Genomic DNA, 57,404 nt, shown 5'->3' with positions numbered 1-57,404 from the left:
ATCCCCGAAGTCACCAGCCAGTTCACCGACTACGAGCTTGCGCACCGGCAGGTACAGGCATTCGTGCAAATGGTGATCAATCTGTCGCTCGAACCAGCCGGCAATCTGCGTCCTGAACTGGCGGCAATCGATGATTGACACAGGCCGGCTTGCACCGGCAGGCGGCGCGCCTCCTGATGTGGCATAAGCAATGCCACGCGTTGAATTCGGGGGAAAGAAAAGTGACTGTTTCGCGCAAAGCGCTGTGCGTGGCCTACGGTCTGATCGCGCTGCTGGCGCTGGTCGGCACCTGGGGCAACAACCTCGCCTATCTCGGCGGCAGTTTCGTCGAGGCCAACCGCGCGTTCTGGTCGGATACGCTGGCGAATCCGGCGAGCCGCTCGATCACCGCGGACCTGTTCTTCCTGGTGCTGGCGGTGTTCGTGTGGATGGTGCTGGAGGCGCGCCGGCTGCGCATGCGCGGCGTCTGGCTGTACCTGCTGTTCGGCAGCCTCGTCGCGATCAGCGTCACCGTGCCGGTGTTCCTGATCCTGCGTGAGCGGGCGCTGGCCACGGCACAGCCCGGCGACCGCGCCGGAACGCTGCATCCGGCCGATGTCGCGGGACTGGTCGTCGTCGCCGCCCTGACGCTCGCCTACACCGCCGTGACGCTGCTGCGCAGCGCCGCCTGACGGCTCAGCCGCCGGCGACGCGCACCAGCGTGCGGCCCTGCACCGTGCCGGCGATGAGGTCCTCGCAGGCGGCGGGCAGATCTTCGAGCGTGATCTCGCGCGTCACCAGCCGGTCGAGCATGCGCGGCTTCCACTCGCCGGACAGCCGGGCCCAGAGTTCCTCGCGCCACGGCCGCGGGCATTCGACCGAGTGGATGCCCAGCAGCGACACGCCGCGCAGGATGAAGGGCATCACCGTGGTCTGCAGCTCGTGCGACTGCGCCAGGCCGATGCTGGCGATGTTGCCCCACGGCCGCGTCGTGCGCGTCAGCCAGGCCAGCGTCTCGCCGCCGAGATTATCGACCGCGCCGCCCCACAGCGCCGATTCGAGCGGGCGCTTGCCCATCTCCAGCGACTGGCGCGCGACGATCTGGTCCGCGCCCAGCGCCTTGAGGTAGGCGTCGGCCGCGCCGGCCTTGCCGGTGATCGCGTGCACGGTGAAGCCGGCGCGCTTGAACAGGTCGATGGCGATCGAACCGACGCCGCCGGTCGGGCCGGTGATGGCGATCGGTCCCATGTCGGGGCTCTGGTGATTTTCGAGCATGCGGCGCAGCGCCAGCGCGGCGGTGAAGCCGGCGGTGCCGATCGCCATCGCCTCGCGCAGACTGAGGTTATGCGGCAGCGGCACGAGGATGCTCGCCGGCAGGCGCGCGACTTCGGCGTAGCCGCCGTCGAGCGCCTCGCCGATGTTGCAGCCGGTGACGAGCACCGGGTCGCCTGGCTTGTAGCGCGCATCGGCGCTGGACTCGACCGTGCCGGCGAGGTCGATGCCCGGCACCTTCGGATAGCCCTTGAGGATGCGGCCCTTGCCGGTGACGGCCAGCGCGTCCTTGTAGTTGATGCCGGTCCAGGCGACGCGCACGACGACGTCGCCGGGCGACAGGTCGTCGAGGCCGAGCTGCTCGAAGCGGGCGACGGTGGACTTGTCCTGGGCGTGGACGCGGAGCGCTTTGAAGCGGGTCATGGTCGTTGGCTCGATGAGGGTCGTTTCGACAAGGCGCAGCGGCGGCGCGAGAATGCAGGCCCGGAGTTTGGACCAAGTCGCCGCCGTCCTGCCATGCCCCAGTACATCAAGAACCCGCCCCTGCTCGAAGCCGATCTCGCCGCCGACCCGCTGACGCAGCTCGACCGCTGGCTCGGCGATGCCGAGAGCGCCGGCCTGCACGAGCCGACGGCGATGACGCTGGCGACCGTCGATGCGCACAACCGGCCGTCGGCGCGCATCGTCCTGTTCAAGGGCTTCCACGACGGCGGCCTGACGTTCTACACCAGCTACGTCGGCCGCAAGGGTCGCGAGCTGGCGCAGAACCCGCACGTGGCACTGGTGTTCTGGTGGGACAAGCTGGAGCGTCAGGTGCGCATCGAGGGCCGCATCGAACGGCTGCCGCGCGAGATCTCGCGCCAGTACTTCTACCTGCGGCCGCGCGAATCGCAGATCGGCGCGATCACCTCGCGCCAGAGCGAGGTCGTCGCCAGCCGCGAGGCGCTGGACCGACGCTACGACGACAACGTCGCGCGCTACGCCGGTGAGGAGATTCCGTTCCCGGAGACCTGGGGCGGCTACCGCGTCGAGCCGCGCGTCGTCGAGTTCTGGCAGGGTCGGCTCGGCCGCCTGCACGACCGCCTGCAGTACACGCGCGACGGCAGCGGCTGGCGCATCGAGCGGCTGGAGCCTTGATGTTCAAGCGCGCTGCGACCGCGCTGGCGCTCGCGCTGTGCGTCTGCGGCGCGCAGGCCGGCTACGTGCCGCGCGCGCAGGTCGAAGCGGCGGCCGCGACGGCCGCGATCGAGGCCAAGGCCTACGCCGACGAAGCGGCGCTGGTCGGCGCACTGCTGCACGCGCAGTCCCGGAGCGTCGTCGAGCCGCTGCCCAGCGAGGCGCGGCTGCTGCGCCTGCTCGAACGTCTGCGCGAAGTCACCGCGCCCGCCGACGCGACCCGCGCCGCCGTCGCCGGTCTGCTCGACCACGCGCCACAGACCTGGACCGATCCGGTCGATCCCGAGCAGCGCACGCGCCAGATGCCGGCCTTCGCCGTCGCCGGCGCGGCGCGGGCGACGCTGCAGCGCTGGAACCAGACGCGCGACGAGGCCCGGGTGCGCGCCGCGCTGGCGCGCGCCGATGTGGACGCACTGCGCGGCACGGCGCCCGCAGCGCTGGCCGCCGTCGCCGCGCGCGCCGATGCGCGCGAGCTGGCGCTGCTGCGTGCCGCGGACATCGCCGATCCGCGCCTGCAGCGCACACTGTTCGAGCGCAGCGCGGACCCGCAGCTGGCGCTGCACCTGCTGCGACAGCGCGCCGACCCGGAAGGGCTGCGCCTGGTCGCCGGCATCGACGCGGTGCTGGCGCCCGCAGCGGCCGTGGCCGTGCTGACCGACGCGCGGCTGGATGCCGGCTACCGCTCGGCGGCGCGGCTCGCACTGGGCCGGCTCGTTGTTCTGGAGCCGGCGGCGCGGACGCATCTGCTCGACACGCTCGGCGATGCCGATGGCGCATCGAGCGCGGCGGCGCTGGCGCGCGCGGAGGACGCGGTCGCGCTGAGCGCGCTGTCGCGCCTCGTGATGATCGAGGACGACGGTCCGCGCCTGCGTCACGCCGTGCTCGCGCTGCGCCTGAGCGACGATCCGGCCGCCCGCGCCGCGCTGCGCGCATTCGTCGCCGACGACGCGCGGCCCGCAGCGCTGCGCGCAGAGGTGCGCACATGGCTGCGCTGAGCCGCCTGCTGGCCATGCTGGTCGCGCCCGCCGCGCTTGCCGCCCAGGCGCAACTGCTGACCTTCACCGAAACCAGCCGCGAGACCAACGAGATTCCGCTCGGCTACCCGGTGCCGATGCCGGTGGACTCGCTGACGCCGGTCGATGGTTTTCGCAGCTACGCCGCGTTGCGCGCGCGCCTGGCCGCACTCGATACCGACAGCACGGACATCACCGAGGTCGAGATCGGCAGGACGGTCGGCGACCGTCCGATCCACGCCTACCGCATCGGCGACGCGGACACGACCACGACCGAAGGTTTCGCCGAGCCCGCGGCACTGATCAACGGCGGCATCCATGCGCGTGAGTGGGCCAGCCCGGAAGTCGTCGCCGGTCTGGTCGAGCGCTTCGCCCAGCGCCGTGGCGACGGCGGTTTCTACCGCTACCTGCTCGACAACCTCAGCCTGGTGGTGATTCCGGTGCTCAACGTCGATGGCTTCCTGCACACGCAGCGCCATCCGACGCAGACCCTGCAGACCGAGTATGCCGGGGATGCCATTCCGGCCGGCGTGCCGGCCGAATACCGCAACTACCCGCGCGACGGCCGCATGCGCCGCAAGAACCTGCGCGACGTGGACGAGAACCTCTGCCCCGCCGTGCACTCCGGCTGCATGAACGGCGTGGACCTCAACCGCAACAGCGATTCGCGCTTCTTCGATTCCGGCAACCAGAACAGCGACGACGTCGGATCACTGCTGTATCACGGCGCCTTCGGCGGCTCCGAACCGGAGACGCAGGCGCTGTACGCCGCGGCGGATCTCGCGCCGCGCGCCCGTCTGCGCTTCTATGCGGACACGCACTCGTTCTCGCGCGTGTTCTTCGGCGTCGATACCGGCGTGCGCCGCCGCGACACGCTCGCGCGCCGGCTCGCCGAACGCATGAGTGCGGCGACCACCGGCGACGCCGGCCGCTATCCCTACGATCCGTCGCCGCCGGACTACGGCATCGGCAGCACCGACGAGTATTTCGGCTTCGGCCTGCAGATTCCGTCCTACACGCTGGAAATCGAGCCGCAGAGCGACAGCGCGCGCGAGGGCTACGGCGGCTACGGCTATCACCACGACGGCTTCATCCTGCCGGATGCGCAGATCGCGCGCGTGCGTGCCGAACTGGCCGACGCCTACGGCCTGGGCCTGTACCGCATCGCCGGGCCGCCGGTGCTGCTGTCCGCGCAGATCCGCCGCGCGGACGACGGCCGCATCGTCTATGCGGCGCGCTGGCAGCGCAGCGGCGCCGCCCGGCGCCTGCAGGTGGATACACGCGAGGCCCTGCAGGCCGAAGTCGATTACCGGCTGTGGCTGGGCTTCGACAAGCCGATGCGCGTCCGCGACGCCGCCGGCGCGGTCACGCAGTACCGTGGCCAGAACGCGCCGCTGGCGCCGGCCATCGCCGTCGAGGGTCTCGATCGCACGGGCGCCGCGTTCCGGTTCGATCTGCAGACGACCGCCGACGGCTGGCTCGAAGGCGGCGACGGCGCGCCGGATGGCCGTCTGCGCTATGCCGACGACGCGTATGCGCTCGACTTCCGCCTCCCGGCCAGCCTGCCGCTGGCCGACGCACGCCGCGCGAACCTGCGCGTGGACGTGCAGGACCTGTCCGGCCAGGCACTCGATGCCGATCCGGCCACCGTGCTCGACTGGGCCGCCGGCTGGAGCGGCTACGAGGACGAGCAGGGCCGCGACGACACCGATTCCGGCGGCGCCGACCGCACGCAGGTGCTCGTCGGCGATGGCGACTCCGGCAGCGGCGGCGGTGGCGGCGGCGCGCTGGGCCATGCCGCGCTGCTGGCGCTGAGCCTGCTCGGCCTCAGCCGCGTCCGGCAGCGGATTCCGTCGTCGCGATGAGCCGTTCGCGCAGCCAGCGGTTGGCCGGGTCGTTGTCCACGCTGGCGTGCCAGTACAGATAGGCATCCATCGACGGCATCTGCATCGGGAATGACAGGATGCGGTTGCCGAACTGCTTGTTGGCAATGCGCGCATAGCGCTCCGGCATGGTCAGCAGCAGGTCGGTCTCGCTGACCACGCGGCACGCCGCGAAGTAGTGCTGGCAGCGCAGGCGGATGCGCCGCCGCAGTCCCTGGCGGTTGAGTTCGACGTCCTCCAGCCCCGGCCCGCTGCGCCGGGAACTGACCAGCACGTGGTGTGCGCGCAGGTAGGCGGCGAGATCGAACGCCTTCCTCGTCGCCGGATGGTTGCGGCGCGCGACGACGACGAGCCGGTCCATCGAGATGCGCTGGTGGCGCACGTCCTCCGATACCGGCAGCAGCACGTCGAGCGCGGCATCGAGGCCGCCGGACGCCAGCTCCGACTCCAGCGTGCGGCGGTCGGCGCGGATCGCGCTGATGTCCACCGACGGCGCGTCGCGCGCGACCTCGACCATCAGCGGCGGCAGCACCATCGCTTCGAGCACGTCGCGCACGGCGATGTTGAAATGCCGCTGGGTCGTCGCCGCATCGAACTGCTGCACCTCGTTGAGCGCGACTTCGAGGCTGTGCAGCGCGCGCCGCACCGGCTGCGTCAGGCTGCGCGCCAGCGGCGTCGGCACCATGCGCCGGCCCTCGCGCACGAACAGCGGATCGCCGAACAGCTCGCGCAAACGGCCGAGCGCGTGGCTGATCGCCGGCTGCGTCAGGTGCAGCTTCTCGCCGGCCCGGGTGATGCCGCCCTCGCTGAAGATCGCGTCGAGCACGACCAGCAGGTTCAGGTCGATGCGGTTCAGCTGCATGGCCATGAATGCATGAATATTATTTTTTGTGATTCACATTATTCATTGGACCGATCCTAGGCTGGCGCCTAGGCTGGCGCAACTTCCAGGAGCCCGGAGCGCCCGATGACGACCGCCAACCCCACCCCGCCGCCCAAGGCGATGTTCGACCTCAGCGGCAAGCTGGCGCTCGTCACCGGCGCCAGCCGCGGCATCGGCGAATCGATTGCCAGGACGCTGGCCGCCTACGGTGCGCAGGTCATCGTCTCCAGCCGCAGGATCGACGGCTGCGAGCGCGTCGCGTCCGAGATCCGCGCCGCCGGCGGCAAGGCCGAGGCGTTTGCCTGCCACATCGGCGAGATGGCGCAGATCGACGCGGTGTACGCACACGTCGAGAAGACGCACGGGCGTCTCGACATCCTGGTCAACAACGCCGCGGCCAATCCCTACTTCGGCCCGATCGCCGACACCGATCTCGGCGCGTTCCAGAAGACCGTGGACGTCAACATCCGCGGCTATTTCTTCATGTCCACGCAGGGCTACAAGCTGATGAAGCGCGGCGGTGGCGGCAGCATCGTCAACACCGCCTCGGTCAACGGCGTGATTCCGGGTCCCTTCCAGGGCATCTACTCGATCACCAAGGCGGCGGTGATCTCGCTGACGCAGGCCTGCGCCAAGGAATGGGCACCGGACGGCGTGCGCGTCAACGCGCTGCTGCCCGGCATCACCGACACCAAGTTTGCGTCCGCGCTGGTCAACAACCCGCAGATGATGAAGCTCATGGGTGGCAAGGTGCCGATGGCGCGCGTCGCGCATCCCGACGAAATGGCCGGCGCGGTGCTGTACCTCGTCTCGCCGGCGGCGAGCTACACCACCGGCGTCTGTCTGAACGTCGATGGCGGTTACCTGACGGCGTAAGTGCGGGAGCGCAGGAGGATGAAGGATCTCAAGGACAAAGTCGCCGTCATCACCGGCGCCGGCAGCGGCTTCGGCCGCGAGCTGGCGCTGCTGTGCGCCGCCGAGAACATGCGCCTGGTGCTGGCGGACATCGACGCGGCCGGCCTCGAAGGCACGCAGGCGCTGCTGCCCGCCGGCACCGCAGCGCTGCTGCAGCGCTGCGACGTGTCCCAGGCCGACTCGGTGCAGGCGCTGGCCGAGCGGACCTACGCGCAGTACGGCGCCGCGCACCTGCTGTTCAACAACGCCGGCGTCGCCGTCGCCGGTCCGACGTGGACGACCACCACCGACGAGTGGCGCTGGGTGCTGGGCGTGAACCTGATGGGCGTCGTGCACGGCGTGCAGGCGTTCGTGCCGCGCATGCTCGCGCAGCAGGACGAATGCCACGTCGTCAACACCGCCTCGGTCGCCGGCCTGCTGTCGGTGCCGGCGTCCAGCGTGTACTGCGTCAGCAAGCACGGCGTCGTCACGCTGTCCGAGTGCCTGCACCACGAGCTGCGCGCTGCCGGCGCCAGAATCCACGTCTCGGTGCTGTGCCCGGCCTTCGTCAACACCGGCATCGCCGACTCCGGCCGCCACCGTCCACCGGAACTGTCGGCCGCGAATCCGCTCGCCGAGGCCTACGAGGCGCGCGTGCGCAAGGCGGTGCGCTCGGGGAAGATCAGCGCCGCCGAGGTCGCGCGGATCACGATGGACGCGGTCAAGGCCGACCGCTTCTACATCCTGACCCACCCCAACATCAAACCCGCGATCGAGGCGCGCATGCGCGACATCCTCGACGAGCGCGCACCGACCAACCCGATGCCATGACCATAGTTCGTCATTCCCGCGAAGGCGGGAATCCACGGGACAACCCGAACACTGGATGCCCGCCTGCGCGGGCATGACGAAAGCCGCCAAGGACCGCTCAAATGAAAGCCCTGCTCTGCAAGACCTTCGGCCCGCCCGAGACGCTCGTCGTCGAGAACGTGCCCGACCTCGTGCCCAACGAGAACCAGGCGCTGGTGCGCGTGCACGCCGCCGGCGTGAACTTCCCGGACACGCTGATCATCCAGAACAAGTACCAGTTCAAGCCGGAACTGCCGTTCTCGCCCGGCGGCGAATGTTCGGGCGTCGTCGCCGCGGTCGGCGCCAAGGTGAAGAACGTCAAGCCCGGCGACAAAGTGATCTGCTTCACCGGCTGGGGCGCGTTCGCGGAAGCAGTGCTCGCCGACGCGCGTGCGCTGATCCCGATGCCGGCGGAACTGGACTTCGTCACCGCGGCGTCGTTCGTGATGACCTACGCGACCTCGTACCACGCGCTCAAGGACCGCGCCGCGCTCAAGGCCGGCGAGACGCTGCTGGTGCTCGGCGCCTCCGGCGGCGTCGGGCTGGCCGCGATCGAGATCGGCAAGGCGCTGGGCGCCAAGGTCATCGCCGCGGCGTCGAGCGCGGAGAAGCTCGCGGTGTGCAAGGACCACGGCGCCGACGAGACGCTCGATTACACGACCGAGGACCTGAAGGCGCGGCTCAAGGAGATCACCGGCGGCAAGGGCGTGGACGTGGTCTATGACCCGGTCGGCGGCGACTACAGCGAGGCCGCGTTCCGCTCGATCGCCTGGCGTGGGCGGCATCTCGTCATCGGGTTCGCCAACGGCGAGATCCCGAAGCTGCCGCTGAACCTGCCGCTGCTCAAGGGCGCCTCGCTCGTCGGCGTGTTCTGGGGCGACTACGCCCGGCGCGAGCCGATGAACAACCTGATGGACCTGCGTGCGCTGCTCGGCTGGCTCAAGGAAGGCAGGCTCAAACCGCACATCGCCGGCACCTTCCCGCTCGAGCGCGGCGGTGAGGCGATCCGCCAGCTGATGGACCGCAAGGTGTCGGGCAAGCTCGTCGTCACGCCGCAGGGGTCCTGAGATGAGTGCGACCATTCCAGTCCAGGAACGCCATCGCTTCGACGTCGCGGCGCTGCAACGCTACATGCAGCAGCACGTCGCCGGCTTCTCCGGCGAGCTGAGCGTCGAGCAGTTCAAGGGCGGCCAGTCGAACCCGACCTACAAGCTGACGGCCGGCGGCACGTCCTACGTGCTGCGGCGCAAGCCGCCCGGCAAGCTGCTGGCGTCGGCGCACGCGGTCGATCGCGAGTACGCGGTCATCACCGCACTGGCCGCAACCGACGTGCCGGTCGCCAAGACCTACTGCCTGTGCGAGGACGACGGTGTCATCGGCACCGCCTTCTACATCATGGAGCACGTCGAGGGCCGCATCCTCTGGGATCCGGCGCTGCCGGGCTACACGCCCGACGTGCGGCGCGCGATGTTCGACGAGATGAACCGCGTGATCGCCGCGCTGCACCGGGTCGATTACGCGAAGATCGGACTCGCCGACTACGGCAAGCCGGGCAACTACTTCGCGCGCCAGATCGGCCGCTGGACCAAGCAGTACCGCGCCTCCGAGACCGAGCGCATCGACGCGATGGATCGCCTGATCGCCTGGCTGCCCGAGCACATCCCGCCGGGCGAGGACACCAGCATCGTCCATGGCGACTATCGCCTCGACAACATGATCTTCCACCCGACCGAGCCGCGCGTGCTCGCGGTGCTGGACTGGGAGCTGTCCACGCTGGGCCACCCGCTCGCCGACTTCGCCTACCACTGCATGACCTGGCACATCCCTGCCGGCGTGTTCCGCGGCCTGGGCGGCGTCAGGCTCGCCGAGCTCGGCATCCCCACGGAAGCGGAGTACGTGCGCATGTACTGCGCGCGCACCGGGCGCAGCGGCATCGATCCCGATCACTGGGATTTCTACATGGCCTACAACCTGTTCCGGCTCGCGGCGATCCTGCAGGGCATCGCCGGGCGCGTGAAGGACGGCACCGCGGCCAGTGCCCAGGCCGCGCAGATGGGCGCGGCGGCGCGGCCGCTGGCCGATCTCGCATGGGCCCAGGTCGAGAAGATCCTGGGCCGCCGCTGAACACACGGAGTTACCGATGAGCTTCGAATACTCGCCGAAGACCCTCGACCTGATGAAGCGTCTCAACGCCTTCATGGACGAGCACATCTATCCCAACGAACAGCGCTTCCTGCAGGAAGTCGCCGAAGGCGACCGCTGGCAGCCGACGCGGATCATCGAGGAGATGAAGGCGAAGGCGAAGGCCGCGGGACTGTGGAACCTGTTCCTGCCCGAATCGGAGTACGGCGCCGGCCTGACCAATCTGGAGTACGCGCCGCTGTGCGAGATCATGGGCCGCGTGCTGTGGGCGCCCGAGGTGTTCAACTGCTCCGCGCCCGACACCGGCAACATGGAGGTGCTGGTGCGCTATGGCACGCCGGAACAGAAGGAACGCTGGCTCAAGCCGCTGCTCGATGGCCAGATCCGCTCGGCGTTCGCGATGACCGAACCGGAGGTCGCATCGAGCGACGCGACCAACATCGCCTGCCGCATCGAGCGCGACGGCGACGAATACGTCATCAATGGCCGCAAGTGGTGGACCTCCGGCGCCAACGACCCGCGCTGCAAGATCTTCATCGTGATGGGCAAGTCCGACCCGGACAATCCCAGCCGGCACCAGCAGCAGTCGATGATCCTGGTGCCGCGCGACACGCCCGGCGTGAAGATCCTGCGCCATCTGCCGGTGTTCGGTTACGACGACGCGCCGCACGGTCACGCCGAGGTCGTTCTCGAAAACGTGCGCGTCCCCGCTTCGAACATGCTGCTCGGCGAAGGCCGCGGCTTCGAGATCGCGCAGGGGCGCCTGGGCCCCGGTCGCATCCATCACTGCATGCGCCTGATCGGTCTGGCCGAGCGCGCACTGGAGAAGATGTGCAAGCGCACGCTCACGCGCGTGGCCTTCGGCAAGCCGGTCGCGGCGCAGACGGTGACGCTGGAGCGCATCGCCGAGTCGCGCATCCTCATCGACTCGGCGCGCCTGCTCACCCTCAAGGCCGCGTACATGATGGACACCGTCGGCAACAAGGTCGCGGCCAAGGAGATCGCGATGATCAAGGTCGCGGCGCCGAACATGGCCTGCCAGGTCATCGACTGGGCGATCCAGGCGCATGGCGGCGGCGGCGTCACCGACGACTTCGGCCTGTCCTATGCCTACGCACAGGCACGCACGCTGCGGCTGGCCGACGGCCCCGACGAAGTGCATCGCAATGCCATCGGCAAGATGGAACTGGGCAAGTACGTGTCCAAGGAAGCGGTGCAGGCCTACGTCAGCAGCAGCCGCGTGTCGCGCTCATGAATAAAAACCGCCAATTCAAGCTCGCCCGCCGTCCGCAGGGCATGGTGCAGCGCGCCGACTTCGAGTTCGTCGAAACGCCGGTGCCGGAGCCGGGCGAGGGCCAGTTCCTGGTGAAGAACGAATACCTCTCGCTCGATCCGGCGATGCGCGGCTGGATGAACGAGGGCAAGTCCTACGTGCCGCCGGTGGGTCTGGGCGAGGTGATGCGCGCCGGCGCGGTCGGCAGGATCGTCGCATCGAAGCATCCACAGTTCGCCGTCGGTCAACACGTCGTCGGCCTGTTCGGCGTGCAGGACTACGCGATCTCCAACGGCAAGGGCGTGACCCCGGTCGATCCCGAGCTCGCGCCGCTGCCGGTGTACCTGGGCACGCTGGGCATGCCCGGCATGACCGCGTACTTCGGCCTGCTCGAAGTCGGCCAGCCCAAACCCGGCGAGACCGTCGTCGTCTCCGGCGCGGCCGGTGCAGTCGGCCAGGTGGTCGGCCAGATCGCGAAGATCAAGGGCTGCCGCGCCGTCGGCATCGCCGGCGGTGCCGACAAGTGCCGCTACGTCGTCGATGCGCTCGGCTTCGATGCCTGCATCGACTACAAGGCCGAAGACGTGAAGAAGGCGCTGAAGACTCATTGTCCGCAGGGCGTCGATGTGTATTTCGACAACGTCGGCGGCGACATCCTCGACGCCGTGCTGACGCAGCTGGCGATGCACGCGCGCATCGTCATCTGCGGGGCGATCTCGCAGTACAACAACACCGCGCCGGTGAAGGGCCCGAGCAACTACCTGTCGCTGCTGGTCCACCGCGCCAGCATGAAGGGCATGGTCGTGTTCGACTGGGCCGACCGCTACGGCGAGGCCGCGCGCGAGATGGCCGGCTGGCTCGCGTCCGGCAGGCTGAAGACGCGCGAGGACATCGCCGAGGGTCTGGAGACGTTCCCGGAAACGCTGCTGAAGTTGTTCAAGGGCGAGAACATCGGCAAGCTGGTGCTGAAGCTGTAGCAGGCGGTGAAGATCGCGGCCACGGCCGCGACATTCGGGGGAGAGTCAATGAACAAGCCGCAGACGCCGGCCGCGCCCGGCGGCGAGGCCTACGCGTGGTTCGTCGTCGCGATCCTGATGATCGCCTACGTGTTCTCGTTCGTGGACCGGCAGATCCTCAATCTGCTGGTGGGACCGATCCGCCGCGACCTGGGCATCAGCGACACGCAGATGAGCCTACTGATGGGCTTTTCGTTCGCGATCTTCTACACGATCCTCGGCATCCCGCTCGGCCGGCTCGCCGACAGCAAGAGCCGGCGCGGGCTGATCGCCGCCGGCGTCGTCGTCTGGAGCGTGATGACCGCGCTGTGCGGCACCGCCAAGCACTACGGCCAGCTGTTCCTGTATCGCGTCGGCGTCGGCGTCGGCGAGGCGGCGCTGTCGCCCGCCGCGTTCTCGATGATCGCCGACTACTTTCCGCCGCAGCGGCGCGCCACCGCGATCAGCGTCTATTCGATGGGCATCTTCCTCGGCGCGGGCCTGGCCTTTCTGGTCGGCGGCCTGGTGATCCGCTTCGCCGCCGCGCAGGGCGCGGTCGTGCTGCCGGTCGTCGGCGAGATCCGGCCGTGGCAGCTGGTGTTCCTGATCCTCGGCGGCGCCGGCGTGCTGTTCAGTTTCGCCTTCCTGCTCGTGCGTGAACCGCCGCGGCACGGCGCCGCCGCCACGGTCGCACCGTTCGGCGAAGTCTTCGCCTATCTGTGGCGCAACCGGCGCACGGTGCTGTGCCACAACCTCGGCTTCGCGATGCTGGCGTTCTGCTCGTACGGCACCGGCGCCTGGATCCCCAGCTTCTTCGTGCGCACGCACGGCTGGGACGCCGGCCAGGTCGGCATCGTCTATGGCCTGATCGTGATGGTCTTCGGCTCGGCCGGCATCGTCTTCGGCGGCCGCCTCACCGATCGCTGGCTGCTGCGCGGACGGGACGACGCCGCGCTGCGCGTCGGCATCTGCGCGTCGGTCATCTGCATGCTCAGCGGCGCGGCCTACCTGCTCGCGCCGAGCGGCACGCTGGCGGCGATCGCGATGTCGCCGGCGGCCTTCGCGCTGGGCATGCCGTTCGGCGCCGCGCCGGCCGCGATCCAGGAGATCGTGCCCAACCGCATGCGCGGCCAGACCTCGGCGGTCTATCTGTTCATCGTCAATCTGATCGGCCTGGGCCTGGGGCCGACCGCGGTCGCCCTGTTCACCGACTACGTGTTCCGTGACGACCATGCGCTGCGCTGGTCGCTGCTGATCGTCGGCACGGTCTCGAACGTCGCCGCCGTCGTCCTGCTCGCGGCCGGCCTGCGGCCCTACCGCGAGACGCTGGCACGCCTGCGTGGCTGATCCTTCAGGGATCGGCCAGGCGCGTGCGGATCTCCAGGAACGCCGGCAGGTTGTCGAAGAAGGCATCCACCAGGCCCGGATCGAAGTGCCGGCCGCGCTCGGCGCGCAGCAGGTCGAGCACCTGCTCCAAGGGCCAGGCGCTCTTGTAGCAGCGGTCGCTGCCCAGTGCGTCGAAGACGTCGGCCAACGCGGTGATGCGCCCGTAGATGTGGATGTCCTCGCCGCGCAGGCGGTTCGGGTAACCGAGACCGTCCCAGCGCTCGTGATGCTGCGCGGCGACGATCGCCGCGGCCTTGAGCACCGGCAGCGTCTGCTTGCCGAACATGTCGGCGCCGATCTGCGCATGCCCCTTCATGATCTGGCTTTCCTCGGGCGTGTGCCGGCCGGGCTTGTTGAGGATCGCATCCGGAATGGCGATCTTGCCGGCATCGTGCAGCGGAGACGCCAGGCGCAGGATTTCGGTTTCCTCTTCCGGCAGCCCCGCCAGACGGGCGAGCAGCTGCGCATAGGCCGCGACGCGGCGCACGTGGTTGCCGGACTCCAGCGAGCGCTTCTCGATCGCCTCGCTGAGCATGAACACCAGCTCGCTCTGCGTGCGATCGACTTCCTGGTTGAGCCGCACGCTCTCCAGCGCGATGCGCACGTTGGCGCAGAACAGATCGAGCAGCTGGTGCGAGGGCGCGACCAGCCCCGCTCCGGCGAGCAGGAAGCGCCAGCGCACACCGCCGCGCGCGGGCAGCACGGCGCAGAACCAGTCGTGCTCCATGCGCCAGGCCGAGGGCGGCGCCCCGAGGTGCTGCAGCGCTGCGCGCAGGTGCGGCCCCAGGAACTGTTCGAGCCGGCCGCCGGCCGCGTTCTCGAAACGGCCGACACCGCAGAGAATCTCGTACTCGTCGTCCGGATCGCCGCCGAGCGCGATGCCGCCGCTGTCGGTCGTCTGCGGTCCGATGTCGAGAGACAGCAGGCTGGCGAACTCGCGCAGGACCGTCGCCGCCAGTGCCGCCGGCGTGCGCTGCTCGAACACGCTGGCCGAGCTGGCGATCACCGTCTGCAGCCCGGCGCGGCCCGACGCCAGCGCCATCAGGTCGCGGTACTGCGACAGGCCGGTATAGATCAGCGTGAACAGGCGCGTCGCCGTGAGCTCGCTCTTTTCCTTGTAGTCGTTGATGTCGTAGCGCGAAACGACGTCGCGCTCCGGCGCCTGTCCGGGCTGGCCGGTGCGCAGCACGATGCGCACATACCGGTTGCGCAACTGCGAGCGGATCGCCTCGATCGCATCCAGGCCATCGGACTCAGTGTCCATGACCACGTCCACCAGTGCGATCGCGGTGTCCGGATGCTGCGCCAGCAGCCGCACCGTCTCCGCGCCGGAGTAGGCGTCGAGGAACGCCAGGGGGCGATCGTCGAAGGCCAGGCCCTCCAGCGCCAGCCGCGTCACCTTGTGTACGTCCTCGTCGTCGTCGGCGATGAGGATCTTCCACGGCGGAAGCGTTGGCCGCGCTGCCGACGCATCTTCGATCAGGGCCAGTTCGTCGCGGAGGTTCACGGGCGTGCGCCGGGCGCATGGCGGAGAGCCGATACGCCATTGTGGACCCTTGCGCGCCAGATGCAATCCTCGGCGCCGGCAGCGCGTGCGCGCGGGACCGTCTCATCTCCGGCCGTGCGCAACGGTAAGATGCCGCGGTCCACACACCGGGTCTCCCCATGAACCGCAAGAACGAGCGTTCTCTCGATGTCGTCGTCTATGGCGCGGCGAGCTTCGTCGGCCAACTGCTGACGCGCTATCTCGCGCAGCGGCATGGCAACGACGGGACGCTGAAGTGGGCGCTGGCCGGCCGCAACCGCGACAAGCTCGAAGCAGTCGCGCGCGAATTCAATCTCGGCCAGCTGCCGCTGATCGTCGCCGATGCCGGCGACCAAGCAGCGCTGACCCAGATGGCCGCACGCACGCGTGTCGTCGCCAGCACCGTCGGACCGTATGCGCTGTACGGCTCGGATCTGGTCGCTGCCTGCGCCGAGCAGGGCACCGACTATTGCGATCTCACCGGCGAGCCGCAGTGGATGCAGCGCATGATCGACGCCCACGAGGCGCGGGCGCGGGCGAGCGGTGCGCGCATCGTCCACAACTGCGGTTTCGACTCGATTCCGTCCGACCTCGGCGTCTGGTTCACGCAGCAGCAGGCGCTCAAGGACTTCGGCGAGCCCTGCGTGCAGGTCAAGCTGCGCGTCAGGAAGATCCGCGGCGGCTTCAGCGGCGGCACGGTGGCCAGCCTGCTCAACGTCGTCAAGGAGATCGCCCACGACCCGGCGCTGCGCAAGCTGCTGCAGAACCCCTACGCGGTCTGCCCCGCCGATGCGCGCAGCGGCGTGCGCCAGCCCAACGTCACCCGCCCGGTCTATGACGAGGATGCGCAGTCGTGGCTCGCACCCTTCGTGATGGCCGGCATCAACACCAAGGTCGTGCATCGCAGCAACGCGCTGCAGAACCACGCCTGGGGCAAGGATTTCCTCTACGACGAGGCGACGATGGTCGGCGGCTCCGGCAAGGGCGCGCTGATCGCCGCCGGCATGGCGGCCGGCATGGGCGGATTCATGGCGCTCGCCGCGATCGGCCCGACGCGCACGCTGCTCGAACGCTACGTGCTGCCCAAGCCCGGCGAAGGCCCGAGTCCCGAAGCGCAGGAGAAGGGCTTCTTCGACATCCGCCTGTTCGGCCGCACCGCCAGCGGCAAGACGTTGCAGACCCAGGTCACCGGCGACCGCGATCCGGGTTACGGCTCGACGTCGAAGATGCTCGGCGAAGCCGCGCTGTGCCTGGCGCAGGACGGTGATCGCACGCGCGCCGAAGGCGGCTTCTGGACGCCGTCGGTGTGCATGGATGGCGCGCTGGTCGAGCGGCTGACCGCCCACGCCGGGCTGAGGTTCGAGCGGGTCGCGTGACGCGGCGGACTCACCACGCGCCGTTGGTCACACGGATGACATACAGGCCGCTGTAGCCGTCGGAGTACCAGATCTCCTTGCGTTCCGGCACGAAGGACGGGCTGGACATCGCCCAGTTGCTGGCCTCGAACACCGGCGTGACGCGCGGGCTGACCGGCGCGTTGAAGTAAGCGACTTCGCGCGGATTCCTCGGATCGCGGATGTCGAAGATGCGCAGGCCGGAGATGATCATGCTGCACGCGGCGATGTCGGGATCCACGCGCGTCGGGATGTTGCAGTAGTGGCCGGCATAGCCCTGCACCGGCAGCTGTGCGCCCGGATCGTCGGCGATCTCGGCGCGGTTCTCCGGTTCGTGCACTTCCAGGCGCAGGTTGGAGACGACCACCGGCCGCGTCTCGTCGCTGATGTCGATGATGCGGCCGGCGCCGACCACGGAGCCGTGCGCGGCGACACTGCCGTTGCCGTTGGACGAGTACTCGTCGATTTCGAGCAGATAGGGCTTGCCGTCGCGCGTGAACGGGATCGCGTTCTGCGGAATCGTCATGTTGTCCCACGAAATCCGCGACACTTCGCGCACCTGTGGATTGGACTTGCGTGCCTGGATCTCGGACACGTCGAGGATCAGCACGCCGGCGCCGTCGCCGGCGGCGAGGTAGGCGCGGGTGCCGTCGTTGCTGATCGACAGGCCGTGCGAGCGGTAGTCGTAGATGCCGACCGGCAGCGCCAGCAGTGGCGTCGAGATGTCCACCGCGGTCAGCGGGCCGCCGCCCGGCGACGAGGAGTAGAAGGTCCTGCCGTCCGGCGCCATGCCGCTCTCGTGGCCGACGACGCCCAGGCCGAGCGTCGAGCGCAGCTTCGGCTGGCGGCAGTCCGGCTCCAGGTCATAGACATCGACCAGGCCCGGGTAGAACGCCGGATTGCCGGTGACGGCGGCGAGCACGCCGGTCTCCCTCGACACGACCAGGGACTCGTGCGGCGACTGCATCGCCGGCGTCACCAGCCGCGTGGCCAGCACCGGCTGCGTCGGATCGCTCATGTCGAGCACGTTGACACCGGACTGCGCGTCGAGCGCGTTGGTCGGATACAGCAGCGTCGTGTCGTAGTAGGCGCAGTCGTGCCCGGCCTTGTCGGTGTAGCGCTCGACCTTGAAGCCGCCGACGGTGCCGACGGCGTTCGGCACCGTGTAGCGGCCGACCAGCTCGGTATTGCAGGTGTAGCCCTCGGCCGCCCGCCCGCTGTCGTGGTCGGCGCGACTCACGCGCCCCTGCAGTCCGGTTTCCGGCCGCGAGCCGGGGCCGCAGGCCGCCTTGGGCGTGGGGCCTTCGACGATCGGGGCCGAGCCGCCGCCCGAACCGCCGCAAGCCGACAACATCACCATGGCCGCAATGCACGCGACCGGCGCGACAGCGATTCTCACAGCGGGACTCCTCGGCACCTTGCTCGCAGATCAGTGTAGCGGCCGGCCGCAGTCGCCGGATTGGCTGCAGGGACCGCCGGTCGGGTCCCGGGGCCGGTCAGTCGGCAGACCGCACCCCCATGGCCTGCAGCGTCAGCAGCATGCGCCGCACCTCCTCGGACTGGTCGATCACCATCTGCGCGGCCAGCGTGCGCACGGCGGGCAGACGCGCGTTCGCCGCCGCGAACTGCGCCATCGGCAGGCCGCCGCGGTGATGCGCCAGCATCAACCGCAGAAACAGCTCGTCCCGCTCGCGTCCGTCGAGCGCCCGCAGCCGGGACAGTTCCTCCGCGCTGGCCATGCCGGTCATGCCGGCCGGCGCGTTGCGGCAGTCGAGCAGGTACTGCAGCAATGCGGCATCGGGCGGCGCGGCGCCCAGCAGCATCCAGTCCATTCCGCGCGCCGGCGGTGCGGCGGGCTGTCGCCACAGCCGCAGCCAGCCGCGCATCTCGCCGATCTCGGTCAGCTGCGCATGGGCGATCGTCCGCGCCAGTCCGGCCAGCGGTGTCGGCCGGCCGTCGAGCATCAGCTGCGCCATCGCGATCGCCTGCTGGTGATGCGCGCTCATCGACTGGGCGAATCCGACGTCGATCGGGCCGGGCTCGAGGACGGCAAGCGCGGCCCGGGCCTGCCGTGCGGCGTGGTACTGCCGATAGGCGATCGCGCTCGACGCTGCGATTCCCAGGATCAGCAGCGCCCACGGCAGCACGCGCACCGAGATGCGCCGGACACCGCCCGAACGCGGCTGCGCCGGCACGCTCAACGCACGATCCGGTAGCACGGCTCGTAAGTCTTGCCCGGCAGCTTCATGCGGTTCTGCGCGACGAAGGCGGCGAGCAGCCGGTCCATGGGTTCGAGGATGCCCGCATCCCCGTGCAGCTGGAACGGCCCACGCGCCTCGACCGCGCGGATGCCCTCGTCCTTGACGTTGCCGGCCACGACGCCGGAGAACGCGCGGCGCAGTTGCGCGGCGAGGCGGTGCGGCGGCTGGTCGCGGTGCAGGTCGAGCGCGGCCATGTTCTCGTGCGAGGGCACGAACGGCCGCTGGAATTCGCGATCGATGTGCAGCAGCCAGTTGAAGTAGTAGGCATCGTCGCGTTCGCGGCGGAACTGGCGCACGCGCTCGATGCCGGTCTGCATCTCGCGCGCGACTTGCGCCGGATCGTCGATGATCAGCCGGTACAGCCGCCGCGCCGGCGCGCCCAGCGTCACGCCGATGAAGTCGTCGATCTGCGCGAAGTAATCCTTTGCCGACGCCGGTCCAGTGAAGATCAGCGGGAACGGCATCCCGGCATTGTCCGGGTGCAACAGGATGCCGAGCAGGTAGAGGATCTCCTCGGCGGTGCCGACGCCGCCGGGCAACACGACGATACCGTGCGCGACGCGCACGAAGGCTTCGAGGCGCTTCTCGATGTCCGGCAGGATCACCAGCTGGTTGACGATCGGGTTCGGCGCTTCCGCGGCGATGATGCCGGGCTCGGTGATGCCCAGGTACTGGCCGCCGGTGATGCGCTGCTTGGCGTGGCCGATGGTCGCACCCTTCATCGGGCCCTTCATCGCCCCCGGCCCGCAGCCGGTGCCGATGTCCATGCCGCGCAGCCCGAGCTGGTAACCGACGACCTTGCTGTAGTCGTACTCCTCGCGCGAGATCGAGTGCCCGCCCCAGCACACCACCAGATGCGGGTGCATCGTCGTGCGCAGCACGCCGGCGTTGCGCAGGATGTGGAACACGGCATCGGTGACGCCCTCCGACGTGGACAGGTCGAAGGACGGATTGCCGACGATCTGCTCGGACACGTAGAGGATGTCGCGCAGCACCGCGAACAGGTGTTCGCGCATACCCTGGATCATGCGGCCATCGACGAACGCGTCGGCCGGCGCGCGTTTGAGTTCGAGCTTGATGCCGCGTTCCTCCTGCACGATGCGGATGTCGAAGTCCGGATAACGCTCCAACAGCTCGCGGCCGTCGTCCATCGCGGCTCCGCTGTTGAGCACGGCGAGCGCACAGCTGCGCAGCAGGCGGTGCAGGCCGCCCTGGCTGGCATCGAGCAGCTTGCCGACCTCGGCGCGCGACAGCACCGAGAGGCTGCCCTTGGGCGAGATGACGGCATCGACCAGATTGTCGTTCATGAGCCTCCGCAGTGACGGCGACGCGGGGCGGACCGGCGGGCGTCGCGCTTTCGAGTCTACATCGCGGGGCTGGCGGACCTTCGGCAGCGGCCGTCGCGCCGCTTGCCTCGTCGCGGCGCGTGCCGCTAGCCTCGGACACCCCACGCCAGCCGAGCCGCACCATGAACGACCTGCACGAAACCATCGCCGAACTGGTCGGCGAAGGCGCGGCGATCCGCGTCGCCGTCGCCGCGCTGATCCGGCTGTCGCCGGAACCGGCGCGCCTCGAAGAACTGTTCCGCCACTACGACGCCAAGACCGTCGAGGTGCTGAAGAACGTGGCCTCCAACAAGCCGGATTTCGCACGCACCGCGATCGAGGCCTATACGGAAGTGCTCAATGGCCTGGCGTCGCAGATCGGTACCTGAGTTCGCCATGCACTGGCGTGTCGCGCCGTCCGCATTGCTGATGCTGGCCTCACTGCTGACCGGCTGCGGGAGCGGCGATTCTCCCCCCACCTCCGGCACTGTCACCCTCGAGCAATGGCCGGCTTCGCAGCCGGGCGAGAACCCGCCGCCGGCGCCAGCCGAAGTCGAAGCGCTGATCGGCAATCTCGACGCGCTCGCCGCGCTGCTGCCGACCGCCGTGGTGGCCGCGCTGTTCGACCCGATCGCCTTCGGTGTAACCGTGCGCGACCTCGGCGACCCGCAACTGGCCGCGTTCCAGGTGCGCGCCACGCTGGCGCAGCAACAGGACGGCTCGCGCATCGAGCACGCCTATCATTGGTACGGCCATCCAGACTTCAACGACAAGGTCGCACTCGTGCCGGTGGCGTTCCACGACCGCTACGGCACGCGCCTGTACGGCGAGATCGTGCTGCCGAACAAGGGGACGGTGCCGCCGGGCGCCGGTCCGTTCCCGGTGATTCTCGCGCTCGAAGGTCTCAACACCAACGTGGCGATGTACCGCTGGTGGCACCAGGTCTTTGCGGACGCCGGCTATCTCGTGTTCGCCTTCGACTTCAGCGGACAGGGGCACTCCGACGACGAAGCCCAGGGTGATCCGGGCAACAACGTCGAGGAGGCGCAGGACGCGCTGACCTGGCTGTTCGCGCAGTCGCCGGTGCGCAGTGTGCTCGACGCGACACGCGTCGGCGTCATCGGTCACAGCATGGGTGCGATCACGACGATGGCGCTGCAGGCGGTCGAGCCGCGCCTGCGCGCCGCCGTCGCTGCGGCACCGATCAGCGAGGACTCCGCGCCCTTCGATGCCAATCCGATCCCGGTGATGATCCAGACCGGCGATCACGACGGCCCGATCGCTCCGATCCCGTTCGTCAACCCGGCCGTGGTCCGCGCGGTCTACGACAAGCTCACCGAAGATCGCGCCTTCATCGTCGCCGAGGCGTCGTCGCACGCGCAGCACGTGAACTACCCACTGCTGCCGACCGCGACCTGGGGCCACGACATCGCCGGCCGCTACTCGCTGGCATGGATGGACTATCACCTGCGCGGCGACGCGACGGCGCTCGACGTGCTGCGCAGTGCGCATCCGCACCTGTCGTATCTGTGGGACAGCGAGGTACGGATCGAAGGCGAGACGACCGTGATGCGCGGCACCGGACCGCTGCCGGCGCCCTGAGCATTGCTTCAGTCGCGCACCGCCAGCGCGCGTGCCAGCGCGACGATCTGGCGATGCTGCGGATGGCCGGTCTCGTTCAGCAGGGGCTTGAGCAGTTCACGCGCATGCGCGTCGTCGTGCTTGAGTTCGCAGCTGGCCCGCGCAGCGAGAAAGCGCAGGGTCACGGCCTGCGGTCCATCCGGCCACTGCGCGATCGCCGCGGCCAGCAGCCGGTCGAACAGCCCGTCCTGGCGCGTGCGCAGGGCTTCTTCGAGCAGCGCCATCGCGTGCTCGGGTCTCTCCGGCGCGAAATCGGCACGCGCATCCACGCACGAGCCGGCAACCTCCAGCGCCTGCGCGACACGGTGTTCGGCGAGCAGCAGTGCGATCAGGCGCGCACCCTGCACATGCAGCAGCGGCGGCTGGCGGCGGCGTTCCAGCTGCTCGAACAGCTCGACGTGGAAGGCGCGGCGCCGGCGCGCATCGCCCGGCTCCGCATACAGCGTGTCGGCCGCGGCCTGCAGGTCGCGGCGCGACAGCGCCGCATCGACGCGCGCCAGCACGCCGTCGAGCCGCGCCTGGAACTCCGCCTGCGCGCGCTTCTCGTCCGTGGTCGTGCGATCCGGCGCGCTCAGCCCCAGCTGCTCGGCACGATGGAAGACGACGAAGCCGAGCAGATGGCAGGTCATCAGCCAGGCGTAGATCAGCACGAACAGCGCGAGCGCGAGCCCGGCCTGGCTGGCCACCGACCACGCCGCCCAGGCCGCAGCGGCGAGCAGCAGGCACACGGCCGGATAACTCAGCCCGACGCCGGCGATGACGTGCAGCAGCGCCAGCGGATTGAACGCCGGAGACAGGCGCTCGTCGGTCGCCAGCAGCAGCAGGTGCGCCGGATACAGCAGCGCGCCGACGACCAGTACCGCAGCTTCGGCGCCCGGATGCGCGCTGCGCGTCCATTGCCAGGCACCCGCGAGCAGCCCCAGGCCGAGCAGCGGGCGCAGCGCCGACAGGCCGCCGAGATAGAGCATGTCGCCGCCGAAGACCGGCGGCGTCGCCTGACCGACGGCGGTGCGCTCGATCACCGCCTGCGCGTACTGGAACACCCAGGGCGAGGCGATCGCCAGCAACGCAATGCCGGCGACGCTCTGCAAGCCGATCCACAGCAGGGCGGTGAACAGAATCAAGGCAGCGAGTGCATGGCCAGTGATTGGATACGACAGGATCCACGGCAGATAGGCCAGCAGCGACGGCGTATCGACCATGCGCTGGTCGGCGACCGGATCGCGCAGGCGCAATCCGGCGCTCATCGGCGCGAACTCAGCACCGTCACGGTGTCGCCGACGCGCAGCATGCCGTCCCCGCGTGCGAGCAGGTTCTGCCCAAACATCACGCCCTTGGGCCCGCGCCGGTAGGTCGCCAGCGTGCGCAGCGGCTCGCCGCGCGGATCGAGCGTGCCGGTGTCCGGCATCACCGTCGTGAAGCCGCAGCGTGCGCAGGGCTTGGCGACGTCGAACTCGATCGCGCCGATGCGGATGCGCTGCCAGCCATCCTCCGCATGCGGCTCGGCGCCGGCGACGACCAGGTTGGGCCGGAAGCGCAGCATCGGCACCGGCGCGTCGAGGCGCGCGTTGAGCGCGGCCAGTGAGCCTTCGGAAATCAGCAGCAGCGGAAAGCCGTCAGCGAAGCTCACTTCATCACCTGCGGCCGCATACGCCGGATCGACCGGCCTTCGTGCCGCTTCGTCCATGAATACGAGCCGGCATTCGCGGTCGAGAAAACGGCTGAGCCATGCACTCGCCTCGCCGGAGGCCGTGCGTGCATCGACGCGATCCCGCCAGACCGTGACCTGCTCCCGGCTCGACACCGAGCGCGCGAGCAGGTCCGGCATGCCTGGCGCCGACAACAGCAGGCCGTCGGCCTGCGGCTGCGCGCGGATGAGCACCAGTCGCGGCTCCTGCCGTCCCGTGATGAACGCACCCTGCGCATCGACCACCATCCAGCGCCGGTCGTGTGCCAGCCCGCGCCGCTCCACCCGCGCCACGTCGAGTGCGAGCGCGGCACCCGACTTGAGCGGGAAGACATGGATCGCGCCGAGCTGCATCGTTGCTATGCCGCCATGCACTCACCGAACAGTGCAAGGTGGTGATCGACGTCGCCGAACAGCAGCGAGATCATCGTCAGGCGCTTGAAGTAGTGGCTCACCGCGAGTTCATCGGTGACGCCGATGCCGCCGTGTAGCTGCACGGCCTGCTGGCCGACGTAGCGGGCGCTCTGGGCGACCAGCAACTTGGCGGCGGACACGGCGTGGCGGCGTTCGTCGCGCGGCGCGTCGAGCTTTGCGGCGGCGAGCCAGCTCATCGAGCGCGCCTGCTCGGCATGCAGGTACATCTCGACGGCGCGGTGCTGCAGCGCCTGGAAGCTGCCGATCGGCACGCCGAACTGCTTGCGTGTCTTCAGGTAGTTGACGGTCTGCTCGATGGTCGCGGACATCGCACCGACCGCTTCGGCGCACAGTGCGGCGATGGCGCGGTCGATCGCTTTTTCGAGCAGCGCCAGCGCAGCGCCTTCCGCGCCGATCCGCGCACTGTCGGCGACGCGGACCTTGGCCAGCGTGATGTCCGCGGCACGGCCGCCGTCCTGCGTCGGATAGCTGCGGCGCGTCACGCCGGCGGCGCTGGCGTCGACCAAGAACAGCGAGATGCCCTGCGCGTCGCGCGCCGCACCGGCGGTGCGCGCCGACACGATCAGCTGGTCCGCAGCACCGCCATGCAGAACGACGGCCTTGCTGCCGTCGAGCACCCAGTAGTCGCCGTCCTTCTGCGCCGTCGTCGTGACGTGCGAAAGCGCATACCGGCCACCCGCTTCGCCGTGCGCCAGCGCGAGCAGGCGCTCGCCACTGGCAACGGCATCGAGGACGTCGGCCTTCTGCGCGTCGCTGCCGGCATCGGCGATCAGTCCGGCGCCGAGCACGACCGTGGACAGGTAAGGCTCGACGACGAGGCTGCGGCCGAAGGCCTCCATCACCAGCCCGGTGTCGAAGGCGTTGCCGCCGAAGCCGCCGTATGCCTCCGGCAGCGCGATGGCGAGCGCGCCCATCTCGGCGAGCTGCTGCCAGACCTCGCGGTTGTAGCCGGCCTCGGACTTGAGGATCCTGCGGCGCGAGTCGAAATCGTAGGCCTCGCGCAGGTAACGCTCGAGGCTGTCGCGGAACTGCTGCTGTTCTTCGCTGAAATTGAAGTTCATCGTTGTCTCTTGCTCCGTCATGCCCGCGCAGGCGGGCATCCAGTTGCGCCGCCGATCACGACGCCGCGGGAATGACGATGGTCTTGTTCAGAACCCGAGAATCATCTTCGAGATGATGTTCTTCTGGATCTCGTTGGACCCGCCGTAGATCGTCGTCTTGCGGTTGTTGAAGTACTGGCCCGACAGCGGCACGCCGTAGTCCGGCCCGACGATCGGGCCGTCGTAGCCGTAGTCGAGTGCGGCCTCCTGGTACGGCAACGCGTAGTGGCCGAGCGCGAGCATCATCAGCTCGGACAGCGTCTGCTGGATCTCCGAGCCGCGGATCTTCAGCAGCGAGGCTTCGGGGCCCGGCGCCTTCTTCTCCATGTCCGCGGCGATCACGCGCAGGTTGGTGACTTCCAGCGCCATCAGCTCGATCTCGACCTGCGCGATGCGGTCGCGGAAGCGCATATCGTCGATCAGCCGGCCGCCGCCGCTGGCGTGCTCCCTGGCCGCGATCGCCTTGAGTTGCTTGAGCTTGCGCTTGGAACGGCCGACCTCGGCGATGCCGGTGCGCTCGTGGCCGAGCAGGAACTTGGCGTAGGTCCAGCCCTTGTTCTCCTCGCCGACGCGGTTCTGCACCGGCACCTCGACGTTGTCGAAGAACACCTCGTTCACCTCGTGCTCGCCGTCGAGCATGATGATCGGGCGCACGGTGATGCCCGGCGTCTTCATGTCGATCAGCAGGAAGGAGATGCCTTCCTGCTTGCGTGCCTCGGCATTGGTGCGCACCAGGCAGAAGATCCAGTCGGCGTGCTGGCCCAGCGTGGTCCAGGTCTTCTGGCCGTTGACGATGTACCTGTCTCCGCGGCGTTCGGCGCGGGTCTTCAGCGACGCGAGATCGGAGCCGGAGCCGGGCTCGGAATAACCCTGGCACCACCAGTGCTCGCCGGAGAGGATGCGCGGCAGGAAGTAGTCCTTCTGCGCTTGGCTGCCGAAGGCCATGATCACCGGCGCGACCATCACCAGGCCGAAGGGCATCAGCGCCGGCGCGCCGGCATCGGCGCATTCCTCGCTGAAGATGTGCTGCTGCACCGCGTTCCAGCCGGGGCCACCGTACTCGACCGGCCAGTGCGGCGCGACCCAGCCCTGCTTGTAGAGAATCCGATGCCAGCGCAGGTAGTCCTCCTTGCCCATGCGCTTGCCGGTGAGCACCTTGTCGCGCAGGTCGGCCGGCAGATGTGCGTCGATGAACGCGCGCACCTCGGCGCGGAAGCGCTGCTCGTCCGCGGTAAAGTTGAGCTCCATGCCGCACTCCATCCCAAGAACACGCTCGGCAGCTTAACGCCTGCACCGGACAAATGGACCCGCCGAAACTCGCCTGTCCGATCGCAGTCGCCCTCGCACTGTGGCTGGCCCCGGTCTGCTCGTTCGCACAGGAGCGCGACGGCGCCTCCTTCGAGGCGGCCGTGGTCCTGCTGGAACAGGGTCGCAGCGACGATGCGCTTGCCGCGCTCGAAGACCTCGCGGCCCAGTACGCCGGTCGGCCCTGGTTCGACCGCGTGCTGGGCCTGGCGTTGCTGCGCTCGGGTCGGCCGGCGCGTGCGGCGATGGTGCTCGAACGCGCGGCGGCCGTGGAACCGCAGACGGCCGAGATCCGCCTGCTGCTGGCCGAGGCCTATCTCGCCGAGGGCGACGCCGACGACGCCGAGCGCGAGCTGTTGCGGCTGGCGGCCTCCGATCCGCCGCCGCAGGCCGCGGCCCGCATCCAGCAGATGCTTGCGGCCGTCGCCGACCTCAAGGCCGCGCGCGGCCTGCGGCGGCGCCTCGGACTGGGCTTGGCGGCCGGCCACGACAGCAATGCCAATGCCGGCACCGATTCGACGAGCTTCCTCGGTTTCACGCTCGCGCCCGAGGCGCGGCGCGCGCAGTCGCCGTTCATCGACGGGCGCCTCGATGCCAATGCCGAAGGACCGCTGCTGCCGCGCTGGCGCTGGTCGGCCGGCGCACAGGCGCAGCACCGCGAGTTCACCGCCTTCGATGCGGCGACGCGCAGCGAGGTCGATGCCACGCTGGGCCTGCGTTACGCGCAGCAGAGCCTGGCGCTGAGCGGCGGTCTGGCCGCCGGGCAGACCTGGCTCGGCGGCAGCGACAGCCAGCAGCGGCTGGCCCTGGAAGGCGGCGTCGCGCTCGGCATGGGCGCGCGCTCGGCCGCGGCACTGCGCCTGCGCGCCGCGCGCCTGCGCTACCCCGCGCCACAGGACCACCACGACGTGGACCAGTGGATCGGCAGCCTGCAGTGGCTGACCCGCCCGTCCTGGTCTGCAGCCCTGCAACTGCAGACCGCCGCGATCGTCGGCCGCGAAGCCGGATTGCGCGACGGTCCCGGTTTCGGGCGCTCGCTGCAGGGCCTGCGCGCCGGCGCGACATGGGGCGCGGACCCGGTGTGGCGCTTCGACGCGGGCGGCCTGTGGTCGGATTACGATGATCCGTTCTTCGGCACGCAGCGCCGCGACCGGCAATGGAATGTCAGTCTCGCCGTGGAGTGGCCGGCCGGATCGCCGGACCTGCGCATCGGCCCCTATGCGGCCTACGCGCAGAACCGGTCGAGCGTGGCCCTGTACCGTTACGACCGCCTGGAGCTGGGCGTGGCCTTGCACTGGAGTCCGCGATGAACCCGAGCAGAAGACTGGCCTCGCGCATGGCCGGACTGGCGCTGGCGCTCGTCGGTACCGGGCTGCCGGCGGCGGCGGCACCGTCGCCCGCCGGTGTCGCCGTGCTGGTCCACGGCAGCGCCGTCGTCGAGGATGCGCAGGGCCGCCGGCCGCTGCGCTATCGCGACGCCGTGTTCGCCGGCGACACGGTCGTCAGCGGCGCGGATGCGCTGGTGCAGCTGCAGATGAACGATGGCGCGCTGCTCAGCCTGCGCCCGCAGACGGTGCTGGTCGTCGCGGGCTATCCGGCGCGCGGGCTGCAGCACACGTCGGCCGCAACACCGGGCATCGTGCTGCGCCTGGTCAAGGGCGGCCTGCGCACCGTCACCGGCGCCGTGCAGGCAATCGGGCCGCGGCGGCGCGACGACTACCGCCTGGAGACGCCGATCGCCACCATCGGCATCCGCGGCACCGACTACATGGCCGCGGTCTGCGCCGGCGACTGCGCGGCGACCGCCGATGGCCTGTACGTGGGTGTGTTCGACGGCGCCGTGGAACTGGCCAACGCGGCCGGCCGCGTGACCCTGGAGCGCGGCGAGTATGCGCATGTCGCCGATGCGCGCAGCGCGCCGCGACGCCAGGCGCAGCGTCCGGTGGCGCTCGATCGGAGCGCGCCGGTCCGCGAGGCCGGCACCGTCACCGGATTTGCCACGGACGCGGCGCACACGGATGCGCCCGCTCCGGCGCCGGCGAACGACGTGCCGCCCGCCGCCGCCCTCGACAGCGGCGCCGCGGCACCGGCTGCCACCAGCGCCGAACTCAGTGCGCAGACCGCGCGCTACGCCCGCGCCTTCGCCGCCGCGCTGCCGGACGAACCCAGTCAGACCGGGACCGGCGCCGCGTCGGCGCTGCGCTTCGACGCGCAGGGCGGGCTGCGCAGCCTCACGCTGAACGACGCGAGCGGCCAGCGGGACCTGGACATCGGCAGCGCGACGAACCAGGACCTGGGCGCCGATGCCGCGACCGGGCTGCGCTGGGGCCGCTGGTCGGGCGGGACCGTCGCCGTCACCGGGGTTTCCGGGACGACGGCGCTGGACCTGTCACAGCACAGCCTGCACTGGATCGTCGGCCCCGAGTTCGACGCGCCGCCTGTGTTGCCGCGCAGCGGCTTCGCGGCCTTCGACCTGATCGGCGCGACCGCGCCGACCGACCAGGACGGCCAGCGCGGCGTGCTCGGCCACGCCGACCTGGTCGCCGATTTCGACCGCCAGGTCGTGTTCAGCAGCCTCGACCTGCGGCTGGACGGCGACCACTGGCTGGCCTGGGGCATTGCGGCGCTCGACGGTTCGCCGCAGTTCTCCGGCCACTACGACCACGTGCAGGTCAATCTGCTCGGTCGCGGCAGCGGTGACTTCTCCGGGTTCTTCGCCGGCGCGGGCACGGTACCGGCCGCTGCGGGTCTGAGCTACCAGCTGCACTACGGCGGCACCGAGGTCAGCGGGGTCGCGGCCTTCGCGCGGGGAGATCACCACGGCGGTACCGGCGGCCCTTGAACGGGCGCAGCGGCGTCAGAAATAGCCGCGCCGCCGGAAGTAGCGCAGCAGCAGCACCGCCACCAGCAGCATCACCACCAGCACGGCCGGGTAGGCGAACCGCAGTTCGAGCTCGGGCATGAACGCGAAGTTCATGCCATAGACGCCGGCGACGAAGGTCAGCGGCAGGAAGATCGCCGAGAACACGGTCAGCGTGCGCACGATGTCGTTGGTACGGTGCGCGGTGGCCGCGAAGTAGATCTGCACGGCGGCCTCGACATGGCGTTCGAGGTCGGCGGCCGCGTCGCGCAGCAGCGTGATGTGCTCGGCGATGTCGTGCAGCCGCGTCTCCTCGGGATTGCTCCACTCGAAGACGCTGTTGCGGTGCCAGCGTTCGAGGGTCTTGAGCTGGTGCTTGCACAGCCATTCGAGGCGGTAGGCGTCGCGTCGCCCGTCGAGCAGCTGCGCCCAGTCGTTGAACGGGCTGCGCGGATCGAGCAGGCTGGCCTGCAGGTCCTCGAGCCGCTGATTGAAGTTCTCGCCGATCGCGAGCAGACGGTCGGCCATCTCGTCGAGCAGGATCTGCGCCAGCACGCGCACGCTGCCCGGTGAGCGCGTCGTGCCCTGCGCGAACCGGTACTTGAGCGCGCCGAAGCCGGCGCTGTCGGGCTCGTGCACCGAGATCAGCAGGCGCTCGAACAGGAACAGCGCGGCACCGCGCGTTTCGAGGCGCAACTGTTCCTCGCCCTGCGGCACGATCTCCTCGAACACCAGTAGGTCGTAGCCGGGCGCGACGTCGAAGAACGCCCGATGCGCGGCATCGCGGCTGTCCTGCAGGTGACGCGGGTCCAGCGCGGTGCCAAGCAGCCGCTGCGGCCAGGACGCCAGCTCGTCGGCCTCGCTGCGCACGAAGTCGAGCCAGATGTAGCCATCCGCCGGCATCGACTCCGGCGCCTCGATCCGCTGGGGCGTCTGCCCCCTGACGAGATGGAAGACCTCCATGCGCACAATCTCTCACTGCGGAGCGCACCCGAACAGTAGAGAAAATTGCGGGCCCCGCGTCGGCGCGCCTCGGACTCAGGCTCCGTTCAGGCGCTGCTTGCGATCCTTGCCGTCCCGGAACCGTGCGACGGATCGCGCGGTCACTCTTCGTGTACTGGCTGGACAACGAGGCTCGCATGAAACTGAAAGGGACTTCACCGTACTTCGTGCGCCTGTGGAAGCCGGTCGCCGTCATGGCGCTGCTGACACTGGTGTTCGCGCGCATGTCGGGCGGCGCGTTCTCTCCGCCCGAGACCACCGGACCGACGCAGATCGTCGGACAGACCCTGCGCTACGCGCTGCCCAGCGGCGAGTTCGTCGAGCGGCGCTTCGTGGACGATCGCTCGGCGCGCTGGAAGATCATCAGCGGGCCGCGCAGCGGCGAAACCGGTACCGAACAGGTTGCGGTGCGCATGGTCTCCGCCGGCATCTACTTCGTGAACCGGGTGGAGCCGCTCGGCGGCACGACGCGCAGCGAGGTGTACAACCTCGCCGCGCGCACGGTGGCGACCTACGTCACGCGCCCCGACCCCGAAGATCCGCTCCGGCGCATCGAGGAATCGTCGGCCGGACGCTTGGAGATCGTCGCGGGCGCACCGGAACGGCCCGACGCGAGCGTCCCGGCGTCGGGCTGAAGGGCCGGGCGGCCACCCGTCAGGCCACGCGGGCACGCGCCGCGGCCATCTCGACGACCTCGGCGCGATCGGCCTCGTGGTCGCCAGCGATGTACGCCTTGCTGAAGTCGTCGGTGAGGATGACGTCGTAGCGCACCTGGTCGTAGGTCTCGGCCTGGTCGGCCTCCTCGCGCGTCAGCAGCTTGCGCTTGACCGCGTCGCGCAGGCGCTCGGCGACCGTGTCGCCGGCCAGCTCGCCCTTTGCGGCCAGGCGGTAGTACTTCAGGTAAGCGGCTTCGGTGTCCTGTGACACCGCCCAGGCGTGCTCCATGCGGCCGACCGGGTCGTGCACGCCACCGTTCTTGAACACCAGCCAGGACAGGCGCTCGCGCACGTCGGTCTGGTCCAGCAGCAGGTCGGCGACGCGCGCATTGGTCTGGTCCGACACCGGGCGGAAGCGGTTGCCCAGCGGGAACACGACCGCGCGCATGACCACGCGTGCCCAGGCGACCGGGAAGTTGCGCAGGAACTCGTCGAAAGCGCGGGCGATCTCGCTCAGCGCGTGGTCCAGCGCCCAGCGCGCGTGCGCCAGCTCGGCCTCGCTCTTCGAGCCTTCGAGGTAGTACTTGGCCACGCACGAGGCGATGTAGAGCTGCGACAGCACGTCGCCCAGGCGCGCGGACAGGCGCTCCATGGACTTGAGCTTGCCGCCGAGCACGCCCATGGTCAGGTCGGAGCAGAAGGCCAGCGCGGCGGAGAAGCGCTCCAGATCGCGGAAGTACGGCGCCATCGCGCCGTCGACCGGTGACTTCGCCAGACGCGCACCGGTCAGACCGAGCGTCAGCGCGCGCACGGCGCGATTGAGTGAGAAGCCGATGTGGCCGAACAGCAGCCTGTCGAAGGCGGCGAGATCGTCGGTGCGCGCCGCTTCCATTTCCGGAAACACGTACTCGTGGCAGCGGATCGCACCCTGGCCGAAGATCATCAGATTGCGCGTCAGGATGTTCGCGCCTTCGACCGTGATCGCCACCGGCGTCGCCTTGTAGGCGGTGGCGATGAAGTTGCGCGGGCCCTGCTGGATCGCCTTGCCGGCCATCACGTCCATGCTGTCGTTGACGATCTTCCGCATCAGCTCGGTCATGTGGTACTTGGCGATCGCGGTGACCACCGACGGCGCGCAGTGATCGACGGCCGACGCGGTCATCACGCGCATCGCCTCCAGCGTGTAGGCATGACCGGCGATGCGGCCGGTGGCTTCCTGCACGCCCTCGAACTTGCCGACCGCGACCTTGAACTGGCGGCGGAAGCGGCCGTAGATGCCGGTCATGCGGTACGCGGTCTGGCCGGCCGCGGTGGCCAGCGCCGGCAGCGAGATGCCGCGGCCGGCCGACAGACACTCGACCAGCATGCGCCAGCCCTTTCCGGCCATCGCCGGGCCACCGATGATCCAGTCCACCGGGATGAAGACGTCGCGGCCGTGGATCGTGCCATTGTGGAAGGCCGCGCCCGGATAGTGGCGGCGCCCGATCTGCACGCCCGTGTGCTTCGCCGGAATCAATGCACAGGTGATGCCGTAGTCCGACTTGCTCTTGTCGCCGAGCAGGCCGTCCGGATCGCGCAGCTTGAACGCGAGGCCGACGACGGTCGCAATCGGCGCCAGCGTGATGTAGCGCTTCGAGAAGTTCAGCTTGATGCCGAGCACCCTGTGGCCCTCGTGCTCGCCGTAGCAGACCACGCCCAGGTCCGGCATCGCGGTCGCATCCGAGCCGACCTCGGGACCGGTCAGGCCGAAGCACGGAATCTCCCTGCCCGACACCAGACCCGGCAGCCACTGCTTCTTCTGCGCGTCGGTCCCGTAGTGCATCAGCAGCTCACCGGGGCCCAGCGAGTTGGGCACCATCACCGTCACCGCCATCGCGATCGACTTGGTCGCGAGCTTGGTGACGACGGCCGACTGCGCGTTGGCCGAAAAACCGAGGCCGCCGTACTCCTTCTTGATCAGCATCGCGAGGAATTTCTTCTCGCGGATGTAGGCCCAGACCTGCGGCGGCAGGTCCTTGTCCTCGAACTCGATCTTCCAGTCGTCGCAGAGCTTGCACAGTTCCTCGCACTCGTTGTCGAGGAAGGACTGCTCCTCCGCCGTCAGCTGCGTGTACTTGAATGCCAGCAGCTTGTTCCAGTTCGGGCGACCGCGGAACAGCTCGGCTTCCCACCAGGTGTCGCCGGCTTCGAGCGCCTCGCGCTCGGTCGAGGACATCTCCGGCAGCACCTTCTTGAAGGCCGCGAAGATCGGCTTGGTGATCAGCGCACGGCGCAGCGGGCGCAGGTTCAGCAGCAGCGCGAGCAGCGCGTAGATCGAACCGGCGACGATGAACGCCGTGGCGCCGATGCCGCCCGCGGCCTGGAGTGCAAGCAGCAGCGCGCCGGCTGCCGCGGTCCAGACGATGAGCGGCGCACCGACGAAGGCCAGGCACCAGGCGGCGGCGACGGCGACGGCGACGGCGATCAGGGTGAGGATCAGGGTGGACATGACAGTCTCCAAAGTACTCGGGTCACATTCGGCCAGGGGATCTACGCCGTCCCTGGCGCGACATCATCTCCATCCGCCGGCGCGGCCCGGCCATCCATGGCCGGGCGTTCGGGATCGATGCGCGTGCCACTGGCACTCGCAAAGCTCGATCCCTCACCGCGCGGAATGAGCGTCTTGATCATCAGCTTCAGGTATTCGTTGAACGCCGCGCCGGTGGGCATCAGCTCCGGCGTGTCGCGGCGGATCTGCAGGTTGCCCATGAAGGTCGCGTAGGCGAAGCGCGCCCAGTGCTGTGCGCGCGCCGGCTCGAAGCCGAGCGCCTCGTAGCACTCGACCAGATAGGCCATGCGCCGCTCCGACACGCGACGCACGAACTCGCTGACCAGCGGGTGATCCTCGGCGGCGGCGATCGCCAGGTACAGGCGTCCCGAGCGATAGCCGGCGTTGGCTTCCTGGAACACCTTGACGATGCGCCGGTACGGGTCCGGCTCGTCGCCGACGCGGGCGAGCACGTCCTCGGTCTCACGCCGCTCCCACAGCGCCAGCGCCGCGCGCAGCAGCGCCTCGCGGTTGGCGAAATGCCAGTAGAAACTGCCCTTGGTGACGCCGAGCCGGCGCGCCAGCGGCTCGACCGCCACCGCCTCCAGTCCGCCGCTGGCCATCGCGTCGAGGGCGGCCCGCGCCCAATCCTCGACGGTCAGGTTCTGGCGAGCCTCGGTTGCGGCGGCGACGGACTTCATGCAGCGACATGCGCGGGCGTATGGAGAGACCCCACTCTACCCATACGCCCGCGTATGTCGCATGGCTGAACGGTCGTTCAACGCTGGCGCTGGCGCCAATCGGCGCGCGCGCCGATCAGCGCGTGTAGTGATCCATGAACGCGAGCTTGTCGGCTTCCTCCTCGATCAGCTTGCCGACCGGCTTGCCGGCACCGTGGCCGGCCTTGACGTCGATGCGGATCAGGATCGGCTTGTCGCCGGCCTGCGCGGCCTGCAGCGCCGCGGTGTACTTGTACGAGTGGCCCGGGACGACGCGGTCATCGTGATCGGCCGTCGTCACCAGCACCGCCGGATACTTCGTGCCCTTGCGGACGTTGTGCAGCGGCGAGTAGCGGCGCAGGTAGTCGAAACCTTCCTTCGTCTCCGCGGTGCCGTAGTCGCCGGCCCAGGCCCAGCCGATCGTGAAGCGGTGATAGCGCAGCATGTCCATCACGCCGACCGCCGGCAGCGCGGCGGCGAACAGCCCCGGATGCTGGTTGAGCGTCGCGCCGACCAGCAGGCCGCCGTTGGAACGGCCGCTGATCGCCAGGTGGCGCGAGCGCGTCCAGCCGTTGCTGATCAGGTACTTCGCCGCCGCGGCGAAGTCGTCGAACACGTTCTGCTTGCGTTCCTTCGTCCCCGCCTCGTGCCAGGCGCGGCCGTATTCGCCGCCGCCGCGCAGATTGGCCTGCGCGAACACACCACCGCGCTCCATCCACACCAGGTTGGGCACCGAGAAACTCGGGGTCAGCGAGATCTCGAAGCCGCCGTAGCCGTACAGATGCGTCGGGTTGTCGTTGTCGCGCTTCAGGCCCTTCTTGTAGGTGATGAACATCGGGATCCTCGTGCCGTCCACCGACGGATAGAACACCTGCTCGGTGACATAGTCGGACGGCTCGAAGGCGAGCCTGAGCGGTTGCAGCACGCGGCCTTCGTTGCGCGCGAGGTCGTGGACGTAGTTGGTCGCCGGCTGGCTGAACGAGGTGTAGGAATAGAACAGCTCGTCGTCGCCCGGGTGGCCGCTGATCTGCACGCCGCCCAGCGACAGGTCCGGCACGCTGCCCAGGCCCGGCAGCGCGATCTCGCCGGCCGGCTTGCCGTCCAGTGCGTAGCGGCGCAGCCGTGACGTCGCATCGCGCATGTACAGCGCGACGATGCCGTCGCCGGCGAACAGCGCGTGCTGCAGCGTGTCGGCCTGTTCCGGCACGACGGTGACCCAGTGTTCGCGCGCGGGCTGGTCCAGATCGACCGCGACGATGCGGCCGCGCTCGACGCCGAGGCTGGTGCGGAAGTACAGGCGCGGGCCGACGTTGCCGATCAGCGCGTACTCGGCCTCGAAGGCGTCCACCAGCTTGAGCACCGGCCCATCCAGGCGCGGCTGCAGCGGATCGCCCAGATCGCGGACGTGCACGCGGTACTCATTGGCCGAACCGCGCCAGATCGTGATGACCAGATAGCGGCCATCCTCGGTGACCTTGGGCACGTAACCCCACTTTGGCTCCTCCGGCACCGCATAGACCAGCAGGTCCTCCGACTGCGGCGTGCCGACGCGGTGGTAGTAGAGCTTCTGCTGGGCGAGATCGTCGAAGGTGCCGCCGCTGCCGCCCTGCGGCGGATCGGGGTAACGGGAATAGAAAAAGCCCTTCGCATCCCGGGTCCACGCGATGCTCGAAAACTTGATGCGGCGCAGGACCTCGTCCTGGTCCTTGGCGTCGGCGACGCCGCGCACGCGGATCTCGTTCCAGTCCGAACCGGCAGCCGCGGTCGCGTAGGCCAGCCAGCGGCCGTCCGGCGAGACTTCGTAGTCGGTCAGCGCGACCGTGCCGTCGGCGGCGAGCAGATTGGGGTCGAGCAGGGCGCGCGGCGCGCCATCCCGGCCGTCCTGCACGTAGAGCACGGACTGGTTCTGCAAGCCGTCGTTCTTCGCGTAGAAGTAGCGGCCGGCGACCTTGTGCACCAGGCCGTAGCGTTCGTAGTTCCACAGCTGGGTCAGGCGCTGGCGGATCGCCTCGCGCTCGGGCAGGCCGGCGAGCAGCGGCAGGCTCAGGGCGTTCTGCGCCTCGACCCAGGCGCGCGTGGCCGGGGCATCGACGTCTTCGAGCCCGCGGTAGGGATCGGCCACCTTCGTGCCGAAATAGTCGTCCACGACCGGGCCGCGCGGTGCCTGCGGATAGGAGAGGCGCTGCGCGCGCGCCGGCACGGTGGTCATCGTCATCGACAGAACCAGGGCGAGAACGAGCGATCGGCGGAGCATGTCGGGCCGTTACGAGGCTGCGGCAATGAGGAAGTTGCGTAATATAGGGCAGGCCGACCGGCGGCGAGACCGCAGTCGGAAGACGCGATCCACCTGGGGTAACCGATGAACCGAGCCTCCCGCGCTGCACTGGCCCTGCTGCTCGCCACCCTGTCCGCCACGGCCGCGGCCGGCGACGAGCGTGACGACTACGTCAGCGCGATGGGCAGCTACATCATCCCCGACGATGCGCGCGGTTACGACAACGGCTATGGCTGGCAGCTGGTCTATGGCCGGCCGGTCGGCAAGCGCCTGAGCATGGAACTGGACGCCTTCGGCCAGCGCATGGAACTGGAAGGCGGCGGCGGCCACGATGTCGGCTACGGGCTCGGCCTGGGCCTGCGCTATCTGCGCGGCACGCCGATGTTCGGCGTGTTCGCGCTCGGCGGCCTCGGCAGCACCTGGGAAGACATCTACACCGACCAGAAGTTTTCGCCGTTCGCCAACGTCGGCCTCGGCATCCTGGTCGGCGAGGGCCGGCTCAAGGCGCGCGCCGAGGCGCGCTACTACGCGATCCTCAACCGCGACTTCTATCCCGACGACGACGTCGTCTATGACGCACGCATCAATTTCGGCGTGCAGTACAGCCTGGGCATCGCCCCGCCGATCGGCGATGCCGACCAGGACGGCGTCACCGACGACATCGACGCCTGCCCCGGCACGCCGTTCGGACTGTCGGTCGATGCGAAGGGCTGCCCGCTGCAGGCCGCCGCCCCCGGCGACAGCGATGGCGACGGCGTGCCCGACGACCTCGACCAGTGCCCCGGCACGCCCGCCGGCAGCGCGGTCGATGCGGCCGGCTGCCCGCTCGACGAGGACGGCGACGGCGTGCCCAACGCCCAGGACGCCTGCCCGCACACGCCACCGGGCTTCCGCGTGGACGCCAGCGGCTGCATCTCCGGCGAGCAGACCGTCATCGTGCTCAAGTCGGTGCACTTCGCGTTCGACTCGGCGGTGCTCAAGGACGCAGCGCGCGAGGTGCTCGACCGCGTCGCCGAGGGCCTGCGCAACCAGCCCGACCTGCGCGTGGAGATCATCGGCAACACCGACGCGCTGGGCAGCGATGCCTACAACATGCAGCTGTCGATCGCGCGCGCCGCCTCGGTGCGCAACTATCTGATCAGCCGTGGCATCTCGCCGCGCCGGATGGACACGGCCGGCCACGGCGAGCGCTACCCGATCGCCGACAACGACACTGAGGAGGGCCGCGCCCAGAACCGCCGCGTCGAGTTCCGCGTGCTGGCCGACTGACGGGGCAAGTCGCTTAAGATAGGCGCACCCACGCCCCGCGGACGCAGCGCGGGACGCAACAGAGCGAACGAACTGGGGGACCCCCGAGATGATGCGAATCACCTGCGCAGCGGTGGCGCTGATTCTGGCCACGAGCGCGAGCGCCTCCGCCGACGCGCCGCCGAACTACGTCGGCCTGATGGGCAGCTACGTGCTGCCGGACAGCGCCCGCGGCACCGACGACGGCGCCGGCTTCCACATCCTCTACGGCAGCCCGATGAGCCGGCGCCTGAGCCTGGAGCTGAATGTATTCGGCCAGCGCACGGATCTCAGCGATGGCAGCGGCCGCGATGCCGGCTACGGCGTCGGCCTGGACCTGCGCTACCTGCGCGGCAGTCCGCGCCTGGGCTGGTTCGTGCTCGGCGGTCTCGGCAGCTTCTGGGAGGACTACGGCACCGACGAGGAACTGTCCCCCTATCTGGACGCCGGCATCGGCGCCCAGGCCGGCGGCAACAGCCTGCAGCTGCGCGCCGAAGCGCGTTATTACGCGATCTTCAACAACGACACCTACGCCGGCGCGGACGTGCTCTACGACGCACGGCTGAATCTGGGCCTGCTCTATTCGTTCGGCGCCGCACAGGAGAAACCGCTGCGCCGCTTCGGCGAGATCGACGACGACCACGACGGCGTCGTCGATACCCAGGACGACTGCCCGGGCACGCCGTTCGGCACGCCGGTGGATGCGCGCGGCTGCCCGCTGCAGGCGGTCACGGCGATCGGCGACAGCGACGGCGACGGTGTGCTCGATACCCAGGACCAGTGCCCCGGCACAGCGGCCGGCGTGGCCGTCGATGCCGCCGGCTGCCCGCTCGACCAGGACGGCGACGGCATACCCAATGCGGAAGACGCCTGCCCGGATACGCCACCCGGCTTCAAGGTGGACATCACCGGCTGCGTGTCCGAGGCGCAGACCGTGACCGTGCTCAAGTCGGTGCATTTCGAATTTGCGTCGGCCAAGCTCACGCGTGACGCGCGCGTGGTGCTCGACCGGGTCGCCATCGGCCTGCGCAGCCAGCCCGATCTGCGCCTGGAGATCATCGGCAACACCGATGCGCAGGGCTCGGACGCCTACAACCAGCAGCTGTCGCTGGCGCGTGCCGCCTCGGTGCGCAACTACCTCATCGACCGCGGCATTCCCGGCAACCGCCTGGAAGCGGTCGGTCACGGCAAGCGCAACCCGATCGCCGACAACGACACCGAGGAGGGCCGCGGCCTCAACCGCCGCGTCGAGTTCCGCGTCCTGACCGAGTAGGCCGCAGCGGATCGGTTGATCAGCCCCGTGGCGCAGGCCGCGGGGTTGCTCACAGGCGCAGCTTGTCGCGCACCGGCTGCAGCTGTTCCAGGGCGTGGCGGTAGCCGCGCTCAACGACTTCGTCGAGCTTCTTCCAGTCGAACAGGCCGACACCGGTCACCGGCATGCGCAGATAGACGTCGGCGCGCGCCGCGCGCTGCGCCGTGCCGCTTTCGCTGGTCAGCGTCGCGGTGCGGAAGATGATCGAGAACAGGCGCGGCTTCTCGACATCCCCCTTCAGATTGAACAGCCCCTCGGGGTCGGGGCCCTCGATGCCGGGAGCGGCGATGCCGCCCTCGGTGCTGACGTCGGAGGCGATGATCGGCCCGCGTTCCAGACTCTGCATGACGTCGGTCGGCAGGCTGTTGACGACGGCGCCGTCGCACAGCAGCTCGCCGTGCCAGACCACCGGCGGGGCCACGCCGGGCACCGCCATGCTCGTCGCCACCCACAGATACACCGGGCCGCGGTCGTGCATCACCGCGCGGCCTCGGGTCAGGTTCGTGGAGATGCAGAAGAAGGGTTTGCGCAGATCCTCGATCTGGCGGTCGTCGAAGATCTCGTGCAGGCGGCGCACGAACTTGCGGCCGCGGATCAGCGCGACGCTCGGGAACAGGTAGTCGTTGAGCTGGTTGGTCTTGACGAAGGTCTCGCGGGCGATGTGCAGGATCTCGTTGTGGTCGTAGCCGCAGGCGACCAGCGCCGAGAAGAATGCGCCCATGCTGGTGCCGCCGGCGATATCGACCGGAATGTCGAGTTCGTGCAGCGCACGGATCAGTCCGATGTGCGCGAAGCCGCGCGCCCCGCCGCCGCCGAGCACCAGGCCGAGGCCACGGCCGGTCAGCTGGCGCGCGAGACTGGCGAAATCGCCGGCGTGGTCGCGGCGCACGAAGTAGTGCGCCTGGGCGCCGACGTGATCGCGCCAGTGCAGCACCGGACCGCCGGACTGCCCCTCGGGACGGATCACGATCACCTCGACCGGTGCCCGCGCACCGCAGCGGCGCAGTTCATCGACCATCGGCGTCACGGTCGCCGGCGCCGCGGCATCGACGACGAACAGGATGCGGTCGGCCTGACGCATGCAGCGCCGCGCCCACGGGTCGGCATGCGGGCCGGCCAGATACATCAGGGATTCGCGCTCGATCTCCGCGCGGTTGAGGAACTCGACGAGGCGGCGATTGGCCTCGCCGCTGTCCAGGCGCGCCTGCGACGTGCCGGGTCCGAGGGCCTGGTCCACGGTCTGCGCGTCGATCAGCATCGGCGCGCGCACCGCCGCGAGCGCCTCCACGAGCCGGCGCGCGACCATCGGCGCGTCGGCGTCCGGCGTCGCCGGGACGATGGCCAGGCAGCGCAGCCGGCGCTGGTGCTCCAGCCGCTGCGTGCGCTGATTCTGGCGCAGGCGCTGGATGATCACGCGCGTCATCTCGGCGAGCGCATCCGGGTGGCGCGTGACGACCTCGTACAGGTGCTTCGCCGGAATGCGGATCAGCAGGCTGTCGCGCACCGCATGCACCGCGGCGACGCGCGGTTCGCCGGACAGCGCGCCGATCTCGCCGATCGGTTCCAGGCGGCCGATGGTGCCGGCGATGGCGCCGTCGGGCAGCACCGCGCACAGACGCCCGGTGGCGACGATGTAGATGCTGTCGGGCGCGGTGCCGCGCTCGAACAAGGTCTTGCCGCTGGGGATCTCGACGATCTCCGCCTGTGCGGCGAGCGCATCGAGCGCGGCCGACGTCAGGCGCTGGAACAGCGGGCTTTCGGCAAGGACCGTACGCGGATTCATGCTGAGTGCCGAGTCTAGCTGCCATCATGTCGCCATGCGAACCTGCGTGGCGATCCTTCTGCTGTGCCTAGGCAACGGCGCTGCGGCGGTCGAGCGCATCGAGCTGAGCGCGCAGCGGATCGACGCGCCGGGCTGGAGTGCGACCGGCGTGCGCGTCGACTGGCGACCCGGCGGAGCCGCCATCGTCGAGGCGACGGTGCGGACACCGCGCGCTGCGATCCCCGCGCCCCTGCATGTGCGACTGCAGTGTCCGCGCCTGCCCAGCGCGGCGGCGCTCGCCTGCGACCGCCTCGCGCTGCGCGCCGCGGTGGCCGACCTCGGCACGCTCGACGCGCTGCTCGATGTGCAGATGCGCGACGCCGGACACTGGCGCGCCGATCTGCACCACGCCGACCTCGCGCTCGATTACAACGGCGCCGACGGGCGCATCGCCACCGAGGGGCTGCGCGTCGCGCTGCAGGGCAGCGCGAGCGCCGCCGGTGGCCTGCGCATGCTCGACTGGCGCATGCAGACCGGCGGCGGGCAGGCGTATGTGGAGCCGGCCTTCGCCGATTTCGGCACGCACCCGCTGCGGATCGACGGCCGTGTCGTCCTGCCCGCACGCGGTGCCGTCCGGCTGGAGCGCCTGGACATCGAACAGACCGGCGTCGGCACGCTGACGGCACGGGCCGAATTCGACGCGGAACGGCCGCTGGCCCGGCACCATGTCGAACTCGAGCTGGCGCTGCCGGACACGGCCGCCGCCGCCGGTCTGTATCTGCGGCCGCTGCTGGCAACGACGCCGCTGCACGATCTGGAGCTGGCGGGGTCGGTGACGCTGCGCGCGGCGCTCATCGATCGTGCCCCGCTGACCGCGGACCTCGAACTCGCTGCGGCCAGCGTCGCCGCGCCGGGTCCGGCGGTCGCGCTGCAGAATCTGCGCGGCACGCTGCACTGGCAGTATCAGACGCCCGGCCGGCCGTCGCAGCTGGAATGGGCCGGCGGCAGTGTCGGACGCATCCCGATCGGCGCGACGCGACTGGCGTTCATCGCGGCCGGCAGCGGCTTTGCGCTGATCGCGCCGGCACAGCTGCCGGTGCTCGACGGCGCTCTGGAGGTGAGCCGCTTCGCGCTGGACCGCATCGGCGACGACCAGATGAGCGCCGACGTGGACATGCGGCTGCGCCCGATCGACCTGCGCGCGCTGTGCCGCAGCCTCGGCTGGCCCGAGTTCACCGGCACGCTCGCCGGCAGCCTGCCCGGCCTGAAGCTGCGCGAGCGCCGCCTCGACATCGACGGCGTGCTCGAAGCCGCCGCCTTCGACGGCCGCATCGAGGTGCGCAACCTCAGCGTGATCGAGCCCTTCGGCGTACTGCCGCGCGTGAAGGCCGACGTGCGTCTGCGCCGGCTCGACCTCGCGCTGCTGACCGGCGCCTTCGACTTCGGCCGCATCACCGGCCGGCTCGACGGCGACTTCGACGGCCTGCGCCTGATCGGCTGGGAACCGGTGGCGATGGATGCGCGGCTGTACTCGTCGGCGCGCGACGACCGCCCGCGGCGCATCTCGCAGCGCGCGATCGACAACATCTCGTCGATCGGCGGCGGTCCCACCGGCCTGCTGTCGCGCGGCTTCTTCAGCCTGTTCGACGACTTCGCCTATGCGCGCATCGGCTGGCGCTGCGTGCTCGACAACGGCATCTGCCGCATGAGTGGCATCGGCCCGGCGCGGCAGGGAGACGGCTACGTGCTCGTGCAGGGCCGCAGCCTGCCGCGCATCGACGTCGTCGGCTACTCGAAGCAGGTCAGCTGGCCGGTGTTCCTCGCGCAGTTGCGCAGCATCGGCCGCAGCGGTCCGGCACAGGTCAGCAGCGAACTGCGTTGATCCGTTCACGGAAGGTACGTCGGCAGGCTCTATACTGGCCCTCCGATTCCGTGAAGCGGAGTGCGCGATGACCCTGTTCCGAACCGGCCTGCTCGCCGCCGTTTTCGCCGCGCTGGGCGCCTGCGTGACCATCAACGTCTATTTCCCGGCCGCCGCCGCCGAGAAGGCCGCCGACCGCATCATCGACGACGTCTGGGGGCGCGCCGAACCGGCGCCACCCGGGGCGGCGCCGGCGACCCCGGAACCGAGTTCTTCGCTCGGCAGTGCACTGCAGGCCGTCGCCCTGCGCACGCTCGATGCGCTGGTCCCGGCTGCGCAGGCCGCCGAGCCGAACCTCGACATCTCCTCGCCCGAGATCCTGCGCCTGAAGACGCTGATGGAACGCCGTTTCGGCGAACTCAAGCCGCTGATGGACGCCGGCACGGTCGGCCTGACGGCGGACGGCTACGTGACCGTGCGCGATCCGGCCGCCGTGCCGCTGGCCAGCCGCAACGCGGTGCGCACGCTCGTCGCCAACGAGAACAGCGACCGCGCCGCGCTGTACCGCGAGATCGCCAGCGCCAACGGCCAGCCGCAATGGGAGGCGCAGATCCGCGAGGTGTTCGCGGCACGCTGGATCGCCAAGGCGCAGCCGGGCTGGTGGTATCAGGACGCGACCGGCGCCTGGAAGCAGAAATAGCGCGAACGGCGACGATCGACGCGCTGCGCGCGTCAGCCGTTCTCCTCGGCCCAGCCGCGCAGTGCCAGTGCGCGCAGGCGCGCGCCGTTCTGCCGCCACCAGGCCGGCAGCTGGTCGGCCGGGAACGGGCGCGACAGGAAGTAGCCCTGCAGGATCTCGCAGCCCATCTGCGCCAGCGCCGCCGCGTGGGCGCTGGTCTCGACGCCCTCGGCGACCGCGTACAGCTCCAGCTCGCGCGCCAGTTCCAGGCTGGAGCGCAGGATGCTGCGCGCGTCGCGCTCGGTGAACATGCCGAGGACGAAGGAGCGATCGACCTTGAGTTCGTTGAATGGCATGCGCCGCAGCTGCTGGAAGGTCGAATGGCCGCAGCCGAAGTCGTCGATCGCCAGGCCGATGCCGCGCAGGCGCAGGCGCGTGAGCACGTCCAGCGCCTTCTGCGGATCGCGCAGGAAACCGGTTTCGGTGATTTCCATGGACAGCTGGTCCGGCCGCAGGTCAAGCCGCTCCAGCTGCGCGACGATGGTGTCGGGCAGCACGAGGTTCGACATCGACGCCACCGGGGCGTTGACCGAGATGTGCGTATCCAGACCGGCGCCGGCCCATTTCGCGCAGGCGAACAGCGACTTCTTCAGCACGACCTCGGTCAGTTCGTCGATCAGATCGTGCTGCTCGGCGAGGGCGACGAAGTACTCCGGGGACACCGGGCCGTGCTGCACGCTGATCCAGCGCGCCAGCGCCTCGACGCCGTGCAGCTCGCCGCTGCGCGCGTCGATCTGCGGCTGCACGAACACCTGGATCTCGTAGTCGGCGATCGCCTGCCGCAGCTCGGCCACGCTCGGTTCGGCCGCGACGCCGTTGCGGCGCGCGGCCGGAGCGCGGGCCTCGCGGCCGAGTTCGAGCAAGGCATCGCGCAGACGCTCACGCTCGACCGGCTTCTGCTGCACCGGCAGCACGCGCAGCCCGCGCTCGGCGGCGAGATCGCGCGCCGCCGCGAGCAGCTTGTGCCCCGACGAGCTGATGTACAGCACCGCCGCGCTGCTCTGGCGCGCCGCCACCAGCCGCATCAGCTGGATGCCGTCGAACTTGGGCATGCACAGGTCGGACACGATCAGATCGAAGGGCCCGCCCTCGTTGAGCAGACGCACCGTGTCGGGGCCGCCCGACGACGTGGATACCCTTTCGATGCCCAGGCTGCGCAGCTGGCCGGCGACCACCTTGCAGACGAAGTCGTCATCGTCGATCACCAGCGCCTGGCGCACGCGTTCGAGCACGGCACGGGGCAGTACGCCGGGGTCGTCGCCAAGGGTCTGTGCCGCGGGGCTGTTCATCCGTCCGATCCGGTGGGTGCCGCCACGATGCCCTCACCCGCCCATCGTGGATACCCGGGGGAGATATTAGGCCACAGGCGCCTGACGAATGGGATACGCTGCGGCGCGGCAAACGCACCGCATTCTCATGCGCCGAACGCCGCCGAGACGGGCGGTGCCATTGTCACCGCCCGTCTCGGCGCACGGCGCAGGATCAGGCCTTTTCGCCCGCCCAGCCGCAGGACAGGCCCTTGTTCTGCTCGGCCAGATAATCCATCAGCGGCGCGAAGTACTCGATCAGCGCGCTGCCGTCCATCTCGCGCGTACCGGTGAGCTTCTCCAGGGTCTCCTGCCACGGCCGGCTGGCGCCCTGCGCGAGCATGTCCATGAAGCGCTTGCCGGCCTCGGCGTTGCCGTAGATGTCGCACTCGTGCAGCGGCCCTTCGAAGCCGGCCGCATCACACAGCGCCTTCTGGAACTGGAACTGCAGGATGAAGGCGAGGAAGTAGCGCGTGTACGGCGTGTTGCCGGGGATGTGGTATTTCGCGCCCGGATCGAAGTCATCCTCGGTGCGCGCCAGCGGCGGGCTCACGCCCTGGTACTGCTCGCGCAGCTGCCACCAGCCGGCGTTGTAGTCCTGCGGCTTGATCTCGCCGGAGAACACCTTCCAGCGCCACTGATCGACCAGCTTGCCCCAGGGCAGGAACACGATCTTGTCGAGTGCCCACTTCATCTGCGCGTTGATCACCGCCTTCGGGTCGGGCTTCTGCGCCGGCACCAGGCCGATCTTGTGCAGATGCGCCGGCGTCAGCGACAGCGTGATGGTGTCGCCGATCGCCTCGTGGAAGCCGTCGTGTGCAGCGTTCTGGAACAGCGGCGGCAGCGGGTTGTACATCAGGTCGTAGAAGATGTGGCCCAGCTCGTGGTGGATCGTCGTCAGCTGGTCCTCGTCCGGCTCGATGCACTGCTTGATGCGCACGTCGCCCTGCATGTTCATGTCCCAGGCGCTGGCGTGGCAGACCACCTCGCGGTCGCGCGGCTTGACCAGCATCGACTTGTCCCAGAACGAGTCCGGCAGCCTGGGGAAGCCCAGTGAGGTATAGAAGTCCTCGGCGATCCGGGTCATGTTGACCGCCATCGCCGCGTCCGCCTGGTGCTCGATCTCCGCCAGATCGAGCGCGGTCGGCTTGCCCTTGAACTCGGCGACGCGCTTCTTGTACTCGGCGTCGCGGCGTTCCTTGAGCGCGGCAGTGACGTCGAGCGAACCCACGCCCTTGTACGGTTCGACCAACGGGTAGATGTTGCTCCACTGCTGCGCCCACATATTGCCGAGCAGATGCGCCGGGATCAGGCCGTCCTTGGACACGACCGCGTCGCCGAACTGGGCGTTGAGCTTGGCGCGCACATGGCAATGCAGCGCATCGTAGAGTGGCTTGACCTGCGTCCACAGGCGCTCGACCTCGGCGTCGAACTCGACCGGCGACATGTCGTAGCCGGCGCGCCACATCTCGCCGAGATTGGCGAAGCCGAGCTCGCGGGCGCCCTCGTTGCCGAGTTCGACGAAGCGCTGGTAGTCGGCGCGGATCGGCCTGGACGTCGCGTGCCAGCCGGCCCAGGCCTGCGCGCGCGCCTCGGGGCTCGCGCCCGGATCGTTGATGATCTTCTCGATCTCCGGCAGGCTCAGACACTGGCCCTCGGTCTTGCACCACTTGCCGGAACCGTAGTTGGCCTCCATCTTCGACAGGATCTTCGCCAGCTCGGCGCGCTTGGCCGGATCGCTGGGCGCGGGATTGGCGGTCGACAGCTTGAGCAGCAGCATGCCGCGCTCGGTGTCGGGCGCCGCCTCGACGCCATTGAAGCGCTTGGACTCCTGCACCTTGCGGCTCAGGTACTCCAGCCACTCCTCGTTGGCGCGCGACGCGATCATCTGCGTGTCATCGGTGATGTAGGTCGCCTGCGCCCATTGCGCCGCGTTCAGGTACGGCAGCAGCCTGCGGTAGTCGTCGTTGACGCCGGCGATGAAGGCGTCGGCCTCGGCGGCGGTCGGCGGCGCCGGCGTGGCGACGGGCACGGCCGGCGCCTCCTTCTTGCCGCAGGCACTCAGCAGCAGCGCCGCAGCGGCGGCGCCGGTCAGGGTCTTGCGCATGTCCATGTCCTCTTCGTGTCGTGGCGCGTCACTGCGCCGCGGAACCCATCAGCTTCTTGATCATGCCGCTGAACAGCAGCATCGCGATACCTGCACCGCCGCCGATCAGCGCCATCTGCAGGAACTGGCCCGGCATGTCCTCGACGCTGCCGGAGCCGACGTGGCCACCGATCAGTCCGGCGGCGAGATTGCCGACGGCGGCGCCGAGGAACCAGGTGCCCATCATCTGGCCGACGTAGCGCGGCGGCGACAGCTTGGTGACGTTGGACAGCCCCACCGGCGACAGGCACAGCTCGCCAGTGGTGTGCAGCAGATAGGTCAGCAGCAGCCAGGTCGGCGCGACCTTGCCGCCGCTCGACAGGATCAGCTCCGCGGCCCCCATGATGACGACGAAGCCCAGGCCGAGCTGCACCAGCCCCAGACCGAACTTGGCCGGCGCCGACGGATCGAGGTTGCGCCGGCCCAGCGTCACCCACAGCCAGGCGAAGAATGGCGACAGCAGGATGATCACCAGCGGGTTGATCGACTGATACCAGGACGCCGGATGCACGCCGTCCGGGAACCAGCCGCCCAGCAGCGAGCGGTCGGTGTAGTCGAGCGCGAACAGGTTGAAGGTGGTCGCCGCCTGCTCGAAGCCGGCCCAGAACAGCGCCGCGCACAGGAAGAAGATCGCGATCACCGCGACGCGGCCGCGCTCCTCGCGCGTGATGTCGGCGAAGAACAGCACGTAACCGAAGAACACGAAGGCGAGTGCGACCATGCCGCTGCCGACCAGCTGCGCGAGCTGGGTCACACCGACCGGAATCACGCCGGTGAACAGCAGCAGCACCAGCGCGATCACCGCGGCAGATGCACCGGCGAGCAGCTTCCAGCCCTTCGCGCGCTCGGCCTCGTCCGCGGCGTGCGGATGCAGGCCGGCATCGCCCAGATAGTTCTCGGTGAGCTTGTACTGGAGCAGGCCGATGCCCATGAACAGGCCGGCGCAGAAGAAGCCGCCGCGCCACGACCAGGCCTCGCCGATGGTGCCGGCGATCAGCGGCGCAATGAACGCACCGAGGTTGATGCCCATGTAGAAGATCGAGAACCCGGCGTCGCGGCGCGCGCCCGGCTGGCCCTTGTACAGTTCACCGACGATCGCCGAGATGTTCGGCTTGAGCAGGCCGACACCGACGACGATGATCGCCAGACCCAGGTAGAAAACGGGCGGACTGGCCGGGATCGCCAGCGTGAAATTGCCGAGCATGATCAGCACACCGCCCCAGAACACCGCCTTGCGCTGGCCGATCAGTCGGTCGGCGATCCAGCCGCCGGGCAGCGAGAACAGATAGACCGCGCCGGTGTACAGGCCGTAGATCGCGCCGGCCGACTCGCGCGGGATGCCGAAGCCGGCGTTCTCCGCCGTCACTGCCGCCGTCAGGAACAGGATCAGCAGCGCGCGCATTCCGTAATAGGTGAAGCGCTCGAAGAACTCGGTCATGAACAGCGTGGCGAGGCCACGCGGATGCCCGGCCCAGGTTTTCTCGGTCATCGTGATTCCGGTCGTGTGACGGCCGCGGCACTATGCCCGCGGCGCGCGCGCGGCCGCATGGGTGTATTCCCCCAGGCTGCGCACGCGCCGGGGACCGCCTCCGCGGCAGGCTCAGCGGATGCGCTTGATCTTGAGCAGCACGTAGGACATGTCGTACTTGAACGTGCTCGGCTCGACCTCGAACTCGACCTCGACCTCCTCGCCGACCTGGGGCACCCAGCCGACCGGATCGAACTCCGTGCGCTTGCGCGCATAGACGAAGCGCGCCTTCTTCGAACTGCCCTTGAGCGTGGCGATGACGCCGCTCTTGCCGCTCTCGACGACCTTGACCCGCATCGGGCTGACCATCTGCTTCGGGTCCACGCTGTTGGGGCCGAGCTTGACCAGCTTGACGCTGGACGCCACCAGCTTGCCCTTCTTCTCGAAGAACGTGACCTGCACCTGGTCGCCCTCGCCCGGGCGCCAGTCGTCCGGTTCATAGTTCGTGTCCTTCTTGCCGACCAGGTAGAGGCGTTCGAGGCCGCCGCCTTCCTTGAGGACGAACTTGCCGTAGCCCATCTCGCCGATGGTGCCCCTGGAGACGTTGTCCTGCGCCAGCGCGGCGAGCGGCAGCAGGAACAGCGCAACGAAAAACGGCCTCAACGAACGCAGCATGGAACGACTCCTTTCTACATCGTGCGACGGAAGATCAGCGACGTGTTGATGCCGCCGAAGGCGAAGTTGTTGTTGATGACGTGCTCGGTCTGCAGCGCACGACCGTTGCCGACGACGTAATCGAGTTCGCCGCAGCGCGGGTCGAGATTCCTCAGGTTCAGCGTCGGCGCGAACCAGCCGCGGTTCATCATCTCGATGACCCACCAGCTCTCGATCGCGCCGCAGGCGCCGAGCGTGTGGCCGAGGTGCCCTTTCCACGAGGCCGCCGGGATGGCGCGGCCGAAATAGCGGCGCGTCATGTTGGATTCGGCGATGTCACCCTGCTCGGTCGCGGTGCCGTGGCAGGACACGAAGCCGATGTCGCGCGGCGACAGGCCGGCGTCCTGGAACGCCAGCGTCATCGCGCCGCCCATCGTTTCCTGATTCGGGTGCGTCGCGTGGTCGCCGTCGGCGTTGGTGCCGTAACCGACGATCTCGGCGTAGATCTTCGCGCCGCGCGCCTTCGCATGCTCGTACTCCTCGAGCACCAGCGTGCACGCGCCCTCGCCGATCACCAGGCCGTCGCGGTCGCGGTCGAACGGTGCCGGCGTGGTCTTGGGCGCATCGTTCTTCAGGCTGGCCGAGAACAGCGTGTCGAACACCGCGGCCTCCGACGGACACAGTTCCTCGGCGCCGCCGGCGAGCATCATCGTCTGCATGCCGTACTTGATCGCCTCGTAGGCATAGCCGATGCCCTGGCTACCGGAGGTGCAGGCGCTGCAGGTGGGGATCACGCGGCCCTTGAGGCCGAAGTACAGACCGATGTTGACCGCGGCGGTGTGCGACATCATGCGCAGGTAGGTCGTCGCGTTGAAGCGGCCGAGCTTGCCCGACACCATCAGGCCGCCGAATTCGGTCACCGCGTCGGTGCTGCCGGTGCAGGAACCGTAGGACACACCCATCGCGCCGGTCCTGATCTCGGGATCATCCTTGAGCCCGGCGTTCTCCAGCGCCAGTTCGGACGCGCGCACCGCGAGCAGCGAGACGCGACCCATCGTGCGCGTGACCTTGCGCGTGTAGTGTGGCGGCAGCCTGAAATCCTTGACCGGCCCGCCCAGGCGCGTGCCGACCTCGGTGAAACGGTCCCACTCCGGCATCTTCTCGATGCCGCTGACGTTGTTGCGCAGACTGGTTTCGACGCTGTCCCAGTCCTGCCCGATGGCCGTGATGCCGGCCATGCCGGTGATGACGACCCGTTTCGTTCCTGCACCCATCCCGACACCCACCCCTTCCCCAAACCACGACCCCGAGAGTCAATACATGCCGCCGTTGATCGAGATCACCTGCCGCGTGATGTAGGCCGCGGCCTCCGACATCAGGAACGCGACCAGCGCGGCGACCTCGTCCGGCTCGCCCACCCGCCCCGTCGGCACCAGCTTCAATGCCTCGTCGAGCGGGACTTCGTCGATCATATCCGTCCTGATCAAACCCGGCGCGACGCAGTTCACGGTGATGCGCCGGCTGGCCAGCTCCACCGCCAGCGCCTTGGTCGCGCCGATGATACCGGCCTTGGCCGCCGAGTAATTGACCTGGCCGCGGTTGCCCATCAGGCCCGACACCGAGGCGAGCGTGACGATGCGGCCGGGTTTGCGCGTGCGGATCATCGGCATCACCAGCGGGTGCAGCACGTTGTAGAAGCCGTCGAGGTTGGTGCGCAGCACGCCGTCCCAGTCCGCGCCCGACAGCGCCGGGAAGGCACCGTCGCGGGCGATGCCGGCGTTGCAGACCACGCCGTAGTACGCGCCATGGGCCTCGATGTCGGCGGTGAGCGCGCTGCGCGCCTGCTCGCGGTCGGAGACGTCGAAGCGGATCACGCGCGCGGCGCGGCCCAGCGCCTCGACTTGCTGGCGCGTCGCGTCGGCGTCGCTGCGGCAGTGCAGCACGAGGTCGTAGCCGGCACGCGCCAGCCCGACGGCGATGGCCTGGCCGATGCCGCGGTTGGCGCCGGTGACCAGAACGGTCTGCGTCATGTCTTGCCCCCGTAGATGCGATCGAGAAAGTCGCGGATGTGCTCCGGCTGGTAGGCCTTGATCTGCGCCTGTGACCAGACGTCCCGTCCGTCGCCGAGCCGGCAGTCGTAGGCGCCGACGCCTTCGCCGTCGCGCACCAGCAGCTCGACCTGCACATGGACATGCTCGCCGTCGCGGAACCAGGCGTGGTCACACGCGTAGGCGCGTGTCCCCAGCAGCAGGCCGATCTCGACCGGCAGGCCGAGCTGCGTGCGCAGGTGGCCGGCGTGCACGCCGATGGTCTGCGCCATGTACTCGATGCCGACCCAGTTGGGCACGCCGCGGCCCGGTTCGAAGAAGCGCGAGCGCGGGTGGATGCGCACCCGGCAGGTCGCGCCTGCCTCGTCGAGCTGCAGGATGTCGTCGAGCAGCATCATGCCGGGGCCATGCGGCAGCAGCGTGGCGGGGGCTGGGAAAGGCGGTTTCATGGCAGGGGGCGGGAGGTGATGTCGAGGCTGTAGCCGTGTTCGAGATTCACCAGCCACAGCCGGCCGTTCCAGGGATCGTCGGTGGCCTGGTGCACCTCGGCGACCAGGCGCGGGCCGCGGTAGAGGCGGCGCAGGCCGGCGCGCGGCTCGGTCAGGCGCACGCCCTGCGGCAGCGCCGCCTGCAGGGTCGCCAGCGGCCAATAGGCGAGCTGGATGTCGGCGAGGATGTCCTGCGGCTGCAGTTCGCCGGGGGCGAACGGTGCGCGCTCCACGCGCACGCCGGCCGCGTCCTGTTCGAGCGTGAATACGCGCTGGCCCAGCGCGGTCAGGCCGATCACGCGCAGGCGCTCGGCGTTCACGTCGAGAATGCAGTGCAGCGCCGCCTCGCGCTCGGCGTAAGCCGCGTACAGCACCTGTTCGGCGCGGCGCGCGGCCCCGAGGCTGGAGGGCGGCAGGATCGGCAGGCCGCTGCGCGCGGCGTCCGGCGCGGGCGGCGCCGCGGCGCAAGCGGACAGCAGCGCGCCGGCGAGCAGCAGGCTCCCGAGCACGGCCCGGCGGCCGCGGGCCGCGCCGGCGAGTGCGCACCGCTTCATGCCGCCGCCCCCGCGCGCGGCGCGCTGGCGAGGATCGCCAGCAGCCAGGTCGAGGCCACGCCGGTCAGCACCGCCAGCCCGAGGCTGCGGATGAAGGGCGTGGCCGAGACCGACAGCATGCCGAAGGCGAGCAGCGTCGTCAGCGCCGCGACCGAGATGGCCAGCATCGGGATCGGCCGCAGCGCGCCGCCTTCACGCAGGAACACCCCGTAGTCCACGCCCAGGCCGAGCACCAGCAGCAGCGCGAGCACGGTGAACAGGTTGGCCGGAACGCCGAACCAGCCGTGCAGCGCGAGCGTCAACAGGCAACCGCCGAGCGGGGCGATCAGCTGCTGCAGTGCCTGGCGCGGCGCATAGCGCAGCATCAGCACCGCGGCGATCGCCAGCAGAGCGCCGCCCAGGCCGAGCAGCGCCACGTGCCGGTAGTGACGCAGCACCGTCGAGATGTCGGCGACACGGTCGATCAGGCGCACACCGGCCAGTCCGTCCGTGGCCGCGCGCAGCGCGTCGACGTCGCCGATGCCGTTGAGCGCCACCGCGCTGGCGACGCCGCGGCCGGTGTCGCCCAGCCACAGGCTGCGCAGGGCTGCCGACACCGGACTGGCGAGCCACGCCTCCAGCGTGAGCGTGCGGCCGGCGGCTTCGGCGAAGGCCGCACGCTGCCGCGCGACGACCGCGTCGGCGAAGCCCAGCTGCGCCAGCAGCCGCGGCAGTGCCGCGCCATCCGCATAGACCCGCTCGGCGAGCAGCGCGCGGTTCTGTGCCTGGCGCTGTGCGGACGGGACGACGCGCGACAGCGCCAGGTAGCCCCCGAGCACGTCGCGGCCGACCAGCGCATCGAGCCGGTCGCGCAGCGCTTCCTCGCGGCGCAGCAAGGTCTCGGTGTCGGCGCCCTCGACCAGGAAGAAGCGCGTGTCCATGCCGCCGCCGAGCCGCTCGCGCACGTGTGTCTCCTGTGCGAGCCGTTCGGGCGTCGATGACTGCAGCGCACGCACGTCATCGACGAACTCCAGCCGCCACAGTCCGACGCCGGTCGCCACGATCGCGAGCGCGAGCAGCGGATGGAGGACGCGGTCGGCCGGTCGTCGCAGGCGTGCCAGCGCGTGCATCGCACGGCCGAGCCGGACCGGCATCGGCCGGCCACCGTGGCCGGCGACGAGCGGAAACGCCAGCAGCACGGTGCAGCCAGCCATCAGCAGGCCGGCCACCGAGAACACCGCCATCTGCCGCAGGCCGGGAAACGGTGGCAGCAGGAACGCGAGGTAACCGAGGGCGGTGGTGGTCATGCCGATCAGGATCGCCGGACGGACATGCGCGAGGGCCGCCGCACCGCTCCAGTGCGGGGGATCGCGGAACTGGTCGGAGAAGAAGTGGATCGCATAATCGACGGCGACGCCGATCAGGCTCGACCCGAACACCAGCGCGAGCAGGTGGATCTGCCCGAACAGCGTGTGCACGACGACGATCGGCGCCAGTGCGGACAGACCCAGCACGATCGTCACCAGCAGCAGCGGGCGCAGCGAGCGGTAGCAGTACAGGAACACCGCGACGACGCCCAGCAGCGACAGGCTGCCGAACAGGCCGATCTCGCGCGTCGCGCGCTCGGTGTTGGCGATGGCGTGGCCGAGCACGCCGGACGGCGTCATCTGCGCGTCCGGCGCCGCGGCGTGCATCGCCTGCGCGGCGGCATCCAGCGCGGCCGCGGCGGCGCGCTGGGCGTCCACCGCGAACGGGCTGTCGCGCAGGGTCGCGGCGACCAGGACCGCGGGCTGGCCCGGGCCTTCGACCGCGAGCACGCCGTCGCGCAGCGTCAGGCGGCCATCGAGACGCCCCAGTCCGGCGAGAAAGTCGCCGTAGAAGTTGAACGGATCGTCGGCGAACGGCCGCAGGCGCAGCAGGCCGCCGGGTGTGTACAGGCCGCGCAGCGCGTCCTGCTCCAGCTCTGCGCTGCGTCCCTGCTGCAGCAGCGCGCGGTCGCGCGCGGACAGCAGGCCGTAACGGTACGGACCGAACAGGGCATCGGCCGCGACGAGATCGGTGTGCCGCTCGAACTCGACCGACTCGAAGGCGTCGCCGTGCGCGAGCGCGCGCGCGAACGCCGCGCCGGCCGCGCGCGCCGCGGCGAAGTCCGGCGCCTCGATCAGGAACACGTTGCGGCGTCCGGCCGCCACCCCGAAACGATCCAGCGCCTGGGCGACGACCGCGTCCGGGGCGGTGCGCGGCAGCATCGCGGTGATGTCGGACTCGATGCGCAGATGCGGACGCACGTGCACCACGAACACGGCGGCCAGCACGGCGACCAGCGTGAGCCAGGCCGCGAAGCGCAGGCGCAGCGAGGCGGTCGGCGCCGTCACGGCCGCGACGCGAAGCGGGCGCGGTCGGCGTCGGACAGCGCCACGGCGGACGCCTCGGTCGCCAACAGCTCGATGCGCGTGCGGTCGCCGCCGCGCTCGCGCAGCTCGACGTCGGCGACCATCGTGCCGCCGCGGATCTCGATCTCCTCGATCGCGCCGAGCGCCTGCAGCGGCCGCAGCCCCAGCGTCCACTGCCCATCCACGTGCGCCTCGGCATAGGGCCGGAACACGGCGGTGAGCGTGTCGAAATCCAGCGTGAACACGGCGAAGAACAGCTGCGCGATCGCGCGCACCGCCGGCTGGTGGGCCGCTTCGATGCGCTGCTCCGCGCCGCCATTGCGCTGCACCAGGGCATCGGGCGTGATCAGCAGCTCCGCCGGGAACGGCGTGACGGTGCGCCAGGCGATGCCCAGCGCGCGCGCGAACAGGAAGTCCCCCTCGGCCACCAGGGGCTGCGGCAGATCGGCGAGCTGCTTGGTCTGTCGATAGCGGCCGCGCAGGCTCTGCGCGTCCTTGAGCACGCCCGCCGCCGGTGCGAGCACGCGTGCCAGCAGCGCCGCGTCGGCCGGGTGCTCGAACACGTCGGCCGCCGCCGGGCGCGCGACGAGCAGCGCGACGAGCAGCACGAGCCGGCGTATCACGGGGCGAGTCCCAGCTTGTGCGCGAGGATCGCGGGCGAGACCAGCTGCATCTCGAACTCCGGCACCGTCACCGCGACCTGGATCGTATGGCCGCGGGCGAGCTTCTCGCCGCTGTCGGCGTCGCGCAGCTCGTAACCGATCTTCAGGCGGTGCTCCCACTCCTGCAGCGCCGCGCGCACCCGCAGTTTCTGGCCGAGACGGATCGCCTTGACGTAGCGCACATGCAGGTCGATCACCGGCCAGGCGTAGCCCGAGTCGCGCATCTGCTCGTAGCCGTAGTCGATGCCGTCCATCAGCGCACTGCGCGCGTGCTCGAAATAGCGCGCGTAGTGGCCGTGCCAGACCACGCCGAGCGGATCGCAGTCGTGGAACTGCACGGTCAGCGGCACCTCCGCGTGCGGCAGGCGGGTCACGGCCGCGGCTCCAGCGCCGGCCCGGGTCCGAACTTGCGCGCCAGCAGGCGCGGCAGCCGCCGCAGCATGCCGAAGAACAGGCGCGCGTGCATGCGCGAGATGCGCAGGTTGTCGCGCAGCACGTCGAAATGCGACACGCCGTCGGCCGGGTAGGTCACGCGTGTCGGCAGGGAGATCACGTCGATGCCTTCCCAGAACATCCGCACCATGATCTCGGTGTCGAAGTCCATGCGACGGCCGACCGGCTGCGTGCGCCAGACCTGCAGCGCCGCGTCCAGCGGATAGACGCGGAAACCGAGCATCGAATCGCGGATGCGGAAGGACAGCGTGTTGATCCACACCCAGACGTGCGTGACGTAGCGGCCGTACAGGCGCGAGCGCGGCACGCTGGCGTCGTACTGCGGGATGCCGGTGACCAGGGCCTGCGGCTGCGCGCGCGCCGCGTCGAGCAGGCGCGGGATGTCGGCGGCATCGTGCTGGCCGTCGGCGTCGATCTGCACGGCGTGGCTGAACCCCGTCGCCGACGCGGCTTCGAAGCCGGCCATCACCGCGGCGCCCTTGCCCTGGTTGGGCGTCAGGCGCACCAAGCGCACCCAATCGCGATGCTCCGCTGCGAGCCGGTCCAGTTCGCGTGCGCAGGCCGCATGGCTGCCGTCGTCGACCAGGAAGGTCGCCAAGCGATGCGGTACCAGAGAGGCGACCGTTGCCGCGATCGCGCCTTCGTGATCGAAGACCGGAACGACGATGCAGGGGTTGAACACGGGAAATGATCGACGCGGACGAGGAGGCAGTGAATTCTAAACCCTCGAGCTATTTGTCCTTGGGGTCGTGGGAGTTCTTCAGCGCATTTGCCCAAAATATAGGCAAGACGACGACCGTAACAAGAATCGCTGTCAGCACTGTCGCCGTTGTCTCATCAGTTCGATGCTCCTTGTATGTCACGCTCTCAATACTTCCAAGCGAATAGGACGCACGAGCCGTTACCAGATCCGAATCAGTCGCCTCCCGAAACTCGGCCTTGAGTCGTCGGCCGTCCTTCAGCAAGATTGAAATTCGGGCACCAGGGTGCAATCCATCCAACTGCTCCGTCCACGAAGATGGCTCAGAGCTCCCCATCCTGATGGTGTTGGAATGAACGCATGCTGCTTGCGAGAGTGCAACCAGTCCAACAAACGCCACGCGCAACCACCTTCGGAGCATGGGACTCAATCCATCTCAGCATGCGAACATAATTCAAACACCTTATAGCGCACGTTGTCGCTCTGATTTTCGACGTCCACAGTCACACGCACTCCGTCGAACGGAAACTGCGAATCCAGGAAAATGTATTCCACCTGATCGCCGGGCGACGCAATGTTTAAGGCATCCCCGTTTACGGTTTCAACAACTTCTCCACGCAACGTGGTCTGCACTGTAAGCATGGCAGTCGTCACGGTTGCCGGGCGCGCAATCAAGAAGCCTGGTTTCGACCCTGCGTCGTAGGTAGAACCAGGAGTCGAAGATGCCCCATCAAGCGTTGTCGTGTGGTGGGCTCCCGCAGAGACTGTGACTTCAGCCAAGCTGCCTAGATCACCATCGAAAATAGCGTCCGGATTAGCCATTGAACAGCAGCCGGCTGGAACTTCGACGGCACGGTAGGAAAAACTTTCAGTCGCAAAGCTATCGCATGCCAATGCAATAGATTGACTATCTCTGCCTTCGGAGCATGCGCCTGCTAGGGCGGAGGACATCAACAGGGCAATGCGGAACGCCTTACTCTTGTCTATGGTCCTCGTAGAATCCGTCACGGGGCAACTCCGGAAAGCGCATGGTTCTAAGGAACGTCTGAACAAGTCGCGTGGATGATGGTCTGATCGCCGACGCTGAGACAAGAGACTCGTGATGAAGCAGTTGAGCTTCGGGGACGCGGAGTA

General features: G+C 69.4%; 50 protein-coding genes (1 of these 50 running past the window's edge). 22 read left to right on the top strand and 28 right to left on the bottom strand.

Annotated elements, in window-relative coordinates; translation table 11 throughout:
- Both AAG565_RS10335 and AAG565_RS10330 read left to right on the top strand, forming a co-directional pair.
- Window positions 1-138: the end of a hypothetical protein gene (locus AAG565_RS10335; RefSeq protein WP_348819510.1), read on the top strand. 1,518 nt of this gene lie to the left of the window's left edge; the window shows 138 of its 1,656 coding nt (coding positions 1,519-1,656); the start codon falls outside the window, past its left edge; it ends in the stop codon at window positions 136-138.
- An 83-nt stretch (window positions 139-221) separates the two neighbouring features.
- A complete protein-coding gene (locus AAG565_RS10330) occupies window positions 222-671 on the top strand; it encodes a DUF2834 domain-containing protein (protein ID WP_348819509.1) in 450 nt (149 codons plus the stop codon).
- Between the two features lie 4 nt (window positions 672-675).
- Here the strand turns inward: AAG565_RS10330 and AAG565_RS10325 are convergent, their stop codons facing one another.
- Window positions 676-1,674, bottom strand: coding sequence for an oxidoreductase (locus tag AAG565_RS10325; protein WP_348819508.1), 999 nt, complete (start codon window positions 1,672-1,674; stop codon window positions 676-678).
- A 93-nt stretch (window positions 1,675-1,767) separates the two neighbouring features.
- On the opposite strand from AAG565_RS10325, the gene pdxH reads away from it, so the two are divergent.
- Genes pdxH through AAG565_RS10310 form a run of 3 tightly spaced genes read left to right on the top strand, consistent with a single transcriptional unit; the run spans window position 1,768 to window position 5,305 of the window.
- Window positions 1,768-2,388 carry a pyridoxamine 5'-phosphate oxidase gene (pdxH, locus tag AAG565_RS10320; protein WP_348819507.1) on the top strand — a complete coding sequence of 207 codons (621 nt, stop codon included), beginning with the start codon at window positions 1,768-1,770 and terminating at the stop codon, window positions 2,386-2,388.
- A complete protein-coding gene (locus tag AAG565_RS10315) occupies window positions 2,388-3,422 on the top strand; it encodes a hypothetical protein (protein ID WP_348819506.1) in 1,035 nt (344 codons plus the stop codon). Before pdxH ends, AAG565_RS10315 begins: the two co-directional genes overlap by 1 nt.
- Window positions 3,410-5,305: a M14 family metallopeptidase gene (locus AAG565_RS10310; RefSeq protein ID WP_348819505.1), complete on the top strand. Its 1,896-nt coding sequence runs from the start codon at window positions 3,410-3,412 to the stop codon at window positions 5,303-5,305. The genes AAG565_RS10315 and AAG565_RS10310 overlap by 13 nt, the downstream gene beginning before the upstream one ends.
- Here the strand turns inward: AAG565_RS10310 and AAG565_RS10305 are convergent.
- Complete coding sequence (locus AAG565_RS10305; protein ID WP_348819532.1) at window positions 5,268-6,185, bottom strand: LysR family transcriptional regulator; 918 nt, start codon at window positions 6,183-6,185, stop codon at window positions 5,268-5,270. The genes AAG565_RS10310 and AAG565_RS10305 overlap by 38 nt on opposite strands.
- A gap of 105 nt (window positions 6,186-6,290) precedes the next feature.
- On the opposite strand from AAG565_RS10305, the gene AAG565_RS10300 reads away from it, so the two are divergent.
- From AAG565_RS10300 to AAG565_RS10270, 7 genes are all read left to right on the top strand, one after another.
- Window positions 6,291-7,082, top strand: a complete 792-nt coding sequence (locus AAG565_RS10300) for an SDR family oxidoreductase (RefSeq protein WP_348819504.1) — start codon at window positions 6,291-6,293, stop codon at window positions 7,080-7,082.
- Between the two features lie 18 nt (window positions 7,083-7,100).
- Entirely contained in the window at window positions 7,101-7,931 is an 831-nt protein-coding gene (locus AAG565_RS10295) for an SDR family NAD(P)-dependent oxidoreductase (RefSeq protein ID WP_348819503.1), read from the top strand.
- Between the two features lie 101 nt (window positions 7,932-8,032).
- Window positions 8,033-9,016, top strand: coding sequence for an NADPH:quinone oxidoreductase family protein (locus tag AAG565_RS10290; protein WP_348819502.1), 984 nt, complete (start codon window positions 8,033-8,035; stop codon window positions 9,014-9,016).
- A gap of 1 nt (window position 9,017) precedes the next feature.
- Complete coding sequence (locus tag AAG565_RS10285) at window positions 9,018-10,073, top strand: phosphotransferase (protein ID WP_348819501.1); 1,056 nt, start codon at window positions 9,018-9,020, stop codon at window positions 10,071-10,073.
- Between the two features lie 16 nt (window positions 10,074-10,089).
- A complete protein-coding gene (locus AAG565_RS10280) occupies window positions 10,090-11,346 on the top strand; it encodes an acyl-CoA dehydrogenase (protein ID WP_348819500.1) in 1,257 nt (418 codons plus the stop codon).
- A complete protein-coding gene (locus tag AAG565_RS10275; protein WP_348819499.1) occupies window positions 11,343-12,341 on the top strand; it encodes an NADP-dependent oxidoreductase in 999 nt (332 codons plus the stop codon). Before AAG565_RS10280 ends, AAG565_RS10275 begins: the two co-directional genes overlap by 4 nt.
- A 48-nt stretch (window positions 12,342-12,389) precedes the next feature.
- Window positions 12,390-13,706 carry an MFS transporter gene (locus AAG565_RS10270; protein ID WP_348819498.1) on the top strand — a complete coding sequence of 439 codons (1,317 nt, stop codon included), beginning with the start codon at window positions 12,390-12,392 and terminating at the stop codon, window positions 13,704-13,706.
- 4 nt (window positions 13,707-13,710) lie between these two features.
- Here the strand turns inward: AAG565_RS10270 and AAG565_RS10265 are convergent, their stop codons facing one another.
- Window positions 13,711-15,252, bottom strand: a complete 1,542-nt coding sequence (locus AAG565_RS10265; RefSeq protein WP_348819497.1) for an HD domain-containing phosphohydrolase — start codon at window positions 15,250-15,252, stop codon at window positions 13,711-13,713.
- A gap of 158 nt (window positions 15,253-15,410) precedes the next feature.
- Between AAG565_RS10265 and AAG565_RS10260 the strand changes: the two genes are divergently transcribed.
- Complete coding sequence (locus tag AAG565_RS10260) at window positions 15,411-16,646, top strand: saccharopine dehydrogenase NADP-binding domain-containing protein (protein ID WP_348819496.1); 1,236 nt, start codon at window positions 15,411-15,413, stop codon at window positions 16,644-16,646.
- Window positions 16,647-16,656: 10 nt separating this feature from the next.
- On the opposite strand, the gene AAG565_RS10255 is transcribed toward AAG565_RS10260, so the two are convergent.
- From AAG565_RS10255 to ppnN, 3 genes are all read right to left on the bottom strand, one after another.
- Window positions 16,657-18,063: a hypothetical protein gene (locus AAG565_RS10255; protein WP_348819495.1), complete on the bottom strand. Its 1,407-nt coding sequence runs from the start codon at window positions 18,061-18,063 to the stop codon at window positions 16,657-16,659.
- A 97-nt stretch (window positions 18,064-18,160) separates the two neighbouring features.
- Entirely contained in the window at window positions 18,161-18,859 is a 699-nt protein-coding gene (locus tag AAG565_RS10250) for a DUF305 domain-containing protein (protein ID WP_348819531.1), read from the bottom strand.
- A gap of 2 nt (window positions 18,860-18,861) precedes the next feature.
- A complete protein-coding gene (gene ppnN, locus AAG565_RS10245) occupies window positions 18,862-20,232 on the bottom strand; it encodes a nucleotide 5'-monophosphate nucleosidase PpnN (RefSeq protein ID WP_348819494.1) in 1,371 nt (456 codons plus the stop codon).
- 161 nt (window positions 20,233-20,393) lie between these two features.
- Here ppnN and AAG565_RS10240 point away from each other — a divergent pair, with 161 nt between their 5' ends.
- Entirely contained in the window at window positions 20,394-20,639 is a 246-nt protein-coding gene (locus AAG565_RS10240; protein ID WP_348819493.1) for a hypothetical protein, read from the top strand.
- Between the two features lie 7 nt (window positions 20,640-20,646).
- Window positions 20,647-21,852 (top strand): alpha/beta fold hydrolase, encoded by a 1,206-nt coding sequence (locus tag AAG565_RS10235; RefSeq protein ID WP_348819492.1) that lies wholly within the window; start codon window positions 20,647-20,649, stop codon window positions 21,850-21,852.
- Window positions 21,853-21,860: 8 nt separating this feature from the next.
- Here AAG565_RS10235 and AAG565_RS10230 read toward each other — a convergent pair whose 3' ends face one another.
- From AAG565_RS10230 to AAG565_RS10215, 4 genes are all read right to left on the bottom strand, one after another.
- The gene (locus AAG565_RS10230; protein WP_348819491.1) at window positions 21,861-23,138 is read right to left on the bottom strand and encodes a hypothetical protein; all 1,278 of its coding nucleotides are present in this window, start codon (window positions 23,136-23,138) and stop codon (window positions 21,861-21,863) included.
- Complete coding sequence (locus tag AAG565_RS10225; RefSeq protein ID WP_348819490.1) at window positions 23,135-23,932, bottom strand: MOSC domain-containing protein; 798 nt, start codon at window positions 23,930-23,932, stop codon at window positions 23,135-23,137. Before AAG565_RS10225 ends, AAG565_RS10230 begins: the two co-directional genes overlap by 4 nt.
- Before the next feature lie 5 nt (window positions 23,933-23,937).
- Window positions 23,938-25,074 (bottom strand): acyl-CoA dehydrogenase family protein, encoded by a 1,137-nt coding sequence (locus AAG565_RS10220; RefSeq protein ID WP_348819489.1) that lies wholly within the window; start codon window positions 25,072-25,074, stop codon window positions 23,938-23,940.
- A gap of 87 nt (window positions 25,075-25,161) precedes the next feature.
- On the bottom strand, window positions 25,162-26,361 hold the full coding sequence (locus AAG565_RS10215) for an acyl-CoA dehydrogenase family protein (RefSeq protein WP_348819488.1): 1,200 nt from the start codon (window positions 26,359-26,361) through the stop codon (window positions 25,162-25,164).
- 53 nt (window positions 26,362-26,414) lie between these two features.
- Between AAG565_RS10215 and AAG565_RS10210 the strand changes: the two genes are divergently transcribed.
- Window positions 26,415-27,728 (top strand): tetratricopeptide repeat protein, encoded by a 1,314-nt coding sequence (locus AAG565_RS10210; protein ID WP_348819487.1) that lies wholly within the window; start codon window positions 26,415-26,417, stop codon window positions 27,726-27,728.
- Window positions 27,725-29,260, top strand: a complete 1,536-nt coding sequence (locus AAG565_RS10205) for a FecR domain-containing protein (RefSeq protein WP_348819486.1) — start codon at window positions 27,725-27,727, stop codon at window positions 29,258-29,260. Before AAG565_RS10210 ends, AAG565_RS10205 begins: the two co-directional genes overlap by 4 nt.
- A gap of 15 nt (window positions 29,261-29,275) precedes the next feature.
- On the opposite strand, the gene AAG565_RS10200 is transcribed toward AAG565_RS10205, so the two are convergent.
- Window positions 29,276-30,241: a magnesium transporter CorA family protein gene (locus AAG565_RS10200; protein WP_348819485.1), complete on the bottom strand. Its 966-nt coding sequence runs from the start codon at window positions 30,239-30,241 to the stop codon at window positions 29,276-29,278.
- 176 nt (window positions 30,242-30,417) lie between these two features.
- Between AAG565_RS10200 and AAG565_RS10195 the strand changes: the two genes are divergently transcribed.
- On the top strand, window positions 30,418-30,915 hold the full coding sequence (locus AAG565_RS10195) for a MoaF N-terminal domain-containing protein (RefSeq protein WP_348819484.1): 498 nt from the start codon (window positions 30,418-30,420) through the stop codon (window positions 30,913-30,915).
- A gap of 19 nt (window positions 30,916-30,934) precedes the next feature.
- Here AAG565_RS10195 and AAG565_RS10190 read toward each other — a convergent pair whose 3' ends face one another.
- The 3 genes from AAG565_RS10190 to AAG565_RS10180 form a co-directional block, all read right to left on the bottom strand.
- Complete coding sequence (locus AAG565_RS10190; RefSeq protein WP_348819483.1) at window positions 30,935-33,424, bottom strand: acyl-CoA dehydrogenase; 2,490 nt, start codon at window positions 33,422-33,424, stop codon at window positions 30,935-30,937.
- Window positions 33,425-33,465: 41 nt separating this feature from the next.
- On the bottom strand, window positions 33,466-34,164 hold the full coding sequence (locus tag AAG565_RS10185) for a TetR/AcrR family transcriptional regulator (protein WP_348819482.1): 699 nt from the start codon (window positions 34,162-34,164) through the stop codon (window positions 33,466-33,468).
- A 115-nt stretch (window positions 34,165-34,279) separates the two neighbouring features.
- Complete coding sequence (locus AAG565_RS10180; protein ID WP_348819481.1) at window positions 34,280-36,436, bottom strand: prolyl oligopeptidase family serine peptidase; 2,157 nt, start codon at window positions 36,434-36,436, stop codon at window positions 34,280-34,282.
- Between the two features lie 105 nt (window positions 36,437-36,541).
- Here AAG565_RS10180 and AAG565_RS10175 point away from each other — a divergent pair, with 105 nt between their 5' ends.
- Window positions 36,542-37,726 (top strand): OmpA family protein, encoded by a 1,185-nt coding sequence (locus AAG565_RS10175; protein ID WP_348819480.1) that lies wholly within the window; start codon window positions 36,542-36,544, stop codon window positions 37,724-37,726.
- Between the two features lie 88 nt (window positions 37,727-37,814).
- Entirely contained in the window at window positions 37,815-39,017 is a 1,203-nt protein-coding gene (locus AAG565_RS10170) for an OmpA family protein (RefSeq protein WP_348819479.1), read from the top strand.
- A 49-nt stretch (window positions 39,018-39,066) separates the two neighbouring features.
- Here AAG565_RS10170 and AAG565_RS10165 read toward each other — a convergent pair whose 3' ends face one another.
- Complete coding sequence (locus AAG565_RS10165) at window positions 39,067-40,839, bottom strand: patatin-like phospholipase family protein (protein WP_348819478.1); 1,773 nt, start codon at window positions 40,837-40,839, stop codon at window positions 39,067-39,069.
- A 46-nt stretch (window positions 40,840-40,885) separates the two neighbouring features.
- Here AAG565_RS10165 and AAG565_RS10160 point away from each other — a divergent pair, with 46 nt between their 5' ends.
- Complete coding sequence (locus AAG565_RS10160) at window positions 40,886-42,700, top strand: hypothetical protein (RefSeq protein ID WP_348819477.1); 1,815 nt, start codon at window positions 40,886-40,888, stop codon at window positions 42,698-42,700.
- Window positions 42,701-42,767: 67 nt separating this feature from the next.
- Entirely contained in the window at window positions 42,768-43,379 is a 612-nt protein-coding gene (locus AAG565_RS10155) for a YdbL family protein (protein ID WP_348819476.1), read from the top strand.
- A 32-nt stretch (window positions 43,380-43,411) separates the two neighbouring features.
- On the opposite strand, the gene AAG565_RS10150 is transcribed toward AAG565_RS10155, so the two are convergent.
- The 13 genes from AAG565_RS10150 to AAG565_RS10090 all read right to left on the bottom strand — a co-directional run bounded on the left by AAG565_RS10150 (window position 43,412) and on the right by AAG565_RS10090 (window position 57,278).
- Window positions 43,412-44,707 carry an EAL domain-containing protein gene (locus tag AAG565_RS10150; protein WP_348819475.1) on the bottom strand — a complete coding sequence of 432 codons (1,296 nt, stop codon included), beginning with the start codon at window positions 44,705-44,707 and terminating at the stop codon, window positions 43,412-43,414.
- 193 nt (window positions 44,708-44,900) lie between these two features.
- Window positions 44,901-46,832 carry a M2 family metallopeptidase gene (locus AAG565_RS10145; protein WP_348819474.1) on the bottom strand — a complete coding sequence of 644 codons (1,932 nt, stop codon included), beginning with the start codon at window positions 46,830-46,832 and terminating at the stop codon, window positions 44,901-44,903.
- Between the two features lie 28 nt (window positions 46,833-46,860).
- The gene (locus AAG565_RS10140) at window positions 46,861-48,360 is read right to left on the bottom strand and encodes a peptide MFS transporter (RefSeq protein WP_348819473.1); all 1,500 of its coding nucleotides are present in this window, start codon (window positions 48,358-48,360) and stop codon (window positions 46,861-46,863) included.
- A gap of 111 nt (window positions 48,361-48,471) precedes the next feature.
- Window positions 48,472-49,014 (bottom strand): hypothetical protein, encoded by a 543-nt coding sequence (locus AAG565_RS10135; protein ID WP_348819472.1) that lies wholly within the window; start codon window positions 49,012-49,014, stop codon window positions 48,472-48,474.
- 14 nt (window positions 49,015-49,028) lie between these two features.
- Window positions 49,029-50,267, bottom strand: a complete 1,239-nt coding sequence (locus AAG565_RS10130) for a beta-ketoacyl-ACP synthase (protein ID WP_348819471.1) — start codon at window positions 50,265-50,267, stop codon at window positions 49,029-49,031.
- A 39-nt stretch (window positions 50,268-50,306) separates the two neighbouring features.
- Window positions 50,307-51,023 (bottom strand): 3-ketoacyl-ACP reductase FabG2, encoded by a 717-nt coding sequence (locus AAG565_RS10125; protein ID WP_348819470.1) that lies wholly within the window; start codon window positions 51,021-51,023, stop codon window positions 50,307-50,309.
- Complete coding sequence (locus AAG565_RS10120) at window positions 51,020-51,490, bottom strand: 3-hydroxylacyl-ACP dehydratase (RefSeq protein ID WP_348819469.1); 471 nt, start codon at window positions 51,488-51,490, stop codon at window positions 51,020-51,022. The genes AAG565_RS10125 and AAG565_RS10120 overlap by 4 nt, the downstream gene beginning before the upstream one ends.
- Window positions 51,487-52,083 carry a DUF3261 domain-containing protein gene (locus AAG565_RS10115; protein WP_348819468.1) on the bottom strand — a complete coding sequence of 199 codons (597 nt, stop codon included), beginning with the start codon at window positions 52,081-52,083 and terminating at the stop codon, window positions 51,487-51,489. Before AAG565_RS10115 ends, AAG565_RS10120 begins: the two co-directional genes overlap by 4 nt.
- Entirely contained in the window at window positions 52,080-54,437 is a 2,358-nt protein-coding gene (locus AAG565_RS10110) for an MMPL family transporter (protein WP_348819467.1), read from the bottom strand. The genes AAG565_RS10115 and AAG565_RS10110 overlap by 4 nt, the downstream gene beginning before the upstream one ends.
- Window positions 54,434-55,078 (bottom strand): outer membrane lipoprotein carrier protein LolA, encoded by a 645-nt coding sequence (locus AAG565_RS10105; RefSeq protein WP_348819466.1) that lies wholly within the window; start codon window positions 55,076-55,078, stop codon window positions 54,434-54,436. The genes AAG565_RS10110 and AAG565_RS10105 overlap by 4 nt, the downstream gene beginning before the upstream one ends.
- On the bottom strand, window positions 55,075-55,491 hold the full coding sequence (locus AAG565_RS10100) for an acyl-CoA thioesterase (RefSeq protein ID WP_348819465.1): 417 nt from the start codon (window positions 55,489-55,491) through the stop codon (window positions 55,075-55,077). Before AAG565_RS10100 ends, AAG565_RS10105 begins: the two co-directional genes overlap by 4 nt.
- A complete protein-coding gene (locus tag AAG565_RS10095; protein ID WP_348819464.1) occupies window positions 55,488-56,252 on the bottom strand; it encodes a glycosyltransferase family 2 protein in 765 nt (254 codons plus the stop codon). The genes AAG565_RS10100 and AAG565_RS10095 overlap by 4 nt, the downstream gene beginning before the upstream one ends.
- 444 nt (window positions 56,253-56,696) lie before the next feature.
- Window positions 56,697-57,278, bottom strand: coding sequence for a hypothetical protein (locus AAG565_RS10090; protein ID WP_348819463.1), 582 nt, complete (start codon window positions 57,276-57,278; stop codon window positions 56,697-56,699).
- Window positions 57,279-57,404 lie beyond the last annotated feature (126 nt).

Origin of the sequence: Fontimonas sp. SYSU GA230001 (assembly GCF_040066175.1) — a bacterium.
In the GTDB taxonomy this organism is placed as follows: Bacteria; Pseudomonadota; Gammaproteobacteria; order Nevskiales; family Nevskiaceae; genus Solimonas.
This window is presented reverse-complemented; position numbering and strand designations above follow the sequence as displayed.

Coding starts and splice junctions, on each gene's coding strand:
- ppnN (WP_348819494.1), bottom strand. CDS start 20,232: ATGAACGACAATCTGGTCGATGCCGTCATCTCGCCCAAGGGCAGCCTC.
- AAG565_RS10230 (WP_348819491.1), bottom strand. CDS start 23,138: ATGAGCGCCGGATTGCGCCTGCGCGATCCGGTCGCCGACCAGCGCATG.
- AAG565_RS10180 (WP_348819481.1), bottom strand. CDS start 36,436: ATGCTCCGCCGATCGCTCGTTCTCGCCCTGGTTCTGTCGATGACGATG.
- AAG565_RS10115 (WP_348819468.1), bottom strand. CDS start 52,083: ATGAAGCGGTGCGCACTCGCCGGCGCGGCCCGCGGCCGCCGGGCCGTG.
- AAG565_RS10150 (WP_348819475.1), bottom strand. CDS start 44,707: ATGAACAGCCCCGCGGCACAGACCCTTGGCGACGACCCCGGCGTACTG.
- AAG565_RS10165 (WP_348819478.1), bottom strand. CDS start 40,839: ATGAATCCGCGTACGGTCCTTGCCGAAAGCCCGCTGTTCCAGCGCCTG.
- AAG565_RS10280 (WP_348819500.1), top strand. CDS start 10,090: ATGAGCTTCGAATACTCGCCGAAGACCCTCGACCTGATGAAGCGTCTC.
- AAG565_RS10130 (WP_348819471.1), bottom strand. CDS start 50,267: ATGGGTGCAGGAACGAAACGGGTCGTCATCACCGGCATGGCCGGCATC.
- AAG565_RS10190 (WP_348819483.1), bottom strand. CDS start 33,424: ATGTCCACCCTGATCCTCACCCTGATCGCCGTCGCCGTCGCCGTCGCC.
- AAG565_RS10305 (WP_348819532.1), bottom strand. CDS start 6,185: ATGCAGCTGAACCGCATCGACCTGAACCTGCTGGTCGTGCTCGACGCG.
- AAG565_RS10195 (WP_348819484.1), top strand. CDS start 30,418: ATGAAACTGAAAGGGACTTCACCGTACTTCGTGCGCCTGTGGAAGCCG.
- AAG565_RS10285 (WP_348819501.1), top strand. CDS start 9,018: ATGAGTGCGACCATTCCAGTCCAGGAACGCCATCGCTTCGACGTCGCG.
- AAG565_RS10120 (WP_348819469.1), bottom strand. CDS start 51,490: ATGAAACCGCCTTTCCCAGCCCCCGCCACGCTGCTGCCGCATGGCCCC.
- AAG565_RS10145 (WP_348819474.1), bottom strand. CDS start 46,832: ATGCGCAAGACCCTGACCGGCGCCGCCGCTGCGGCGCTGCTGCTGAGT.
- pdxH (WP_348819507.1), top strand. CDS start 1,768: ATGCCCCAGTACATCAAGAACCCGCCCCTGCTCGAAGCCGATCTCGCC.
- AAG565_RS10260 (WP_348819496.1), top strand. CDS start 15,411: ATGAACCGCAAGAACGAGCGTTCTCTCGATGTCGTCGTCTATGGCGCG.
- AAG565_RS10220 (WP_348819489.1), bottom strand. CDS start 25,074: ATGAACTTCAATTTCAGCGAAGAACAGCAGCAGTTCCGCGACAGCCTC.
- AAG565_RS10215 (WP_348819488.1), bottom strand. CDS start 26,361: ATGGAGCTCAACTTTACCGCGGACGAGCAGCGCTTCCGCGCCGAGGTG.
- AAG565_RS10315 (WP_348819506.1), top strand. CDS start 2,388: ATGTTCAAGCGCGCTGCGACCGCGCTGGCGCTCGCGCTGTGCGTCTGC.
- AAG565_RS10290 (WP_348819502.1), top strand. CDS start 8,033: ATGAAAGCCCTGCTCTGCAAGACCTTCGGCCCGCCCGAGACGCTCGTC.
- AAG565_RS10300 (WP_348819504.1), top strand. CDS start 6,291: ATGACGACCGCCAACCCCACCCCGCCGCCCAAGGCGATGTTCGACCTC.
- AAG565_RS10200 (WP_348819485.1), bottom strand. CDS start 30,241: ATGGAGGTCTTCCATCTCGTCAGGGGGCAGACGCCCCAGCGGATCGAG.
- AAG565_RS10275 (WP_348819499.1), top strand. CDS start 11,343: ATGAATAAAAACCGCCAATTCAAGCTCGCCCGCCGTCCGCAGGGCATG.
- AAG565_RS10295 (WP_348819503.1), top strand. CDS start 7,101: ATGAAGGATCTCAAGGACAAAGTCGCCGTCATCACCGGCGCCGGCAGC.
- AAG565_RS10140 (WP_348819473.1), bottom strand. CDS start 48,360: ATGACCGAGAAAACCTGGGCCGGGCATCCGCGTGGCCTCGCCACGCTG.
- AAG565_RS10270 (WP_348819498.1), top strand. CDS start 12,390: ATGAACAAGCCGCAGACGCCGGCCGCGCCCGGCGGCGAGGCCTACGCG.
- AAG565_RS10235 (WP_348819492.1), top strand. CDS start 20,647: ATGCACTGGCGTGTCGCGCCGTCCGCATTGCTGATGCTGGCCTCACTG.
- AAG565_RS10205 (WP_348819486.1), top strand. CDS start 27,725: ATGAACCCGAGCAGAAGACTGGCCTCGCGCATGGCCGGACTGGCGCTG.
- AAG565_RS10175 (WP_348819480.1), top strand. CDS start 36,542: ATGAACCGAGCCTCCCGCGCTGCACTGGCCCTGCTGCTCGCCACCCTG.
- AAG565_RS10310 (WP_348819505.1), top strand. CDS start 3,410: ATGGCTGCGCTGAGCCGCCTGCTGGCCATGCTGGTCGCGCCCGCCGCG.
- AAG565_RS10210 (WP_348819487.1), top strand. CDS start 26,415: ATGGACCCGCCGAAACTCGCCTGTCCGATCGCAGTCGCCCTCGCACTG.
- AAG565_RS10135 (WP_348819472.1), bottom strand. CDS start 49,014: ATGCTGCGTTCGTTGAGGCCGTTTTTCGTTGCGCTGTTCCTGCTGCCG.
- AAG565_RS10240 (WP_348819493.1), top strand. CDS start 20,394: ATGAACGACCTGCACGAAACCATCGCCGAACTGGTCGGCGAAGGCGCG.
- AAG565_RS10185 (WP_348819482.1), bottom strand. CDS start 34,164: ATGAAGTCCGTCGCCGCCGCAACCGAGGCTCGCCAGAACCTGACCGTC.
- AAG565_RS10170 (WP_348819479.1), top strand. CDS start 37,815: ATGATGCGAATCACCTGCGCAGCGGTGGCGCTGATTCTGGCCACGAGC.
- AAG565_RS10155 (WP_348819476.1), top strand. CDS start 42,768: ATGACCCTGTTCCGAACCGGCCTGCTCGCCGCCGTTTTCGCCGCGCTG.
- AAG565_RS10225 (WP_348819490.1), bottom strand. CDS start 23,932: ATGCAGCTCGGCGCGATCCATGTCTTCCCGCTCAAGTCGGGTGCCGCG.
- AAG565_RS10125 (WP_348819470.1), bottom strand. CDS start 51,023: ATGACGCAGACCGTTCTGGTCACCGGCGCCAACCGCGGCATCGGCCAG.
- AAG565_RS10325 (WP_348819508.1), bottom strand. CDS start 1,674: ATGACCCGCTTCAAAGCGCTCCGCGTCCACGCCCAGGACAAGTCCACC.